Source organism: Bradyrhizobium australafricanum (genome assembly GCF_020329495.1).
GTDB classification, from domain to species: domain Bacteria; phylum Pseudomonadota; class Alphaproteobacteria; order Rhizobiales; family Xanthobacteraceae; genus Bradyrhizobium; species Bradyrhizobium australafricanum.
Window position 1 is genome coordinate 1 of record NZ_JAGKJL010000005.1, and the last position, 57671, is coordinate 57671.

The window sequence follows — 57671 nt, forward strand, 5'->3', positions numbered from 1 at the left end:
CCTGCGGCAACGCCCGCCACTGGCAGCCGGTCGAAACGATATAGAGGATCGCTTCGATCACACGACGCAGCTCCGTCTTACGCGGCCGGCCGCGCCGGTTCGCTCGCGGCAACAGGCGTCTGATCAGCGCCCACTCCGCATCGGTCATATCGCTTGCATAACGCAGATCGTCCCGCCGATATTGCTCCCGAGTGATCTTGGTCCAGGGCATCGTGCTCTCCCTCGAATCTTTGCAAATCCGATGGAATCACACCCCACTGAGATCACTTACCCATTTTTCAGTCAGGCTCTGAGGAGCCGCGAAGCGGCGTCTCGAAGGATGCACGGCCCCGATGTCTTCACGGGCGCCGTTCCTTTCCTGGAAGATTCGGGGCCGTCCACCCTTCGAGGCTCGCTTCGCGAGCACCTCAGGGTGACGGGACAGGAGTCGCACGGGGATGGATTTGCTTTGAACGGACCCTATCTATGGAATAATATCCTCCATGTGACTCGGCCCGGAGAATAGGTAAGCCGTCATGATCTTTCGCCAGCTCTTCGACAGCGTATCCGGAACCTACAGCTATCTGCTCGCGAGCCGCGCCGGCGGCGAGGCACTGATCCTCGATCCGGTGCTGGAGAAGGCCGATCGCTACTGCAAGCTGCTGCAGGAACTCGACCTCAGGCTGGTCAAGGCCGTCGATACGCACCTGCACGCCGATCACGTCACCGGCCTCGGCGAGCTGCGCGACCGCACGCAGTGCATCACCATCATGGGCGAGCAGAGCAAGGCCGACGTGGTGTCGATGCGCGTCTCCGACGGCGACAAGGTGACGATCGAGGGCCTTTGCCTCGAGGCGTTGTACACGCCCGGCCACACCGACGATTCCTACAGCTACCTGATGGGCGACCGCGTCTTCACCGGCGACACGCTGCTGATCCGCGGCACCGGCCGCACCGATTTCCAGAACGGCAGCGCGCGGGCGCAGTACGATTCGATCTTCAACCGCCTGCTGAAGCTGCCCGAGGAGACCATGGTGTTCCCCGCGCATGACTACAAGGGCGATACCGTCTCCACCATCGGCGAGGAGAAGCGCTACAATCCGCGGCTGCAGGTCAAATCGATCGACGACTATGTCGAGCTGATGAACAACCTCAATTTGCCGAACCCGAAGCTGATGGACGTCGTGGTGCCCGCCAACATGCATGTTGGCCTGCACCAGGATGAACTCGCCAAGGAAGGCCTCTCCCTCAGCGCGCGCGACGCCATCGCGAGCCTCGGCCGGCCCGATATCCTCCTGGTCGATTTGCGCGAGAGCGGCGAGCGGGCCAAGCACGGCACGCTCGCGGGCGCGCTGCACGCGCCCTATCCGGGGATTTGCGCCACCCTGCAGCCCGGCGGCATGCTGCGCGAGGTCGCGGCCGCAACCGGCCGCCGCGTCGTGTTCTTCTGCGCCTTCGGCGAGCGCTCGGCGATGGCGGTGGCCGCCGCGAAGAAGGCGGGACTGGCCAACACCGCGCATATCGATGGCGGCATCGACGCCTGGAAGAAGGCCGGCGGGCCGGTGGTGATGGGATAGTCTCATAACCCTTTAGCCCGCTCGCAAATATCTCACCGTCACCCTGAGGTGCGAGCGAAGCGAGCCTCGAAGGGCGACGGCCACACTCCTTCCGCGAACTCCTGGAAGTATCCGGGCCGTGCATCCTTCGAGACGCGGCTTCGCCGCTCCTCAGGATGACGGGTTTGGAAGGTCACTGCGTCACCCGCTTCAGCTCTTCCGTCAGCTGATCCAGCGCATCCGCCAGCATCACGCCGCCGCACACCGTGAGCCGCTCCGGCAGCACGATGCGCTTGCTTTGCGGATAGAAGCGCTCCAGCGCCGGATGCAGCAGGAAGGCGCGGCCGTCATCCTCGGCGCGGTCGCCGGCTTCCGACACCAGGATGAAATCCGGCCGCAGTTTTACGATCGCCTCCAGCGAAGCAAACCCGCCTGCGCCGACGCCAAGTTCGCCGGCGGCGTTGGAAAGCCCGGTTACGGCCAGCAGCGAGCTGACGAGGCTGCCGTCGCCCGACACAAAGCCGCGCCGCTCCAGCGGCAACACGCGGTAATGATGCGCGCTCGCCGCCGCCCGCGCCCGGGCGGTGGCCGCATCGAGGCGCGCGATCTCGGCCTCCGCGCGATCGGGGTGCTGCACCACATCGCCCATCGCGCGGATCTGGTCCTTCACCTCGTCCAGCGTGCGCGGCACCGTGAATTCGACGAGGTGCAGCCCGTGGGCCTTCAACAGATCACGGGTCGCGCGCTTGTCGAACAGGCTGACCACGACGAGGTCGGGCTTGAGCAGCAACACGTCCTCGGCCTCGCCGGACAAGCGCGGAAAGTTTCGCGCCTTCTCCGCGGCCCAGGATTGCCAGGCATCGCGCGAGAAGCGGCTGAGGCCGATGATCTGGTCCGGGTCGGCCAGCGACAGCACGAGCTGGTCGCTGCAGACATTCATCGAGACGATGCGCGGTCCGGCGGCGAACGCGGCACCGGCGGAAATAAGCCACAGCACTATGGCGACCACCGCTCCAAGATGAAGCGAAGCGAGATGGCTGCCACGCTGACGCTGAGCCCCCTCTCCCGCTTGCGGGGGAGGGTTGGGGTGGGGGTTTCGCCGCGAGCCATATCGTGGAGAGAGCCCCCACCCGCTGCGCTCTTCGAGCGCAGCGACCTCCCCCGCAAGCGGGAGAGGTGAACTGAGCTCGTGGTGAGGCCGTGGCCACATCACACGTCCGCCCATGGCACGATGACGACCTCGCGCTGAAATTCGGCGCGATAGGCGCTGACCCGGAACACGCTGGCGAGGACGCTCTCCGACAATGCCTCGACGGGCGCGCCCTGCGCGGCCAGCCGCCCTTCCGACAGCACCAGCACGTGATCGGCGAAGCGCGCGGCAAGTCCCAGGTCATGCGTCACCACGATCACCAGCACGCCGCTGTCGGCGGCATTGCGCAGCTTCTGCATCACGTCGATCTGGTGGCGCGGATCGAGCGAGGCGGTCGGCTCGTCGGCGAGAATCACCGGCGCCTCCACCGCGAGCACCCGGGCCAGTGCGACGCGGCTGCGCTCGCCGCCGGAGAGTTCGGTGACGCGGCGATCGCTGAATTCAGTGACGTCAACCGCCTGCATGGCGCGCAGCACCGCCTCCATATCCGTCTGCGACAGCCGCGCCGGATCGGTCGCGCCGTGCGGATAGCGGCCGAGCGCGACGATGTCGCGCGCCGGCAGCGGCCAGTGCACCATGTGCCCCTGCGGCAAATAGGCGAAACGCTTCGCGCGCTCGCGCAGCGGCAGCGACGCCAGCGGATCGCCGCCGATCCGGATCTCGCCGCCCGACGGAATCAGCCCGGCCAGTGCACGCAGCAGCGTGGTCTTGCCGGCGCCGTTCGGGCCGACCAGCGCGACCAGATGACCCGACGGCAGCGACAGCGAGACATCGTGCAGCACCTTGCGGCTGCCGAGCGAGGCATTGAGCGCCGCGGCGGAGAGCAGCGTCATGCCACGCCTCCGCCGAGCGCGCGGCGCTCGCGCATGATCAGATAGAGGAAGAACGGCACGCCGATGATCGAGGTCAGCACGCCGACCTTGATGTCCGAGGTTGAAGGAATGATGCGCACCGCGATGTCGGCGGCGAGCAGCAGCGCCGAGCCGGTGAGCGCGCTCGGCACCAAGAGCCGCGCCGGATCGTGACCGATCACGGGACGCATCAGATGCGGCGCGACGAGGCCGATGAAACCGATCGTGCCGGTGACTGCGACCGCGCCGCCGACGCCAAGCGCCACGCCCGTGATCACGAAGAGCCGCAACCGCCCGACGTCGACGCCGAGGCTCTGCGCCGCCTCCTCGCCAAGCGTCAGCGCGCGGAAGGCGCTCGCCTGGCTGAGCAGGATGGCGGCGCCCGCGACGATGAAGGGCAGCGCCAGCGCCACGTGCTGGAAGCTGCGGTCCTCCAGCGAGCCGAGCAGCCAGAACGCGATCTCCAGCACCACGAACGGATTGCTGGAGAGGTTCATCACCAGCGCGGTCGCCGCCCCCGCAAAGCTCGAGATCGCGAGCCCCGCGAGGATCAGGATCAACAGCCCGGCATTGCGGCCGGCGATCGCAAGCAGCGCGAACACCGAGCCGAACGCGGCGATGATCGCCACCGCCGGCAGCGCGTAGGAGCGCACATCGGCGAGGCCCAGCGCGATCACCAGCACCGCGCCGAACGCCGCCGATTGCGGCGCGCCGAACAGCGACGGCGAGGCCAGCGGATTGCGCAGCAGCCCTTGCAGCGCCGCACCGGACAGCCCGAGAATGCCGCCGATCGCAAATGCCAGGATGGTGCGCGGCAGGCGGATCTCGCGCACGATCACCTGCGCCACATCGCTGCCGCCGCCGAACAGCGCCTCGATCACCGCGAGCGGCGACAGCCGCACCGGCCCGATGCCGAGCGAGAGCACGCACAGCAGGACCACGAGCGCGAGCAGCGCCGCGGTGGCGCCCCACCGGCGCCGCGCCGCGACCTCGGCCGCCAAGGCAAAATCCTGCACGCTCATCGGATCCATGCTCTTACAGCGATCGTCGTGGCAGACAAGCGACACTCGACAAAAACCGTGGCCGCACGGCCATTGCCCGACTTCCGCCGGATTGACTTTGCTACCCGGCCGAACCCTAGATGAACATGACGGTTCTTTCATGAGATGAAAAGGGAATGCGGTACGGGGAAACTTCCCCAACGCCGCGGCTGCCCCCGCAACTGTATGCGGTGAATCCTTCGTCACAGGCCACTGGGAATCTCGGTCCTGGGAAGGCGACGAAGGGTAACGACCCGCGAGCCAGGAGACCTGCCGTCAGCCGTGGTCACACGCGATGCTGCCGGTCGGGGAGTACAGGCATGAGCTTCACCTGATGCTGTGAGCACGATGGTGAGACTGGTTCGCGGTGACGTGCCACTGACGTTGCCGAGGCCTTGCTTATGTTCTCCTTCCCTTTCCATCGGCGGCGCCGCGCGCTTCTGCTCGCGTCGACGATGATCGCGCCGGCGACGATGATCGCGCCGGCATTCCTTGTCTCCGCAGCGCTGGCGCAGCAGGCACCCGCTCCCGATCAGCTGCCGGCGATCGAAGTCACCAAGCCGGGCGACCAGAACGTCACGCGCGCCAGGCCGGCCGCTGACGAAGCGCCGGCGCCGCGACGCCCGGCGCCGGGCACCTCGCAAGGCAACAATACAGGCAGCGGAGCCGGATCGGGCACGACAGGGACCGGTGTGGCCACCGGAACGGGCGGCACCGGCGGCCGTCAGTTCGCCGGCATTGTCGGCACCTCCTCGGCCGTGATCACCGCCGACGACATCGCGCATTCGCCGGTGCAGTCGTTGCCCGAGATCCTCGCGCAGGTGCCGGGCGTGCAGCTGCAAACGCCCTATGGCGGACCGAACGGCGCCAAGACGTCGGTCGACCTGCGCGGCTTCGGCGCGTTCGCGACCGACAATACCCTCTTCCTGCTCAACGGCCGCCGCCTCAACGACGTCGACAAGGCCGGCTTCGACCTCACCACGATTCCGCTCGATTCGATCGAGCGCATCGAGATCACGCGCGGCAACAGCGGCGCGGTGCTCTACGGCGACAACGCGGTGGGCGGCGTCGTCAACATCATCACCAAGACCGGCGTCGGCGGCCCGCCGACGACGATGCGGGCCGAGGCCGGAGTTGGCGCGTTCAACACCCGCATGGCCGCGGTCTCCGCGGCACTGAATTCCGGCCCGTGGTCCACCTCGTTCTACGGCAACGGCATCAAGTCGGACGGCTACCGCGTCAACAATGCGCTCGACCAGCGCAACGCTGCCGGCAACATCAACTACACGACGCCGGATCTCATCGCCTTCCTGACCGTCACCGGCAGCGACCAGAAGCTCGGTTTGCCCGGCGGACGGCTGGTCGATCCGTCGATCGGCGTGAATGAGCTGCTCACCGATCGCCGCGGCGCCGCGACGCCCTTCGACTATGCCAACCAGCAGACCGCCAGCGTCACCGCCGGCTTCACCAGGACGCTGATGAACGGCGTCGACCTCATCGTCGACGGCGGCTGGCGGCAGCGCGAGACGCAGAGCGGCTTCTTCGGCACGGTGCCGACCATCAGCTTCGCCTCGACCTACAATGATGCCGCGCTGCAGACCTGGTCGCTGACGCCGCGGCTCAGCGTCAAGAATGTGATGCTGGGCATGCCATCGACGATCCTGACCGGCATCGACTATTACGATTCGACATTCCGCGAGGCGCGCGGCGCCTATCAGGGCGTCGACCCGTTCCACATCTACAATATCGAGCAGCAGAGCGTGGCCGGCTATTGGCAACATACGCTGGGCCTGTTGCCAACGACCGACTTCTCCTACGGCGCGCGCGTCCAGAACACCAGCATCTCGGCGCGCGATCGCCACGACCCGAATGCGCCATTCGCATTCGACACCCAGGCGGCACCGCTCGACAGCAACGAGACGCAATACGCGCTGCATGTCGGCATCGAGCATCGCCTGACCGACACTTTCTCGGTGTTCGGCCGCGCGGCACGCGCATTCCGCACGCCTGATGTCGACGAACGTGTCGCGTCGGGTCCGTCATTCGACCCGCTGACGTTCGCCCCGATCCCGCAGAATTTCCAGCTCAAGACCCAGACCTCGCAGGATGTCGAGGGCGGCTTTCGCGTCAGGACCAACCGCTTCCAGGTCCAGTCCAGCGTCTATCTGATGGATCTCGAGAACGAGATCCATTTCAACCCGGTGCTGTTCTTCAACACCAACCTCGACCCCACCCGCCGCTACGGCTCGGAGACCAGCGCGGCGCTCAAGGTCAGCGACAGCGTCACCCTGCGCGGCGGCATGGCGATCACCCGCGCGGTGTTCCGCGAAGGCATCTGGGCCGGCAACGACGTGCCGCTGGTGTCGCGCTACACCGGCAATCTCGGCGTCACCTGGAATATCTGGCAGAACTATCTGGTGTTCGACGCCACGGTGCGGGCCTGGAGCTCGCGCATCATGGACAACGACCAGGCCAACACCCAGAGCCGGATTCCCGGCAACGCCACCGCCGATATCAAGCTGAGCGGGCAAGTTGACCGCTTCTTCTGGTCGCTGAGCGTGAACAACCTGTTCAACGCGCTCTATTACGACTACGCCATCGCGAGCACGTTCACCGAGGGCCGCTTCTCGGCCTACCCGCTGCCCGGCCGCACCTACATGGTAAAGGCCGGCGCGACGTTTTAGAGCTATCCGGTGGGGCGAGGTATGCCCCCGCCGTACCCTCTCATCACGTTACAAGCGTCCGCAAACTGGAGTAGAATTCCGGCAGCTGATTTGACCCGTGCAGGGGAAACGCATGGCCAAGGCCGGAAAGACGAGCAAGGACGGCGCGAAGACCAAAGACAAGGCCGACGATAAGTCGAAGAAGCCTCCGCCGCCCGCAGCGCTGCAGGACGATGACTATTACGAGGATGGCGACATCGCTACGCCGAAGCTCGACCGCTACGGCAATGATGACGAGCCGTTGTGAGGCCCGGCGAATATCGATCGACAGATCCTGCGCGCAGTCGCGCGCGGCGGCCTCGTAGCTTGCGAGCTACCGAGCCCGGCTCGTCGTCGCCAAGCAGACATTAGGTCGCAGCGAGGTCGTCGGCCGGACCACCCTTCCGGATTGGTTGCCCACCCCCTGAATGCTAGGCTCGCATGGACGCTGGGGTCCTTGCTGGGGGGCGGTGCCATGAGATTTGCGAAGGCAGTGCTCACGGTCTTCTGCATGATCGCGTCGATGTGCGACCCGTCCGATGCGCAATAAGCTCCCAGAAAAGTAGGAATCCTCGTCAACGGCGGCCCGTCGCCGCTCTTCGATTCCATCAAGAAAAATCTTCTGAGCGACTTCGCCGACCGCGGCTATCTCGAAGGACGCGACATCGTCATCGAACCGCGATTTGCCGAATCGAAGCTCGAGCGCCTTCCGGGCCTCGCCTCGGAGTTGGTCGGTGCGAATGTGGATGTCATCCTTGCACTCGGCGGCCCGGCGTCGGTGGCGTCGCAGAAGGCCACGTCGACGATCCCGGTGATCTTTGCGATCGTCACCGATCCGGTCGCGTTGAAGCTTGTCGCCTCGATGGACAAGCCAGGAGGCAATGTCACGGGCCTCACCAACCTTGATCAGCAGCAGGCCAGCGACCAGTTCAAGCTTCTGAAGGAGGCATTCCCCGGGATCACGCGCGTTGCGATTCTCAGTGATCAAACGATCCCCGGCGCGGATGAACGCGGGCTCGCCCCGATTGACCGCGCCAACGAGGCCGCAGCCAAGGCGCTGGGGCTGGAGCCGCAAATCGTGAAGGTCAAGGGTGCGGACGATCTGGAGGCCGCGATTGCCGGGATGGCAAAGGAGCGCGCGGAGGCGCTGCTGGTCCTTGAAGTGCCGGTGCCCTGGAGCAATCGAAAACGAGTCGGTGAACTGGCCATCAAGAACCGCCTGCCGGCAATGTTTCCCGGTGGCCAGGCGGACGCGGGCGGGGTGATTACTTATGGGGCCAACGTCGCCGATACATGGCGCGAGTTTGCGACATTCGCCGATAAGATTTTCAAGGGCGCGAAGCCGGGCGACCTGCCAGTCGGCGTCGTCACCAAGCGAGAGCTGATATTCAATCTCCACGCGGCCCAGGCCGTGGGCGTCGAGATTTCACCGGAGCTCTTGAAGCGCGCAGACAAGATCGTGCGGTGAATTCGCGCTGGAGGGATACTAGCGGAAATCGCCATTCTCGATCGCCTTGATGCTGCCGCGATCGAGCAGATGCGCGCCAAAGCCGCCGCGCGCTAGCGATGAGGCGATCTGCGGTGATGCCAGCAGCAGCACTGTCGTCATCGCAAGCGGCACGGCGCTGAGCCAGTCGAGCCGCACCGGCGTCAGCTCTTCGCTGCTTCCCCGATAGTGCCCTTCGCCCGCGGCGATGCGGCCACATTCCCGGATCAGGTCACGCCGCGTACCATCGCGCGACGCACTGCCGAGCAGCGCCTGCATCGCCAGATGCGTCCGCACCCCGGCGCGCCCCTCGGCGAGCGGCGCCGGCGTCTCGCCGCGCGAGACGCGCAGCAGCAAATCGACCAGATCGACGCCCGACTGAAAGGCGTTCATCGGCTCAACCAGCCGCGGGTTGCAGTCGATCAGCAGCGGCGTCGCGCTGTCGAGCGGCATGATGACGTCGACCGAGAGCGCACCGTGCCAACCAAGATGCGCGCCGATGGTCTCGAGGCCGGCGCGGATCGCCGGCCGGCTCACGCTCTCCTTGATCGCCTCGCCGCCGCCGACACCGGCCGCAATCTGGCGGTACGCATGGAAGCCGACAAGCGTGCCGTGGCAGAACACCGACTGCGCCTTCTCGACCGTGCCGGTGATCAGATCCTGCGCCAGCACCTCGCCGGCAAAATCGTCTGCGGACTCGAGGTCGTAGAGCGCGCGATTGAGATCGCCGGTATCGCGCACGAACCAGACGCCGCGGCTGGCGGTACCGACCGACGTCTTGACCACGGAGGGAAACCGCACCGCCTCGCGCAGCTCCTCGGCCGAGTTCACGATCCGGGTCGGGGGCTGCGGCAGCCCGAGCCGGTCGAGCAGCCGGCTGAAGCCGGCCTTGCTGTGCACGGCGCGATAGCTGGCGAAATCCGGCAGCGCGAGGCCGGTACGTGATGCCAGCCCCGCCGCGGCGCGGGCGAACAGAAATCCCTGTTCATGAGTCGGCAGCAGCACATCGAAACGCCGCGAGGCCAACAGGCGCTCGACGAAGCGCAGGAAGCCGGCCGGATCCGACCGCAGCGGCGGACAATGGTGGTATTTGCGGACAAAGCGGGAGTAGCGCGCCAGGCACCAGCGCGAGGGGTCGCAAACCTCGACGTGATGGCCGGCCAGTCCGAGGATCGTGATCGCCTCGCGGCCGGAGGTGCTGGAGCCCTCCGACACCAGCACGCGGAGCTGCTTTTTGGCGTCGATCATGGCCGATCATCGCCGTGCTGCCGTGCTTTGTCGCCGCATTTAATGCCGCATGTGTCGATCCGGCACGCCCGCGCCGGGGGCAGCCATGCGCCCGCGTTCATGGACAATTAGCGGCCAATCTCTATTTTCGGCGGGCTTTCCGGAATTAGGGTTTTCAGGCACATGGTCGACGTTTTGGCCGCACCGCAGCAAGCGAAAGCCGACAGTGCGCTGCGCACGCTGACGGGGATTTCGGTCGCCCATTGGGTCAGCCATTTCCATATCTTCGTGCTGCCGATGCTGTTCCCGTTCCTGAAGCAGCAGCTCGGCGTCGGCTATGTCGAGCTCGGCCTGGCGCTGACGGTGTTCGCGGTGGTCTCCGGGCTGACCCAGGCGCCGATCGGTTACCTCGCCGACCATATCGGCGCGCGCAAGATCCTGTTGATCGGACTGACCGTCGGCGGTTGCGCGCTGATCGGGCTCGGCCTGCATCTCAGCTATACGTCGCTGATCGTCTGCGCGGTGCTGCTGGGCCTCGCCAACAGCGTCTATCATCCGGCTGACTATGCAATCCTCTCGGCGCATATGGACGAGGCGCGGATGGGCCGCGCCTTCTCGATCCACACCTTCGCCGGATTCCTCGGCGGCGCGGTTGCGCCCGCGATCATGGCGGCACTGGTCGCCTCGATCGGCGGCCTCGGCGCGCTGATCGTCGCCGGTGCGGTCGGTCCGCTGGTGGCGCTGTTCCTGATCGTGCTCGGCATTCCCGATGCCGGCGCCAACAAGAACAAGTCAAAGGACGACGCCCCACCAAAGGCCAGCGTGATCACGCCGGCGCTGATGGTGCTGACAGCCTTCTTCACGCTGCTCAGCCTGTCGACCTCCGGCATCAACAATTTCGGCGTGGTCGCGCTGATGGGCGGCTACGGCGCGTCGTTCTCGACGGCCAATATCGCGCTGACCGCGTTCCTCGGCGCCAGCGCGGCCGGCGTGCTCGCCGGCGGCTACCTCGCCGACTGGACCCACCGCCACAGCCAGGTCGCCGCGGCCTGCTTCGCGGTCAATGCCGCCCTCGTGCTGCTGATTGCGCTGCTCAACCTGCCGCCGGCGGCGCTCACACTGGCGATGGGGCTTGCCGGATTCCTCGGCGGCGTGATCGCGCCGTCCCGCGACATGATGGTGCGCAACGCGGCGCCGCCCGGCGCCGCCGGCCGCGCCTTCGGCATCGTCTCCACCGGCTTCAACTTCGGCGGCATCGTGAGTCCGCTGCTGTTCGGCTGGATCATGGACCAGCACATGCCGCACTGGGTGTTCGGCGCCTCCGTGGTGTTCATGATACTGACCGTGCTGCTTGCTCTGGTCACCGAGCGCAAGCCGCAGGCCTCGGCGTATCAGGCCGAGACGGCCAGCCCGCGCGCCTGAGAAGATGTGATGCTTTACGCCGTCATTGGGAGGAGCGATAGCGACGAAGCAATCCATCTCTCGTACTGCTGAGCCATGGATTGCTTCGCTCCGCTCGCAATGACGTGGATAGAGTTATGCGCCCCGTCATGCTGAGACACGAAGCATTGCGCGACGTGAATTCATTCCGACCGTCGCGACAGCACCTGCTTCAGGAGCGGCTCGATCCGCGACAGCTCATCGAGATGGACCGCCGACAATTCGGCGAGATGATCGGCCGCAAGGCCGGTTAATTTCAGCAGCACCCGCCGCTGGTCGGCGGGATCGAGCACGCGCTCGACCAGTCCGGCCTCGGACAGCCGGTCGACCAGTTCGACCGTGGTGTGGTGACGAAGCCGCAGCCGTTCGGCCAGATCACCGACCGCAACCGGCCCGCCGCCCGGATACCCCCGGATCGCCAGCAATGCCTGATGCTGCCGCGGCGTCAGGCCCGCGGCCTTCGCGGCATCCTGGCTGAACTCCAGAAACCGGCGGATCAGATAGCGAAATTGCGACAGCGTTTCGTAATCGCCCTGGCTGGGAACCCGCTTCTGGTCCTGCCTCGGCGATTTCGACGGTCCTTTCAACGCTGCCATTCGATGGCTCCCGCTTGTAATTATATCGCAATGCGATATGACGCCGCGTCCACTTCACCCGAGCCTTACGCCACCAATGAGCGTCATTTCCACCAAATCGAGCACCTCCGCCACGAACACCGCCCCAAACACCGCCAAAATCGGCGAGAAGGCCAGCCACCTCCTGAGCGACTTCACGACCGATCCGCGCGTCGTGGTGATCTCGGCGATCGCCGTGTTTGTCTCCGCCGCAGGCGTGCTGGCCGGGGCGGGACTGCTGCAGCTGATCAAGCTCGCCACCAACATCGCCTATTTCGGCCAGTTCAGCTTCGCCGACCTGAAATTGCAGGATTCGCCGCTCGGGCTCTGGACCGTGCTGGTTCCGGTCGCGGGCTCGCTGATCATCGGGCTGATGGCACGCTTCGGCAGCGAGAAGATCCGCGGGCACGGCATTCCGGAAGCCATCGAGGCGATCCTGCTCGGACGTTCCCGGCTCGATCCCAAGGTGGCGATCCTGAAGCCCTTGTCGTCGGCGGTGTCGATCGGCACCGGCGGCCCGTTCGGCGCCGAAGGCCCGATCATCATGACGGGCGGCGCGATCGGCTCGCTGATCGCGCAGATGCTCCCGGTCAGCGACAACGAGCGCAAGACCCTGCTGGTGGCGGGCGCCGCCGCCGGCATGACCACCGTGTTCGGAACGCCGATCGCCGCGATCATGCTCGCGGTCGAACTGTTGCTGTTCGAATGGACGCCGCGCAGCTTCATTCCCGTCACCGTCGCCGCCGTGGTGGCGGCGGTCGGGCGCACCTTCCTGCACATGCCCGCACCGCTGTTTCCGTTCACCGGCGGCGTCGACATTTCGGTGCTGCAACTCGGCGCCTGGATGCTGATCGGAATCCTCTCCGGGCTGCTGTCGGGCGTGCTCACCCAGCTGGTTTATGGCTGCGAGGACATCTTCCTCAAGCTGCCGATCCACTGGATGTGGTGGCCGCTGATCGGCGGCCTGGTCGTCGGCCTTGGCGGCTTGATCGAGCCGCAGGCGCTCGGCGTCGGCTATGACAACCTCGCGTCGATGCTAAGCGGCGAAGTGGTGCTGAAGGCCGCGCTGCTGCTGCTCGTGGTGAAAGCCGTGATCTGGTCGGTCGCGCTCGGCTCGGGCACGTCGGGCGGCGTGCTGGCGCCGCTGCTCATCATGGGCGGCGCGATGGGAACGGCGCTGAGCGGCTATCTGCCTGAAGCGAGCCCCGGCTTCTGGGCGCTGCTGGCGATGGCGGCGACGATGGGCGGCACGATGCGCTCGCCGCTGACCGCGACCTTCTTCGCGGTCGAGCTCACCGGCAACACCCACGTACTGCTGCCGCTGATCGCGGCCTGCGGCACCGCGCACGGCGTCACCGTGCTTTTGATGCGGCGCTCGATCCTGACCGAGAAGGTGGCGCGGCGCGGCCATCATCTGGTGCGCGAGTACCGCGTCGATCCGTTCGCGCTGACGCGCGTGCGCGACGTCATGACCAAGGCGGTCGAGACCGTCGCCGACACCATGACGCTGCACGGCGCGGCCGCCTTCCTGACCAACCCGAAGACCGGTCACCCCAGCTTTCCCGTCGTCGACGCCAACCATCGCGTGCTCGGCGTGATCGACCCGCCGTCCGTGCTGCGCTGGCGCCGCGCCGGCAAGCATCGCACCGCGACGCTCAAGCAGCTGCTGGCCGGCAGCAAGATCACCGTCGCCTATCCCGACGAATATCTCGACCGGCTCGCCGACCGCCTGATGCAGGTCAACGTCTCGCATCTGCCTGTGATCTCGCGCGAGGATCAGCGCCTCGTCGGCTATATCGGCTGGAAGGACCTGATGCGCGTCCGCGCCAGGCTGCAGGCCGAAGAGACCCAGAAGACAGCGTTCTTCGGCGCGCGCTAGGTTCGCGGCGATTTGCCCGGCGGAACAAATTTCCGCCGGGCGGCAACGCTCGATCCCAGCTGGCAAATCAGCATCAGCGCATCCCAGAGCTTCATCGGCGCTGGTTGACAGCATCGGGGGCTGACCCATGATGCCGTCAACCAAAAACAGCCTCGGGATGAAATGCCATGACCTCGACCCCAGACCTCGTGATCCGCGGCGGCACCATCGCCGACGGCAAGGGCGGCGACCTCCATGAAGCCGATGTCGCGATCACAGGCGGCAAGATCACCGACGTCGGCAAGGTCTCGGCAAAGGGCAAGGAAGAGATCGACGCTCGCGGCAAACTGGTGGCGCCCGGCTTCGTCGACGTCCACACCCATTACGACGGCCAGGTGACCTGGAGCCATGACATCACGCCGTCGTCGCAGAACGGCGTCACCACGGCGATCATGGGCAATTGCGGCGTCGGCTTCGCGCCGTGCCGGCCGAGCGACCACGTCAGGCTGATCCAGCTGATGGAAGGCGTCGAAGACATTCCGGAGCCGGTGCTCTCCGCCGGCATTCCCTGGGCGTGGGAGAGCTTCCCCGACTACATGGAGTGGCTGTCGAAGCGCAATTTCGACATGGATATCGGCGCGCAGCTGCCGCATGCCGCGCTGCGGGTCTATGTGATGGGCGAGCGCGGCGCGCGCCGCGATCCGGCAACGGCCGAGGACAACAAGGCGATGGCGGCGCTCGCCGGCGACGCAGTGCGGGCGGGCGCGCTGGGTTTCTCGACCTCGCGCACGCTCAATCACCGCACCTCGACCGGCGACTACACGCCGACGCTGAAAGCCGGCGAAGATGAACTGACCGCGATCGCCGGCGCGATGCACGGCGTCGGCCGCAGCGTGCTGCAATTCGTGCTCGACCAGAGCACCGTGCACGAGGACCTGCCGATGATGCTGCGGGTCGCGGAGAACACAAGGTGCCCGATCTCGTTCTCCGTCGCCCAGGCCGACAAGGCGCCGCGGCGCTGGCGGCAGACCATGGACACCATCAATGAAGCCGCCGCCCGCGGCCTGTCGATCACGACCCAGATCGCGGCGCGGCCGGTCGGGCTGCTGCTCGGGCTCGAATTGTCGCGCAACCCGTTCCAGACCCATCCGAGCTATCGCGAGATCGCCAAATTGCCGCTGGCCGAGCGGCTCGCGCATCTGCGCCGACCCGAGGTGCGCGCGGCGATCCTGAGCGAGAGCGCGACGGCGACCGACGATCCGCTGTTCTTCCGGCCGAACTACGACAAGATGTATCTCTTGGGTAATCCGCCGAACTATGAGCAGCCGCCGGAAAACGCGCTCGGGCCGCAGGCGCGCCGCCAGGGCCGGCAGCCGGAAGAGCTCGCCTATGACGCGATGCTGACCGACGAGGGTCGCGGCATGCTCTATGTGCCGTTCCTGAATTACGCCGACGGCAACCTCGACGCCGTGCATGAGATGCTGCGCGAGCCCAGTGCCGTGCCCGGCCTGTCCGACGGCGGCGCGCATTGCGGCATCATCTGCGATGCCAGCTTCCCGACCTATCTCTTGACGCACTGGACGCGCGACCGCAGCCGCGGCGAGAAGCTCTCTATCCCGTTCGTGGTCGCGGCGCAGTCGCGCAAGACCGCGCTGTCGGTCGGTCTGTATGATCGCGGCGTGATCGCTCCTGGCTTCAAGGCCGACGTCAACGTGATCGATTACGACCGGCTGCATTTGCACCCTCCGAAGGTGCATTACGACCTGCCGGTCGGCGGCCGCCGCCTCCTGCAGCAGGTCGACGGCTATGACGCCACCATCGTGTCGGGCATCGTGACCCAGCGCGAGGGCAAGGCCACCGGCGCACGCCCGGGCAGACTGGTGCGCGGCGCGCAGGGGATGAATTGAGAGGTTGAACTAAGACAAGACAGTCACGGCAACTCCCCGCCTCTCCCCTTGTGGGAGAGGCCGGATTTCGCGCGTCAGCGGGAAATCCGGGTGAGGGGTCTGCCTCCGCGAACTCCGTCCCTCGAGAGACCGCAACCCCTCACCCGGATCGCATTGCGCTCCGCCGCCTGCGATCCGGCCTCTCCCACAAGGGGAGAGGCGAAGTGGAGCGAGTTGCCAGAGGTGCGCCCCTTACGTCGGCGACATCGCGCCTTTGATCGTGCCTGCCGGCTGCGACGTGCCGGTCAGGCGTGCCCGCTCGGTGTTCGGCCACAGCAGCAGCAATCCGAGCAGGCCGGAGCCGGCCATGATCGCGGCGTTGATAGTGAAGCCGGACATGTAGCCGGCCATCGGCGTGGCCGCGTGCTGGATCACATTGCCCATCACCATCGGCGCCAGGATGCCCGAGATCGTGTAGAGCGCGCCGTAGATCGCGATGATCGCGCCGCGCTGCGACACCGGCGTGAACTCGCCGAGCATCGGCGGGCACACCACATAGATCGAGCCGCACAGGCCGGAGCCGATCACCAGCAGCGCGATCATGATCCCGCCGGGCGGCGCATAGGGCAGCATCGCAAGAATGGCGCCGCCGACGATCAGCGGCACCGAGCCGAGCACGCCGCGCGCGCCGCGGGTGGTGAAGCCGCGCGTCAGCATCAGCTGCGAGATCCAGCCGGTCAGCAGCACGATCGTCGCGCCGAAGATCCAGGGCAGGATCGAGACGAAGCCGGCCTGGTGCTGCGAGAAGCCGAGCCCCTCGATGATGAAGGACGTGAACCAGGTGAGCCCGAGCGACAGCGCCCAATAGGCGCCGAAGGTTGCCACCACGCAGCCGATGAAGGTGCGCGAGGTCAAAAGCTTCCAATACGGAATCCGGGGCTCGTCGGCCGTCACGGCAGACGTCGACACCAGCGGCCCTTCCTTGCCGAGCGCGAACCAGGCGACGGCCCAGATCAGGCCGACGATGCCGAGCGCGCCGAAGGCGTGATGCCAGCTGTGATTGACGATGATCCAGTTCAGCGCAGGCACCGCGAGGATCACGCCGAACGCGGAGCCCTGCGACAGGATCGCGGTCGGCAGCGTGCGCTTCTCGTCCGGAAACCATTTGTAGATCGCGTGCGCGGCGACCGAGAACGCCGGCCCCTCGCCGGCGCCGAGGATGATGCGGCAGATCACCAGCGTCGTGAAGCTGACGGTGCCGACCATCGGAAATTGCGCCAGCGACCAGATCACCGCCAGGATCAGCAGCACCCAGCGGGTGGCGACGCGGTTGACGATGAAGCCGACCACGATCGCCGAGATCGAGAACAAGAGGAAGAATGACGAGCCGAGATCGCCGAACTGCTCCTGGGTGAGGCCCATTTCCTTCTTGATCGGCACGCCGGCGAGCCCGACCACGATCTTGTCGGCAAAGTTCACCACCATGAACAGGAATAGAAGGAAGGTGATTTGCCAGGCGCCCTTCGGCGTCCCCTTTGACAGCCCCTCTGACGTCCTCTCGGGCGTCGCTTGCGTCGTCATGTCCGGCTCCCCGTCGTTTCGTTTTTGGCTTCGTAAATCGGCCCCGTCCGGCGATGCTAGCCACGCCTCGCCGTGCAACGCAACACCGCATTTCCTCGGGGTTGTGCGCCCCGGAGCGCTTCTAACGGCCCGATCACGATCGCGTCGGTCGCGCCAGTGGAGCGGTGAACTGTCATGTCCCGACTGCTATGTTCAGGGCCAACGAAAAGCCCGGGGTTATTTCATGAACAGATTGATCCTATGTGCCGCCACCTGCGCAGCACTTGTATCCGTCGCGCTGCTTGCCGCGCCTCAAGTTCGCGCGGAAGACGCCGCCAATCCCGACTACGCCGCGATCGTCGCCGCACCCGATCGCAGCGATGCGGATCGTCAGGTCGACCAGCGCCGGCAGCCGGCCAAGATGCTCGCCTTTGCCGGCGTCAAGCCCGGTATGACGATCCTCGACATGGCGGCGAGCGCAGGTTACAGCACCGAACTATTGGCGCGCACCGTCGCCCCGTCGGGCAAGGTCTACGCACAGGATTCCGCGACCGTGCTCGAGCGCTTCGTCAAGGACAAGTTCGACACCCGCGCCAAGGCGCCGGCGATGAAGAACGTCGTCCATGTGGTGCGCGACTATGACGACCCGATCCCGCCCGAGCTCAAGAACCTCGACATGATCACCTTCTTCTTTTTCTATCACGACATCACCTATCTGCCGGTCGACCGCGCCGCGATGAACAAGAAGATGTTCGCCGCGCTCAAGCCGGGCGGCTTCCTCGTGATCGCGGATCACTCGGCCAAGACGGGCGAAGGCACGGGTGTCGCCAAGACGCTGCACCGGATCGAGGAGAGCACCTTGAAGCAGGAGATCGAGGCGGCCGGCTTCAAGCTGGTGGCCGAGGGCGATTTCCTGCATCATGCCGAGGACCCCAAGGACATTCCCGTCTTCAAGGCACCGGTGCCGATCGACGAGTTCGTCCTGAAATACCAGAAGCCGCAATGAGGCACGGCCATCGCTTCATCTGACCAGACCGCCGCAGTGCTTCGCGTCACCGGACTGACCAAGAGTTACCGCTCTGCCGGCGAAGACGTCGCTGTGCTGCGCGGCGTCGACCTTGCCGTTGCGACCGGCGAGAGCGTGGCGCTATCAGGCGAATCCGGCAGCGGCAAGAGCACGCTGCTGCATCTGATCGCGGGGCTCGATGCCGCCGACAGCGGCGAGATCGCCCTCGCCGACACCGTCGTCTCCGACCTCAACGACGCTGGCCGCGCCGAATTACGCCGCGACCGGCTCGGCCTCGTCTTCCAGCAATTCAATTTGATCCCGAGCCTGACGGTCGCGGACAATCTCGTGTTTCAGTCGCGCATCGCCGGCCGGCATGACGCCGCCTGGCACGACGAACTGGTCGAGCGCCTCGGCCTGAGAAGCCTGCTCAGGCGCTATCCCGAGCAATTGTCCGGCGGTCAGCAGCAGCGCGTCGCGATCGGCCGCGCGCTGGCGCCAAAGCCGCTGTTGCTGCTCGCCGACGAGCCGACCGGCAATCTCGACGAGGACACCGCCGACGAGGTGCTGGCACTGGCACGCGATCTGGTGACCCGCACCGGCTGCGGCTTCCTGATGGTCACACACAGCGCGCGGCTTGCGGCGACGCTCGACCGCCAGGTCACCCTGCATGCCGGGATCGTCGCATGAGGCGCGCGCTGTGGATCCTTGCGGTGCTGCTCAGCCACTGGCGGCGGCATCCGATGCAGCTCGCAACGCTCTTGATCGGACTGATCTCGGCCACCGCGCTGTGGAGCGGCGTGCAGGCGCTGAACCAGCAGGCCCGCATCGCCTATGACCGCGCCGCCGCGACCTTCGGTGGCGCGCGCACGGCAATGCTGGTCGCCAAGGACAGCGCGACCTTCCCGCAACAACTGTTCGTCGATCTGCGCCGTGCCGGCTGGCCGGTGTCGCCGATGCTGGAGGGCCGGGTCCAAATCGACGGGCGCAGCTTCCGCCTGCTCGGCGTCGAGCCGGTAACGCTGCCGTCCGAGGTCGGCAACGCGCCGGCGGTCGGACGCGGCAGCCTGCAGTCCTTCGTCACGCCGCCGGGCGAAATGCTGGTGGCGGGCGAAACGCTACGCGATCTCGGCCTCAAGGAAGGCGAGCGGCCGCAGGCCAACGGCACGAGCTTGCCGCCGCTGCGCGTGCAGGCCGAGCTCGCGCCCGGCGCGCTGATCGTCGATGTCGGCATCGCGCAGGACATCTTGAAGATGCCTGGCCAGGTCTCGCGCCTGCTGGTCGGCACGTCCAAAGCGCCGCACACAGCGCTGGAAAGCGTGGCGGGTGACAAGCTCCGCCTGGTCGAGCCGAGCGCGGAGAGCGACCTCGAACGCCTCACCGACAGCTTTCATCTCAACCTCACCGCGTTCGGCCTGCTGTCGTTCTTCGTCGGCCTGTTCATCGTCAACTCCGCGATCGGCCTAGCCTTCGAGCAGCGGCTGCCGATGCTGCGCACGCTGCGCGCCTGCGGCGTCTCGGCGCGAATGCTCAACACCGTGCTGGTGATCGAGCTGGTGTCGCTGGCGCTGGTCGCCGGCCTCATCGGCCTCGTCTGCGGCTACTTCATTGCGGCTGCCTTGCTGCCGGATGTCGCGGCCTCGCTGCGCGGGCTCTATGGCGCGCAGATTCCCGGACAGCTTTCGCTTAAACCCGCCTGGTGGTTCGCCGGCATCGCTATCAGCATTCTTGGCGCGCTCGCCGCGGCGGCTGCGAGCCTTGCCAAGGCGATCCGGATGCCGGTGCTGGCGACGGCGCAGCCGCAGGCCTGGCAGCAGGCGCAGCGGCGCTGGCTGCTGCTCCAGAGCGCGGCGGCACTCGCGGTGTTTGCGGTCGCCGCGGGCCTGATCTGGTTCGGCGATTCCCTGATCGCGGGCTTCGCCGTGCTCGCCGCGCTGATGCTCGGCGCGGCGCTGATCCTGCCGATGGTCCTGCAGATTGCGCTGGCCTTCGGGCAGCGCAGCGCGCGGGCGCCGGTCGGCATCTGGTTCTGGGCCGACAGCCGCCAGCAATTGTCGGGACTGTCGCTGGCGCTGATGGCGCTGCTGCTTGCGCTCGCGGTCAATGTCGGCGTCGGCACCATGGTGGAAAGTTTCAACCGCACCTTCCTGGTCTGGCTCGACGGAAGGCTCGCCGCCGACGTTTACATCAGCGCCGCCAGCGATCAGCAGGCAAAGGAGATCAAGGCCTGGCTGCGCGATCGGCCCGAGGTTCAGGCCATCCTGCCCGGCGGCCGCGCCGACACCCAGCTCGACGGCGCGCCGATCGAGGTGCTCGGCCTGCCCGACCACGCCACCTATCGCGACAGCTGGCCGTTGCTCGAAAGCGTCGCAAATGCGTGGGTTCGGCTGCGGCCCGGCGACACCTGCCTCGTCAGCGAGCAGCTGTCGCGGCGGATGAAGCTGGCGATCGGCGATCATATCGAGGTACCCGCCCCCGGCGGCAACTGGCCGCTCGAGATCGTCGGCATCTATGCCGATTACGGCAACCCCAAGGGCCAGATCGCGGTCAACTTCGCCGCGCTGACCCGGCGCTTCCCGCAGACACCAATGACACGGATGGGCCTCCGCGTGGCACCGGACAAGATCGCACCGCTGATCACCGCGCTACAGGAGAAATTCGGTCTCGATGATCGCAACATCGCCGACCAGGCCAGGATGAAAACGGAATCGAAGCGGGTCTTCAACCGCACCTTCTCGGTGACCGCCGCGCTCAACGCCTTCACGCTCGGCGTCGCCGGCATTGCGCTTTTGACCAGCCTGCTCACGCTGGCCAATTCGCGGCTGCCGCAGCTGGCGCCGCTGTGGGCGATCGGCCTGACCCGGCGGCGGCTCGCCGCACTCGAACTGTTGAAGACTATGGCGGTCGCGCTGATCACCGCGCTGTTCGCGCTGCCGCTCGGCCTGCTGGTGGCGTGGTGCCTGCTTGCGATCGTCAACGTCAAGGCGTTCGGCTGGCGGCTGCCGTTCCACGTTTTCCCGCTGCAGCTGATCGAGTTGCTCGCGGTGGCGCTGGCCGCCGCATTCTGTGCCGCGGCGCTTCCGGTCGCGAGGCTGGCGCGCATGCAGCCCGCCAGCCTGATCAGGATCTTTGTCAATGAGCGCTAGCGGCACCATCACCCGTCGCGCCTTTGCCGGCGGTGCGCTGGGGCTGGCGCTCGGCGGCAAGACGCTCGCGCAGGGCTTCGCCGGGCTCGGCGAGACGGCGGAAGGATTTGCCGCCGTCACGCCGGGCAAGCCATTCACGTTCCCCGCGGACCACGGTCCACATCCGGAATTCCGGATCGAGTGGTGGTACGTGACCGCCAACCTGTCCGACACGAGCGGCGCGGCCTATGGCGCGCAATGGACGCTGTTCCGCCAGGCGATGAAAGCGGGCGGACCGGCCGAGGGCTGGGCCAATCAGCAGCTCTGGATGGGCCACGCCGCCGTGACCAGCGCCGGCACGCACCGCTTCAGCGAGACCTTTGCCCGCGGCGGCGTCGGGCAGGCCGCTGTCGAAGCCACGCCGTTCCGCGCCTGGATCGACGCCTGGGAGCTGCGCGGGCGCGATGCGTTCGATGCGCAGCGCGTCGCGCCGCTCGAGCTCAAGGCCTCCGCCGCCGACTTCAGCACCGCGCTGCGGCTCGAGGCCGGCCGCGCGCTGGTGCTGCAGGGCGACCACGGCTACAGCCGCAAGTCGGATCGCGGGCAGGCCTCCTATTACTACAGCCAGCCGTTCTACAAGGCGTCCGGCCGCATCGTGATCGACGACAGACCGGTCGACGTCACGGGCTCGGCGTGGATGGATCGCGAATGGAGCAGCCAGCCATTGGCGGCCGACCAGACCGGCTGGGACTGGTTCTCGCTGCATCTGCCCGGCGACGAGAAGCTGATGCTGTACCGGCTGCGCCAGAAGGACGGCCGCGAAAGCCTGTTCGGCAACTGGATCACGCCGGACGGCCGCTCGGCCGAGATCGCCGCCAGCGGCAACAGCATCGCGCCGCTCGCGACCACCGAGATCGACGGCCGCAAGCTGCCGACGTCATGGCGCGTCAGCCTGCCCGCACGCGGCCTTGCCATCGAGACCACGCCGCTCAATGCACGGAGCTGGATGGGAACCAGCTTCCCCTATTGGGAAGGCCCGATCCGCTTTGCAGGCAGCCACGCCGGAATCGGCTATCTTGAGATGACGGGGTACTAGCAAGATGAGTTTGGGCTGAATCACAGTGACGGCGGCAAACTCGCTGCACCTCTCCCGCTTGCGGGGGAGGTCGGATCGCATCGGCAGATGCGAGCCGGGTGGGGGCTCTCTCCACGATACGATTCGCGGAGAGAACCCCCACCCTGGCCCTCCCCCGCAAGCGGGAGAGGGAACGCAGTTCCGATGCCGCGAATAACGGCCACGCATGTCACACCGGGCTTCGCTGTCCCGTCATGACATCGGGGCCAATGGAAAGAGGACACGCCTGACATGTACCACTACACCGCCATCGTCACCTGCCTTGCGGTCGCGCTGCACTTCTTCTTCGCGCTGCAGGTCGCCCGCGCCCGCGCGGTCTACGGGGTCAAGCTGCCGGCGATCACGGGCAATCCGGATTTCGAGCGCATCTACCGCATCCAGATGAACACGCTGGAATGGATGCCGATCTTCCTGCCGTCGCTCTGGCTGTTCGCGGTCTATATCGGCGATGCCGCCGCGGCGGCGGTCGGCGCGATCTGGGTGATCGGCCGCATCGTCTATTTCATCGGTTATCGCGAAGCGGTGGCAAAACGCAGCCCCGGCTTCGCCATCCAGGCGCTGGCCTGCGTCATCCTTTGGCTTGGCGCAATCGGCGGCGCGATGTGGCGGCTGGCGCATTGAAGGCGCGGTCGCGCCATAACCACTACCGTCGTCCTGGCGAAAGCCAGGACCCATAACCACAGAGCGTGGTTATGGGCAATCTGATGGCCACAGCGTGGTGCAACAACATCCAATCGGGGTAATGGGTCCTGGCTTTCGCCAGGACGACACCACCCGTGGATATTCGCCTCACTTGGTCAGCGGGCAGCCGCTTTCCTTGGCGGTGAAGAAGGCCTTGTCGCCGGGCACCACGGCGATCTGCTTGTAATAGTCCCACGGCTTCTTCGACTCCGAGGGCTTCTTGACCTCGAACAGATAGAGGTCGTGCACCATGCGGCCGTTCGCGAGCACCTTGCCCTTGGCGAAGGCGTCATCGACCGGCAGATCCTTCAGCTTGGCGGCGACCGCCTCGCTGTCCTTGGTGCCGGCGGCCTTCACCGCCTTCAAATAGCTCAGCGTCGCCGAATAGGTGCCGGCATGGATCATGCTCGGCATCCGGCTGGTGCGCTTGAAGAAGCGCTCGCTGAAGGCGCGCGAGGCGTCGTCGTGGTCCCAGTAGAAGCCCTCGGTGAGCACGAGACCTTGCGCCGCCTCGAGCCCGAGACCGTGCACCTCCGACAGCGTCATCAACAGGCCGGCAAGCTTCTGGCCGCCGCGCACGATGCCGAACTCGGCCGCCTGCTTGATCGAGTTGGTGGTGTCGAGTCCGGCGTTGGCGAGCCCGATGATCTTGGCCTTCGAGCTCTGCGCCTGCAGCAGGAAGGACGAGAAGTCCGACGAATTGAGCGGCACGCGGACCGAGCCGACCACCTTGCCGCCCTTTGAGGTGACGATGTCGCTGGTGTCCTTCTCCAGCGCGTAGCCGAAGGCGTAGTCGGCGGTCAGGAAGAACCAGGTGTTGCCGCCGGCTTCCGTCAGCGCACCGCCGGTTCCGACCGCGAGTGCGCGGGTGTCATAGGCCCAGTGGAAGCTGTAGGGCGTGCAGGCATCGCCGGTGATACGGGAGGTCGCCGCGCCGACCACGATGTCGATCTTCTTCTTTTCCTTCGACAGCTCCTGCACCGCGAGCGCGACCGACGACGTCGTGAGCTCGGTGATCATGTCGACGTTCTCGACCTCGTACCAGCGCCGCGCGATCGCGGTCGCAAGGTCCGGCTTGTTCTGATGGTCGGCGGTAACGATCTCGATCTTCTGTCCCAGCACCTCGCCGCCGAAATCCTCGACCGCCATCCGCGCGGCTTCGAGCGAATATTTGCCGCCGTAGTCGGCATAGACGCCGGACTGATCGTTCAGGATGCCGATCTTGACGCCCTGGGCCATCGCCGGCGCCGCAAGCATCAGGCTGCAGGCCGCGACCGCGGCCAAAAATCCGGACTTCATTCTATGCTCTCCCAGCAGTTTCTATCAGGAAAATCGGCGCGACATTATTTTATAACCCCACGCCTGCCCATCTCTTTCCGCTCAGCCAAAAGTATGGGCTCGCGTCGACAGCACTTGCTAACTTCCCGTCACCCTGAGGAGCGCGGAACGCGCGTCTCGAAGGGTCGACGGCCCGGCCGGTGGCCGTGCGTCCTTCGAGACGCCTGCTTCGCAGGCTCCTCAGGATGACGGGGAAGGACTTGCTGCTGCGGAACGTTGGGTGCCGCCCTCACCCCGCCACGGTTGCCTTGGGCTCGGCCGGCTTGCCCTCGTTCTTTCCTTCCGCGAGGTTGCGCACCACCATGTAGAAGATCGGCGTGAAGACCAGGCCGAACAGGGTGACGCCGAGCATGCCGAAGAACACGGCAACGCCGACCGCCTGCCGCATCTCCGAGCCCGAACCGGTCGACACCACCAGCGGCAGCACGCCGAGGATGAAGGCGAACGAGGTCATCAGGATCGGCCGCAGACGGAGCCGGCAAGCCTCGATCACCGCGTCCAGCCGCGACCTCCCCTCGAGCTCGATGTCGCGTGCGAACTCGACGATCAGGATCGCGTTCTTGGCGGCCAGCCCCACCAGCACCACGAAGCCGATCTGGGTCAGGATGTTGACGTCCTGGCCCATCAGGCGCACGCCGATCGTGGCCGCGAACAGGCACATCGGCACGATCAGGATCACCGCGAACGGCAATGTCCAGCTGCCATATTGCGCGGCCAGCACCAGATAGACGAACAGCACGCAGATCGGGAACACGTAGAGGCCGGCATTGGCGCCGGTGACCTGCTGGTAGGACAGGTCGGTCCACTCGAACGAAAAGCCGCTCGGCAATGTCTGGTCGGCGAGCTGCTTGATGGTGTTGAGCGCCGTCGTCGAGCTCACGCCCGGTGCCGGCTCACCCTGCAGTTCCGACGCCGAATACAGATTGTAGCGCGCGACGCGGTCGGGTCCCGAGACGTCCTTGAAGTCCACGATGCTGCCGAGCATCACCATGTCGCCGGCGACGTTGCGGGTGCGCAGCCTTGCGAGATCGGGGCTGTCTTTCCGGAACGGCAGATCGGCCTGCGCGGTAACGTGATAAGTGCGGCCGAACAGGTTGAAGTCGTTGACATAGGTCGAACCAAAATAGGTCTGGATCGTGTCATTGATGTTGGCGATCGGCACCCCGAGCTTCTGCGCCTTGACGCGATCAATGTCGACGAACAGCTGCGGCGTGTTCGCGGTGAACGGCGAGAACACCGACGTGAGAGACGGCGATTTGCGCGCGGCTGTCACCAGTTCATCGGTCGCGGAAGCCAGCAGTTCGGGTCCGCGCCCCTGGCGATCCTGGACACGGATGGTGAAGCCACCACCGGTGCCGATACCGGGCACGGCCGGTGGCGGAATGACGATGATGAAGGCGCCCTGGATCACCGAGAGACGCTTGCGCAATTCGGCCGTGATCGCGTTCGCCGTCAGCCCCTTCTTCAGGCGCGCCTCCGGCTCGTCGAATACCGGGAACAGCGCCGCGGCGTTGCCCTGCTGCGTGCGCGTCGCGCCGGAGAAGCCGGCGAAAGCCGCGACGCGAACGATGCCCGGCGTATCCAGCGCGATCCGCTCGATCTCGCGCACCACAGCGGTGGTCCGGGCCAGCGAGGCGGCGCCCGGCAGTTGCGCCGAGATGATGACGTAGCCGCGATCCTGCGCCGGAATGAAGCCCTGCGAGGTGGTCGCTAGCAGCCAGCCGGCGCTGCCGATCAGTACGAGGTAGAGCGCAAGCATCACCACCGTATGCCGGATCACGAAGTCGGCCACCGATGCATAGCCGTGGGCGAGCCGGTCGAACACGCGATTGAACAGCGCGGTGAAGCTGTCCCAGCCGCGCGCGATGATGTTCCAGCGTGCCGGCGGGCGTTTCTCCTCATGCGGCACCAGGATCTGCGAGGCCAGCGCCGGCGACAGCGTCAGCGAGCAGAAGCAGGAGATCGCGGTCGCGACCGCGATCGTCACCGCAAATTGCTGGAAGAACTGCCCGGAAATGCCGCCGAGGAAGGCGGTCGGCACGAACACCGCGCACAGCACGAGCGCGATCGAGACCAGCGCGCCGCCGACCTCCTCCATGGTCTTGAGCGCAGCGTCGCGCCTGCTCATGCCGTGCTCGAGATGCCGCTCGACATTTTCGACCACCACGATGGCGTCGTCGACCACGATGCCGACCGCCAGCACGAGGCCGAACAGCGTCAGATTGTTGATCGAGAAGCCGAGCGCCGCCATCACCGCGAAGGTGCCGACCAGCGACACCGGGATCGCGATGATCGGGATGATCGCAGGCCGCCATCCCTGCAGGAACACCAGCACGACGATGACGACGAGCGCCATCGCCTCGTAGATCGTCTTGATCAGCTCGTGGACCGATTGGGCGATGAATTCGGTCGGGTTGTAGCCGATATTGTAGTCGAGCCCCTTCGGGAAACTCGCCTTCATCCGCTCCATCGTGTCGGAGATGCTCTTGGCGGTGGCGAGCGCGTTCGATCCGGGCCGTTGCGTCACCAGCAGCGCGACGGCGGATTTGCGCAGCAGGAAGCTGTTGGTGGCGTAGGACAGCGCGCCGAGCTCGACGCGGGCGACGTCGCGCAGACGTACCGTGCGGCCGTCGGAGCCGGCTTTCACCACGATGTCCTCGAACTGCCTGATGTCCTTGAGGCGGCCGGTGAAGACGAGGTTCGGCTGGAATGCGCGATCGGCGATCGGCGGCTCGGCGATCTGGCCGCCGGCGATCTGCAGGTTCTGCGCCCGGATCGCCGCCAGCACCTCGGTCGAGGTCAGGCCGAGATTGGCGATCCGGTCGGGATCGAGCCACAGCCGCATCGAGTAATCGCGCGCGCCGAACATCTGGATGTCGCCGACGCCGTCGAGCCGCAACAGCTGGTCGCGGACCTGCAGCAGCGCGTAGTTGGAGATGTAGAGCTGGTCGAACGTGTCGTCGGGCGACAGCATGAACACGACCATCAGGATGTCGGGCGAGTTCTTGCGCGTGGTCACGCCGTTGCGCTGCACCTCTTCGGGCAGCCGCGGCTGCGCGATCGCGACGCGGTTCTGCACCAGCACCTGGGCCTTGTCGAGGTCGGTGCCGAGCTTGAAGGTCGCGGTGATGGTGAGCTGGCCGTTCGACGTCGCCTGGCTGTAGAGATACAGCATGTCCTCGACGCCGTTGATCTCCTGCTCGATCGGCGCGGCGACGGTGTCGGACACGGTCTGCGCCGAGGCGCCCGGATATTGCGTGGTGACGACGACGGTCGGCGGCACCACTTGCGGATATTCCGAGACCGGCAGCGTCGGATAGGCGATCGCGCCGACGATCAGCAGCACGATCGACAGCACCATCGCGAGGATGGGCTGGTTGATGGAGAGCCTGCCGAGATTCATGGTTTGGCACCTGCGGCGGGCTTGTCAGCGGCCGCGGGCTTGTCGCCTGCCGCGGGCTTGGAATCCGCCGGAGCCTGCGCCATCTTTGGCGTCACCTTGGCGCCGACGCGGGCGCGCTGCAGGCCGTCGACGATCACGTGATCCTCCGCCTTGAGGCCTTCGCGGACGACGCGCAAGCCATCGTCGAGCGGCCCGAGCGTGACCGCTCTTGCTTCCACCGTGTTGTCGTCCTTGACCACGAACACGATCTTGCGCGACTGGTCGGTGGCAACAGCGCTGTCCGGGATCAACAGCGCCTCATAGGGCGAGGAGCCGATGATGCGGACGCGGCCGAACTGGCCGGGCAGGACCGACAGATCCTTGTTCGGAACGACCGCGCGGCTGCGCAAGGTCGCGGTCGAGACGTCGAGTCGATTGTCGAGGAAGTCCATCTTGCCCTCATGCGAGGGCTTGGTTTCGCCGGTCAACGCGATCTGCACCGGGTTCGCCGTGTCGCGCGAGCTCGGCCGCCTGCCTTCGAACCACAGCTTGCTGTTGCGCTGATAGGTCGCCTCGTCGACGTCGAAATAGATGTAGATCGGATCGAGCGACACGATCGAGGTCAGCAGCGTCGCGCCGCCCTCGCTGCCCTGCACCAGATTGCCCGGAGTCACCAGATGCCGGCTGACGCGGCCGGTGATCGGCGCCAGCACATGGGTGAATTCGACATTGAGCTGCGCGGCCTTCAGCGTGCCTTCGGCCTGGGTCTCGGCGGCGCGCGCCGCCTGCAATGCCTGACGGCGCTGGTCGACGACCTGCTCCGAGACCGCGCTGGTCTGCACGAGGTTCAGCCCGCGCTCGAGATCGCGCTTGGCAAGCTCCCCCTTGGCCCGCGCGTCAGCCAGCTGGCCTTCGGCCTGCAGCACGACAGCCTCGAACGGCCGCGGGTCGATGATGTAGAGCAGATCGCCGGCATGGACGATCGCACCATCCTTGAACTCGACGCTGTTGACGAAGCCGCCGACACGGGCGCGGACCTGAACCTCCTCGATCGCCTCGAAGCGGCCGGTGAACTCGTCCCAGTCGGTGACCGTGCGCTTGACCGGCTGCGCGACGGTCACGGGCGGCGGCGGAGGCGCGGCCTGCGATTGCGCGCTCTTGTTGTCGCAGCCGCCGAGCGCCAGCGCCGCCAGCAGCCCGATCGGCGCAAGGCCGAGCCAAGGCCTGAGCGACAGGCCGCGTGAGGCATGGCGGCGAAGCGAATGACGCTCGACGCCGGTCACCGGAGCCACACGCCCCGTTCTGTCAATCGAACTCAATTCCCTCTCCCCAAGGATCAGTGCAGGGCTACGAAAGTCGCAATTAAACTTGCGGTGATTCAACGCGGATGGACCACCGCAATGTCGCGGCAGCGGACGTCACAGATGTAGCCGCTCCCCAGTCTGTTCAAGATGGCCGCCGGATCAAGCAAATAGTTGCGCAATCTGAAAGCCTTACGACGTGATCGCGAAGCCGTGACGACAGGAAGGGACAGATTCACTGGCCTTTCGGGTGAGGAGAGATCACAGACGGCTTGTCGGGAATCAATCACAAGGCGAATCACTGACACATGTTCGTCACACAACGCCAATTCCGTCTGCGGCGCAGAAACTACCGGGGGTCGCACAAGATTAAAAATGGTCGAGTTCCCACACTCTACCTCCCGCTGCATGGCCGAATCGTGGTTAACGACGCGATGTCACGTGGACACACATTGACACTCGGAAGCATCGACAATACGGTCGTGGTTGCCAACCGGTAAATTTTCTTGGCCGCCGCGCTTTTCTCGAACATTCATTGGGCTTTTCTCGCGGCGTGAGTGAGTGGAAGCGATTACGTAATGGCAAGCGCATTTGAACTTGCTGATGTCGGGACTCCGCAACCGTCGCGGTGTCCGCATATTGCGAGCGGACCGGTGCGATCTCGGATCGCGAGTTGTCAACCTCAACGTGTGAACTGCTTCACACGTCATCGTCCCCAACAATTGTAGTTAGTTGATCGGCTTTCACGCCGATCGCAGGAGTGCTCATGACGACCATACCTGCCTATACAATCGGTGGTTTAACCCGCCCCGAGCTTCATCTCGATCCGAGTGGCAATATCATTCTGGATCCGGCCGCGCAGGCGTTCGTCAATACGTATGGTCTGCAATATCTTTACCTGGGCTGTCCTCCCGGCACGCCGTGGCCGCCGGTGCCCGGCTTCCTGTCACCTCCGACCGACGCCAATTCCGGCGCCAACACGGTCGTTGAGGGCGCCGCAGCCAATACATCGGTCGGCATCACCGCGCAATCCACCAGCCTGATCGGTCTTCCGGTCACCTATTCGCTGGTGTCCGATTCCTCGCATGGCGGCTTCAAGGTCGATCCGAATACCGGCGTGGTGTCGATTGCCGATCCATCCAAGGTCGATTTCGAGAGCTCCGGCGGCAGCTACGTCGTCTATGTGCAGGCCACCGACGGAATCTTCGTCTCGTCGCAAAGCTTCACGATCGCGGTCAGCAATGCGCCGCCCTCGACACCGACCGACGGCAACGCCACCGCCAACGCCGTCAACGAGGGCGCCGCGGTCAATACCTCGGTCGGCATTACCGCGTCGTCGGCCGACGTCAACGGCCCCGGGGTCACCTATTCGCTGACATCGGATTCCTCCAATGGCGGCTTCAAGATCGATCCCAACACCGGCATCGTCACCGTCGCCAATTCCACCAAGATCGACTTCGAGACCGCGCCGGGCCACGCCTACACCATCACGGTCCAGGCCAGCGACGGCCATGGCGGCGTCAGCTCGCAGAGCTTCACGATCAACGTCAACGACGTGGCGGTCAGCACCCCGGTCGACATTAATGCCGCCGCCAACAGCGTCGTCGAAGGCGCTGCCGTCAATACGCTGGTCGGCATCACCGCCTCCGCGGTCGATCCGAACGGCCCCGCAACCACCTATTCGCTGACCGGCGACACCTCCGGCGGCGGCTTCACCATCAATGCCACGACGGGTGTCGTCACCGTCGCCGATCCGAACAAGCTCGATTACGAGAGCGCGCCGGGCCACGCCTACACCATCACGGTGCAGGCGACGAGTGGCGCGACCACGACGACGCAAACCTTCACGATCGGCGTGACCGACGCCCCGCCGTCGGCTCCCACCGACTCTGACGCCGCGACCAACACAGTGGTCGAAGGCGCCGCCATCGGCACCGCCGTCGGCATCACCGCGCACGCCACCGACATCAATGGCGGCACCGTGACCTATTCGCTGGTCGGCGATGCCCACGGCCTCACCATCAACGCCGCGACCGGCGTCGTCACCGTCGCCGATCCCACCAAGGTCGATTTCGAAACCGCGCCCGGCCATGCCTACACGATCACCGCGCAGGCCAGCGACGGCACGCAGACCAGCACGCAGACCTTTACCGTCAACGTCACCGACGTTGCGCCGTCGGCCCCGGTCGACAGCAATGCTGCCGCGAATACCGTCGTCGAAGGCGCGGCCGTCGGCACCACGGTCGGCGTCACCGCATCCTCGACCGACATCAACGGCCCGGCGGTAACCTATTCGCTGACCGGCGACAGCTCCGGCGGCGGCTTCACCATCAACGCGACAACAGGCGTCATCACCGTCGCCGACCCGAGCAAGCTCGATTACGAAAGCGCGCCCGGCCACGCCTATACCGTTACCGCGCAGGCCAGCGACGGCACCCTTGCGACCTCGCAGACCTTCACCATCGCCGTCACCGAAGCCCCGCCCTCGACCCCGGTCGACAGCGACGCCAGCGCCAATGCGATCGCCGAAGGCGCCGCCAACGGCTCGACCGTCGGTGTCACGGCGTCGTCGATCGACGTCAACGGCCCGCCGGTGACCTATGCGCTGATCGGCGACACCTCCGGCGGCGGCTTCACCATCGACGCGACAACCGGCGTCATCACCGTCGCGGATAGCACCAAGCTCGATTACGAGAGCAGCGGTCCGACCCATTCCTACACCGTCACCGCGCAGGCCAGCGACGGCACGACGGCGAGCTCGCAAACCTTTACGATCGCCGTCACCGACGTCGCGCCGTCGACCCCGGTCGACTCCGACGCCGGCGCCAACACCGTCATTGAAGGCGCAGCCAACGGCTCGACCGTCGGCATCACCGCGTCGGCGACCGACATCAACGGTCCGGCCGTGACCTATTCGCTGATCGGCGACAGCTCCGGCGGCGGCTTCACCATCAATGCCGCAACCGGCGTCGTCACGGTCGCCGATTCGAGCAAGCTCGATTTCGAAAGCTCGGGCGGCAGCTACACCGTCACCGCGCAAGCCAGCGACGGCACGCTGGCGAGTTCGCAGACCTTCACCATCAACATCGCGGATGTTGCGCCATCGACTCCGGTCGACGGCGATGCCGCCGCCAACAGCGTTGTCGAAGGCGCGGCTGCCGGCACTGCGGTCGGCATCACCGCACACGCGACCGACGTCAACGGCCCGGCCGTGACCTGGTCGTTGATCGGCGACACCTCCGGCGGCGGCTTCACCATCGACCCGACGACCGGCGTCATCACCGTCGCCGACCCGACCAAGATCGATTATGAGAGCAGCGGCCCGACCCATTCCTACACGGTGACCGCGCAGGCCAGCGACGGCACGCTGGCGAGCTCGCAGAGCTTCACCATCGCCGTCAACGACGCCGCACCGTCGACCCCGGTCGATGCCGACGCCGGCACCAACTCGATCGCCGAAGGCGCGGCCAACGGCTCGACCGTCGGCATCACCGCGGCGGCAACCGACGTCAACGGCCCCGCCGTGACCTGGTCGCTGATCGGCGACACCTCCGGCGGTGGCTTCACCATCAATGCGACGACGGGCGTCATCACCGTCGCGGACAGCTCCAAGATCGATTACGAAAGCCCGGCCGGACACGCCTACACCGTCACCGCGCAGGCCAGCGACGGTTTGCTCACGAGTTCGCAGACCTTCACCATCGCCGTCACCGACGTCGCGCCGTCGACCCCGGTCGATGCCGACGCCGGCGCCAACCGCGTTGCGGTCAACGCGCCGGTCGGCGCGGGAACCAGCGTCACGGCATCCTCGACCGACCTCAACGGCCCCGCCGTGACCTATTCGCTGGTCGGCGACACTTCCGGCGGCGGCTTCACCATCGATGCGACCACCGGCAAGATCACGGTCGCCGATCCCAGCAAGATCAACATTGCCGACCCGTCCTATGACGTCACGGTCGATGCGAGCGACGGCACGCTGCATAGCCAGCAGACCTTCACCATCGCCGTCGTGGTCGACCAGGCGCCGGTCGTCACCGCCGGCCACACGCTGAACTACACCGAGAACCAGGCCGCGACCGTGATCGATTCGGCGATCACCGTCACCGACGGCGATGACGCCAATCTGGTGTCCGCGACGGTGCAGATCACCGGCAACTATGCCAGCGGCCAGGATGTCCTCGGCTTCACCAACCAGAACGGCATCACCGGCTCGTTCAATGCCGCGACCGGAACGCTGACGCTGACCGGCTCCTCCAGCGTCGCGAACTACCAGGCCGCGCTGGCGTCGGTGACTTACATCAACAGCAGCGACAATCCGTCCGGGCTGGCGCGCACCGTCACCATCACGACCAATGACGGCACGCTCGACAGTTCGCCGGTCACCGACACCATCAACGTCACCCCGGTCAACGACCCGCCCGTCGTCACCGCCGGTCATACCCTCAACTACACCGAGAACCAGGCCGCGACCGCGTTCGACCCGGCGATCATCGTGTCCGACGTCGACAACACTACGCTGACCGGCGCGACGGTGCAGATCACCGGCAACTACGCCAACGGTCAGGACGTCCTCGCCTTTACGTCCCAGAACGGCATCACCGGCTCGTTCAATGCGGGAACCGGCATGCTGACGCTGACAGGCACCGCCAGCGTCGCCGATTATCAGGCGGCGCTCGCCTCGGTGACCTATCAGAACACCAGCGACAACCCGTCGGGCCTGGCGCGCACCGTCACGATCATCGCAAACGACGGCACGGCGACCTCCACGCCGGTCACCGGCACCATCAACGTCACGCCGGTCAACGATCCGCCGGTCACGACCGCCGGCGGCACGCTCAACTACACCGAAAACCAGGCCGCGACCGTGATCGACGCGTCGGTCAACGTGACCGACGTCGACAGCGCCAATCTGACCGGCGCGACGGTGCAGATCACCGGCGGCTTCGCCGCCGGCCAGGACGTACTGGGCTTCGTCAACCAGAACGGCATCACCGGCTCGTACAATTCCGGGACCGGCGTGCTGACGCTGACCGGCTCCGCCAGCGTCGCCAACTACAAGGCTGCGCTCGATTCCATCACCTATTTCAACTCGAGCGACAACCCATCCGGGGCGGATCGCATCGTCAGCTTTACGGTCACCGACGGCACCGGCAGCAGCAACACCTCGACCTCGACCATCCACGTCACGCCGGTCAACGATGCGCCGGTCGTGAGCTTCGGTGCCATCACCGGCTTCTCCGAGCCGCCGAACGGCACGCCGGCAGCGAACTCGACGCCGGTCACGATCACGCCGAACCTGACGATCACGGACGCTGAAGGCAATAACCTGACTGATGCGACCTTCGTTCTGAACAATCTGAAGCCATCGGATGCGCTGTCGATCGCAGGCCACGCCGGCAACAGCGGCGATATCGGCGGCATCCACTTCGAGATCACCAGCACCGCCGGTACCGAAACGATCAGCTTCACCGGTACCGACACGCTTGCGCACTACAATGCGGCGCTGGACCTGATCCAGTTCAACAACACCAGCGAAAACCCCGACACCACCGCGCGCTCCTACAGCCTGACCGTGCACGATGACGGCGGTACCGCGAATGGCGGCAGCAACACCGGGACGGGATCGACGACGGGAAGCGTCACCGCGGTGGACGACGGACCCACCGCGTCGGTGCCGGCGGACAATTCGATCGGCACGGCATTCTCGCACACTGACTTCGCGATTTCAGGACTTTCGGTCGCCGACATCGATGCCGCCAGCGGCAATGTCACGGCGACGATTGCCTCAAGCCATGCGAACCTGACCTTCAATACCGCCGGGCTCGCCAGCTCCACCAACAACAGCAGCCACACGGTGACGCTGACCGGCACCGTCGCACAGGTCAACACCGCGCTGGCGACCTTGACATACAACAGCGACGACGGCTTCACCGGCTCGGATACCGTCACGCTGAACATCAACGACAACGGCAACACCGGCACCGGCGGGCCGCTCACGTCGGGCGCCCAGACCTTCCACGTCGGTGTCGTCCCGCAGGTGTTCTATATCGACAACTCGCCCACGGCGCTGGCTAACAGCGCCAATCTCGGCACCGCGGCCGATCCATACACCTCGATCGCCGCCTACAACGCGGCGAATCCGGCGGGCTCGGGCGACTATGTCGTGCTGAGGTCCGGCACCTATACCGAGGCCAACGGCATCAACCTCGCCAATGGCGTCAACCTGGTCGGCGGCAGTCACTCCCTGACGTTCACCAATCCGGTGACCGGCGCTGTGGTGACCGCGAACACCGCGACCGGCACCGATCCGGTCATCAAGGTGACCGGCGCCGACAACGGCATCGACCTGCTCGGCACCTCGGGCCACAGCATTAGCGGCGTCAGCATCGATACCTCGGCCTCGACCGGCATGGGCATCAGCGACGACAACAACAATGTCGGCACCGTCACGATGTCCGACATCACGGTCAAGACTGCCAGCGGCACCGGCATGAGCTTCACCCATGGCGGCACCATCACGCTGACCGGCACCAACAACTCCATCACGTCGGGCACCGGCACCGCGCTCGATGTCGAGAACACCCAGATCGGCTCGTCCAACCTCATCCTCAAGAGCATCACCTCGAGCGGCGGGTCCAACAACGGCATCATCCTGTCGAATACCGGCACGGCCGCCGGCAATGGCGGCCTGCACATCACCGGCGACGGTTCGACGGCGGGCAGCGGCGGCACCATCGCCAACAAGACCGGCGCCGACGGCAGCACCACGCAGGGCAGCGGCGTCTATCTGAACAACACCAAGGACGTTCAGCTCTCCTACCTGGCGATGCACGACTTCCAGAACTACGGCATCGTCGGCACCAGCGTCACCGGATTTGCCCTCGGCAACACCACAGTGACCGGCACCAACGGCACCAACGTCGGCGGCATCGGCGAGGGCGACGTCTACTTCACTGGCCTGTCCGGCACGGCGTCGATAACGAATTCGACCTTCACGGGCGCGGCGCTCGATGCGTTCCACGTCTTCAACAACAGCGGTCAGACACTCAACCGTATCACCATCACCGGCTCGACCTTCGCGACCAATTCTGCGGCCGGAAACAGCTCGGGCGATGCCCTGGTGTTCCAGGCCACCGACGGAACATTCAACGCGACCGTCCAGAATTCGACATTCACGTCGGCGCGCGGCGACCTGTTCCAGCTCGATCTGCACGGCGGCGTCAGCTCGGACCTCGTGCTGAACGGAAACAGTTTCTCGAACAACAACCAGAATATCGTCTCGGGCGGCGGCGGCATCACCATCAGCTCCGGCGGGACCGGCGACCACGCCAACCTGACCTTCAACATCGCCAACAATACCATGCGTGATGCCCTCGGCACCGCGCTCGGCATCAGCACGGGATCAGGAGCAAGCTCGTTCAACGGCACGATCGATTCCAACACGATCGGCGTCGCCGGCATCGCCAACAGCGGCTCCGCCCAGGGCAGCGACATCGGCTTCGTCACGATGGGCGGGGCCAATTCCAGCGTCACGATCACCAACAATCATCTGTATCAGTACAACAACGACGGAATCGAACTGCAGACCGGTGACGCTGCGAACGGCGGCAACGCCCTATTGACCGCGATCGTGATGGGCAACACGGTGTCCAACCCGGGTGCGTTCGGCGCTCATGGCTTCGAACTTAATGCCGGCACGGTCGCGGGCGATGCGCAGAGCGTCTCGCTGACGCTGGGCGGCACCGGCGCCCAGGAAAATCAGTTCCTCGGTTCGGGCGCGACCGGCACCGATATCCGGCTGCGCGATCGGTTTGCCACGACCGTCGGCCTGCACTCAGGCGACGGCTCGTCCTATGGCGGCGGCGCGACCGATACCGCCGCGATCTCGAGCTACGTCCTGGCGCACAATACGGTCACCACGGCGCCGACCATCAGCGTCACAGCGGGCAGCACCAACGGCTTCGGCTCGTCGCCGCTGCTCGCCGCCGATGGCGGCGTGCAGGCCGCCGTCGCGACCCCGGGTGAAACCCACCTGACGCAAAGCCAGCTCGACTCGGTCGTCTCGGCGGCCATTACCCAATGGGCAAAGGCTGGCGTGGACGCGGATCAACTGGCCGCGCTGCATGCCGTCACCTTCAGCGTCGCTGATCTCGCCGGCCAGGTGGTCGGCCTGGAAAGCGCCGGCCACATTACGATCGATGCCGATGCCGCCGGCCATGGCTGGTTCGTCGATTCGACACCGTTTGACAATTTTGAGTTCACCCACGCGCTCAATGCTTCCGGCTCCGATCTGCAGACCGATTCGTCGACGGCCGCAGCCGGTCATCTCGATCTATTGACCGCCGTGGTCCATGAGTTGGGACACGTGCTCGGCCTCCCCGACCTGACGTCGTCATCCGATGTCAACGACCTGATGTATATCAGTCTCGCCGACGGCGAGCGGCGGCTCCCAACCGCCGCGGATGTCACGCAGGCCAACGTGGGATCGGCGAAGGCGATGCCCATGCAGAGCAACACATCCTCGACTCTGAACCGCGACGGCTTCGACTTCTCGTCGTTCACCCAGACGCCGTCGCAGGCCAGCACGAGCCACGCGGACCTGGCCGCGAACACCCAGATCTGGTCCGATCTGTTCAGCGGGCACGCCAATGCCGGCACCCCATGGTGGGTCGGCCATGAGGCGACGTTCGCCGCCATGGGCGGCACGCCGACCGACAACCACGCCCAGTTGCACCATGACCTGATCGTCTGACCGGGCACCGTATCGACTACACAACGCCTGCCGAAGCGTTCCGGCAGGCGTTGCCTCAGATGGATGGGATCCGCGCTTCCGTCGACCCGGCAAACTTCAATCGCCTCATGATGTCCGCTTGGACATGTCCGATTCGTGACAACGGTCCCGTCAGCGGCGATACCATCTCGTCGCGAACTGCGAATGGCTCGCGCGGCCGCGGAATCGAAAAAATCGCGGAAACCCGACAATCGTTGAGGTTGCACTAGTCGTAAAACACGCTATCGTGCAGACGTTGCACACGCAGCATCATTGCTTCGAATTTTTCACAAATCGTACGACGTATTCGCGGAGGACCGATGGCCGATCCGTTTCTTTCCGAAGTCCGCATGATGTCGTTCAGCTTTGCGCCCAAGGGTTGGGCATTTTGCAACGGCCAACTGCTTCCCATCGCTCAGAATCAGGCACTGTTCTCGTTGCTAGGTACGACCTATGGCGGGGATGGGCGCGTCACTTTTGGCCTGCCCGACCTTCGAGGCCGGGTGCCGATCAGTATGGGCCCCGGCTATACGCTCGGCCAACGCGGCGGCGAGGAGAGCCACACGCTCACGATCAACGAGATGGCGCAGCACAATCATTTGGCCAACGCCACCAACAGCAACGGTAGCCAGCCGCTCGATTCGGGGGCCTATCTCGGTGCCTTCAACAACGGCTACAGCACGTCGACGACCGACATCACCCCGCTCAATCCGTTGACCGTGGGCAATGCCGGCGGCAGCCAGGCCCATCAGAACATGCAACCGTTCCTGACGATCAATTTCAGCATTGCCCTCCAGGGCATTTTCCCCTCGCAGAATTGACGAGAAGCGCCGATGTCAGAATCCTTTTTAGGCGAGATCCGCATGTTCGGCGGCAGCTTTGCCCCGGTCGGATGGAATTTCTGTGACGGCAGCCTGTTGGCGATCTCCCAGTACGACGCGCTGTTCAATCTGATCGGCACCACCTATGGCGGCGATGGCCAATCCACCTTCGCGGTCCCCGATCTGCGCGGCCGTGTGCCAATCCACACGGGCACCGCCAGCAGCGGCACGACCTATGTCATGGGGCAGACTGGCGGCGTCGAAAACGTAACACTCACGACGCAGGCGATCCCGCAGCATTCGCACGCCTTCATCGCCGCGAAGCAGACCGGCACCGCGTCGAACCCGCAGGGAAATATTCTCGATCAGACGACCGGCACCATCGCGATGTACATCGACGGCCAGCCGCCCGACGGGCCCATGGCAAGCGGAATGCTGACGAATACCGGTGGAAACCTGCCGCACAGCAATTTGCAGCCGCTGCTTTGCGTCACCTTCATCATTTCGCTGTACGGCATTTTCCCGAGCCAGGGCTAGGAGCGCGACACCATGGCCGACCCCTTCGTCGCCGAAATCCGCATCTTTCCGTTCAACTTCGCTCCCAAGGGCTGGGCCTTCTGCAGCGGCCAGATCCTGCCGATCTCGCAGAACACGGCGCTGTTCTCGCTGCTCGGTGTCACTTATGGCGGCAACGGCACGACGAATTTCGCGCTTCCCAACACGCAGGGCAACGCGCCGCTGGCGCCCGGACAGGGCCCGGGGCTGTCGCTGTATGACCTCGGCGAGACCATCGGCTCCCCCAATGTGACGCTGCTGCAAAACCAGATACCGCAGCACAACCACCCCGTGAACGTCGGTACGCAGGACACGGCCGACGTTCAAGTCCCGAGCCCGACCCGCATCCTCGGCAAATCGGCCAACGCGTTCGCCTACGTGCCCGGGAGCCCGGCGCCAACACTGACGCAGATGAACGCCACCATGATCGGCATGACGGGCGGCAACCTTCCGCACAACAACATGCAGCCTTACCTCACGCTGAACTTCTGCATCGCACTGCAGGGTGTCTTCCCGGCGCGAGGCTGAGCTCGTTTTGGCTCTCGACGCACCAGGCACCATCACGCCCGCCTTCGGCTGGGCGCGCGCGGCCGAAGTCGGTTGCGGCTTTCGCCGCCTGTCGGAGGCGGACCTGCCGTTCCTCCGCCGCCTCTATGCCTCGACGCGCGCCGAGGAACTTGCGCCGGTGCCGTGGAGCGAGGCCGACAAGGCCGCCTTTCTCGAGCAGCAATTCCGCGCCCAGCACGCGCACTACCAGCAGCACTATCCGAACGCCGATTGGCTGGTGGTCGCGCGCCAAGGTGAAGACGTCGGCCGGTTCTATCTCGAACGCTGGCCGAGCCAGCACCGCATCATCGACATCGCCTTCCTGCCGGAGCATCGCGGCAGGGGCTACGGCGAAGCGTTGCTGCGCGACGCGATCGACGAGGCGAAGGCCGCCGGCAAGGACGTCTCGATCCACGTCGAGAAGCTCAACCCGGCGATGCGGCTCTACCGGCGGCTCGGCTTCATCACCGAGGAAGACAAGGGCGTTTACGACCTGATGCGCTGGCGGGCGGCAGAGCGTCAGGTGAAGATCGCTTGATAACCATTGCCCTCCGCGACCGGACCGATCGGCACCAGGAACATCTCGATCACGCCCAATGCCGGATGGCGCACCGGATAGATCGCCTGCGGCAGCCACGCGCCCCTCGGCGCCGCGAACAGCAGCGAGAACGCGCCACCCGGCCGGCCGCTGTTGCCCGCGGGCTCGACCTTGGCGAGCTTCAGCGGCACGACGCGATCCCTCTCCGCCTGCATCTCGAACTCCGCTTCCTGATGCGGCGTGAAGTCGTCAATATGCAGTTTCGCGAGATCGACGGTCGATGTCATGCGCACGTCCCTGTTGCTTTCGAGGTGTAACACACGCCGCGATGTTGCCGTCAAGATTTCTGTCGGTCATCCGATTTCGACCTGAAGCTTTCACCGTCATTCCGGGGCGCCCTCTGCTTCCAGGGGGAGGCAAGTAAACGCAAGACTCGGATGCAGCGCGCCGCGAGGATGCGGATGTATGACTCACGCGAGCGCCACATATTTGATGTCGTCCCGGGCAAGCGCAGCGCGACCCGGGACCCATAACCACCGATGCCAATTGTTTAGCCAGCGCTCGGGCCACAGCTCACTTCAACAACGCAACCCTGCGGTTATGGGTCCCTGCTTTCGCACTAGCGTATATACATATCCTCCGCAGTCTTTCCGGAGTCTTCTCAAAGAGTTGGCCGAAAACCGCAGAGAACTTACTCATCTGCACTAGGGTTGCGCCCGCCGATTTCGGCTCTCGCCTAGTAGCTAACCCCTTGATGATGATTCGGTTTTCTAGCCTCGAAGAGATGTGTAAATGCCCTAGTGCTTTCGCAGGGACGACAGCGGAATGGGCGGCGCGACCGTATCAAACCACCGGCCCAGAGCCCTGATGACGGCCCCGATTTCCTCCGCTAACCTCGCCGCAAAGGTCCGCCAGCAAGGCGGACCGTGTTGAGGGAGGACAGGCGCTTGCATCAAGGCCGTGTCGTATTCGGTGCCATGGACGAGGTCGTGTTCGGGCGGCCCGCGCGTGAGGCCATCGTCGAGCAGCTGGACCGGATTGGCGCCGAGCGCGCCTTTCTGATGGTGTCGGGCACGCTGAACCGCGAGACCGACGAGATCGAGAAGGTTCGCGCGGCGCTTGGGCGCCGCTGCGTCGGCACCTTCGACAAGATGCCGGCGCATACGCCGCGCGCCGCGGTGATCGCGGCGGCGGAGCAGGCGCGCGGCGCGAAAGCGGATTTGATCGTCACGATCGGCGGCGGCTCGATCACCGACGGCGCCAAGGCGGTGCAGCTTTGCCTCGCCAACAACGTCACGACGTCCGACGGCATCGAGACGATCCGCACCCATGGCGGCGTCTCGCCCGCGATGAACCCACCGACCGTGCGCCAGATCAGCGTGCCGACCACCATCGCCGGCGGCGAGTTCTCGTCGATCGCCGGCGTCACCAACGAGGCCAAGCGGCAGAAGGAGATGCTGCGCCATCCGCTGGTGATGCCGCGCGCCACCATCCTCGATCCGGAACTGTCGGTGCACACGCCGGAATGGCTGTTCCTGTCGACCGGCATCCGCGCCGTCGACCATTGCGTCGAGGGCATTTGCTCGCGCGAGGCGCATCCTTACGGCGACGCGCAGGCGCTGAAGGGACTCGAGATGCTGGCGGCCGGCCTGCCGCGGGTGAAAGCCGACCCGAAGGATATTTCGGCGCGGATGGATTGCCAGATCGGCACCTGGCTCTCCACCGGCCCGCTCGCCTCGGGCGTGCCGATGGGCGCGAGCCACGGCATCGGCTACGTGCTCGGCGCCGAGTTCGACGTGCCGCACGGCTATACCTCGTGCGTGATGCTGCCTGCGGTGATGCGCTGGAACAAGCGCGACAATGCTGACCGGCAGGCGCTGGTCGCGGCCGCAATGGGACATGCGGGCGCGGACGCCGGCGACGTGCTTGACCGCTTCATCCGCGACCTCGGCATGCCGCGCAGCCTCAGGGAGGTCCACGTCGGCCCCGAGCATTTCGACCGCATCGCAACGCAAGCGATGCGAACGCCCTGGGTGCCGCGCAATCCGCGCAAGATCGACGATCCATCCCAGGTTCGCGAGATTCTGGAGATGGCTGCATAGAGCGCTTTCGAGCGAAGTGGGTACCGGTTCGCGTGAAGAAAACGCGTCAAACTAAGAACAAGCACGATCAAGGGGGATCTGGAGTTCGATGTATACCGGCAAGCATGCTTACCTGCGCCCGCTGCAACCCGCCTTCATCATGGCCGGGACCGGCGAGACCGTCACCTATCGTGAGCTCGAGGCGCGCTCCAACCGGCTCGCGCATCTGTTCCGCAAGCAGGGGCTGCGTCGGCTCGACCATTATTCGATCTTCATGGAGAACAACAACCGCTACCTCGAGGCCTGCGGCGCCGGCGAGCGCGCCGGGCTCTACTTCACCTGCGTCAACTCCTACCTCACCGCGGGCGAACTCGCCTACATCCTGACCAACAGCCAGTCGCGGATCCTGATCACCTCGAAGCTGAAGCTCGACATCGCGCGCGAGGCGCTGAAGGAGTGCCTGCGGGTCGAGCTCTGCGTCGTGGTCGACGGCGAAAGCGAGAGCGATCGCATTGTCGGACTGCGAGAGGCCACCGCAGGCCTGCCGTCAACGCCGATCGCGGACGAATATGCCGGCACCGCGATGCTGTATTCCTCCGGCACGACCGGCCGGCCCAAGGGCATCGTGCGGCCGCTGCCGGAGCAGCCGCCGTCGCAGAACCTGCCGCTGTTCGATTTCCTGACCAAGCTCTGGCACTACCGCGAGGGCATGGTCTACCTCTCGCCGGCGCCGCTCTACCACTCGGCGCCGCAAGCCGCGGTCAACCTCACCATCCGGATGGGCGGCACGGTCGTCATCATGGAGAGCTTCGATCCGGAGCGCTATCTGCAGCTGGTCGAGAAATGGGGCATCACCCACAGCCAGCTGGTGCCGACCATGTTCTCGCGTCTGCTGAAGCTGCCCGAGGAGGTTCGCGCCCGCTACGATCTGTCGACCCTCGAGATCGCGATCCATGCCGCCGCGCCCTGCCCGGCGCTGGTCAAGGACGACATGATCAAATGGTGGGGTCCCATCATCCACGAATATTACGGCGCGACCGAGGGCCTCGGCTTCACCGCCTGCAACAGCGAGGAGTGGCTCGCGCATCGCGGCACCGTCGGCAGGGTCCTGCTCGGCGATCTGCACATCCTCGACGAGAACATGCAGCCCTGCCCCAAGGGAACGCCGGGCACCGTGTGGTTCAAGACCGCCACGCCATTCGAATATTTCAACGACCCCGCCAAGACCAGCGAGGCGCGCTCGCCCGACGGTAGCATGAGCACGGTCGGCGACGTCGGCTATGTCGACGACGACAACTTCCTCTATCTCACCGACCGCGCCACCTTCATGATCATCTCCGGCGGCGTGAACATCTATCCGCAGGAATGCGAGAACCTCCTGATCACCCATCCCAAGGTCGCCGACGCCGCGGTGTTCGGCGTACCCAATGTCGATCTCGGCGAGGAAGTGAAGGCGGTGGTGCAGCCGGTCGACGGTATCGCGCCGGGGCCGGACCTCGCCGAGGAACTGATCGCGTTCTGCGCCGGCGCGCTGTCGCGCCAGAAGGTGCCGCGCTCGGTGGATTTCGAAGCCGAGCTGCCGCGGCTGCCGACCGGCAAGCTCTACAAGCGCCTGCTGCGTGACCGCTATTGGGGCAACAAGACCTCGCGGATCGTGTGAGCGGCGGTGCGGCATCCAGACTGATGCTGCCAACCAAGCCGACGGACGCAACGGACTCGCCGGTCGCGCGGATTTCGCGCTATGCTCCGGGATCGTAAGCCAGCTTCGCCGGAGGCCGCCATGCCATCGCCCCAGCCGCGCGAGCCGGAGCCGGTGCAGGCCGGAAGGCTCGAATTCACTGCCGCCGAGATCGGTGCACTCGCCCATCTCTATCGTGGCGAGGTCTATCGCAGCACGGTCTGGCGCACCCGTCTCGACAGCTCGACCAACTGGGCGGTGGTCACGACCGGGATCGCGCTGTCGGCGACCTATAGCAGCGCAGAGGCTTCGCCCTTGCCGATGGTCCTGGTCGGACTGCTGGTAACCGTGTTCCTGCTATTCGAGGCGCGGCGCTATCGCTATTTCAACGTCTGGCGCGCCCGGGCGCGGTTGCTCGAAACCGATTTCTACGCGCCGATGATCCGCGGCGAGGGCCCCACACCGAACGCAGCCTGGACCGAACTGCTCGCCAACGACTACCGCCGCCCCAGCTATCACATCAGCTATGTCAGAGCGATCGGCCGGCGCCTGCGACGGACCTATGGCTGGATCTTCGCGATCCAGGCCATCGCTTATTACGGCAAGCTGGCGATCCACCCGCTGCCGCTGACCACGATGGGCGCGATCTGGGACCGCGCTTCGATCGGTCCGATTCCAGGAACCATCGTGATTCTGGCCGGTATCGCCTTCCACTCCAGCTGGGCGCTGTTCGCCTTCATTACACATCGCATCGAGGTCGCCGACCGGCGCACGCGGCACAATCTGATCGCAATGGGCTGAGGGGCCGCGTTGCCGATGGCGGGCTTTTCCCCTAACCTCGCCGCAACAACAAAGAAAAGGGAGGACTTGCGATGGAAGTGATCCCACTGAAACCTGGCTTCGGTGCCGAGCTGCGCGGCGTCACGCTGTCGGACGTTGCCGCCAGCGATACCGCCTATGCGGCGGTGCGCGCGGCGTTCGAGGAACATTCGGTGCTGGTGTTCCGCGGTCAGGAGGTTAGTGACGACATCCAGCTCGCCTTCTCGCGCCGGTTCGGTCCGCCCGAAGTGACCAAGGTCGGTTCGATGGGCACCGGTTCGCATTTCGTGATCCTCTCGACCTTCGGGCCCGACGGCAAGGTGGTTCCATCCGATCACCGGCAGCAGCTGCGCGCCAGGGCCAACCAGCTCTGGCACACCGACTCTTCCTTCAAGCAGGTGCCGGCGCTGACCTCGATCCTGTCGGCGCGCATCATTCCTGAACATGGCGGCGAGACCGAATTCGTCTCGATGCGGCTTGCCTTCGAGCGGCTCGACAAGGACGCGGCAAGTCGGCTGGAGAACGCGTTCGCCTGGCACTCCTACGCGCATTCGCGCAGCAAGGTGGCCACCGGCCTCGCAACGACTGAAGAAGTCGACGCGCTGCCGCCGGTATGCCGGCGGATGGTCTGGCGCAATCCCGTCAACGGCCGCGGCGCGCTGTATCTTGCCTCCCATGCCTATGGCGTCGAGGGCATGGATGCCGAGGCCGGCAGGGCGCTGATCGAGCAATTGACCGAAGCCGCGACCGTGCCCGGCGTCAGCTATCTGCATCAATGGAAGCAGGGCGACGTCGTGATGTGGGACAACCGGGCCACCATGCATCGCGGCCGCCCCTGGCCGGCGCATGAGGGCCGCCTGATGATTCGCACCACGATCTCGGCGACCGAGGCCGATGGCGTCGCCAACATGCACCTGCCCTCGCCGCAGGCGGCTGAGTGAGCGTGATGTGGCACCAGTCATACCGTCATCCTGAGGAGCCGCGAAGCGGCGTCTCGAAGGATGAACGGCCCGGCTGGTGGCCGTGCATCCTTCGAGGCTCGCTCCGCTCGCACCTCAGGATGACGGAAGAAGAAATTGTGCGACACGTCGGCGACATACTGTCGCTGATTGCGGCCCGCTTCACGTCGCACGCATCGGCGTCCGCAATCGAATTCGATTGGAGTTCTACCGCTGCATAGCAAAACAACCCAGGTTCCCCGCAATCACAGCCATTATTCCCGATCCGCGGAAATTTTAATGTTGTGGGGTCATCCGAATTGCCAATCCCCGCGCGATCCTCGCTGGTTGCCCGACAGCCTCACCGTGGTATCGTCGATGCCAATCGGCCATTGAGACCGAAATGTGGGAGGGGACCATGCGGAGCGTGCAAGCGCTGGCCGTCGCGGTGTTGTCTGTGCTGATCATCAGCGACGTTTCACGCGCAGCCGAGCCGAAACCGGGCGGCATCTTCAGGATCTATCACCGCGACAGCCCCGGCAGCGCCTCGATCCACGAGGGCGCGACCTATTCGCTGAACGTTCCGTTCATGCCGATCTTCAACAATCTCGTCATCTTCGACCAGCACATCGCCCAGAACAGCGCCAGCACGATCCGGCCCGAGCTTGCGGAAAGCTGGGCCTGGAGCGGCGACAACAAGACGCTGACCTTCAAGCTACGCAGGGACGTGAAATGGCACGACGGGAAGCCGTTCACCGCAGCCGACGTCAAATGCACCTTCGACATGCTGATGGGCAAGTCGCAGCAGAAGTTCCGGCAGAACCCGCGCAAGTCCTGGTACGAGCAAGTCGAGGAGGTCACGACCAATGGCGACTATGAGGCGTCGTTCAAGCTGAAGCGGCCGCAGCCGGCGCTATTATCGCTGCTCGCCTCGGGCTACTCGCCGGTCTATCCCTGCCATGTGTCGCCGGCCGAGATGCGCACCAAGCCGGTCGGCACAGGTCCGTTCAAGTTCGTCGAGTTCAAGGCCAACGAGTCGATCAAGCTCACCAAGAACCCGGATTATTTCAAGAAGGGCCTGCCTTATCTTGACGGTATCGAGTTCACCATCATCCCGAACCGCTCGACCGCGATCCTCGGCTTCGTCTCCGGCAAGTTCGACATGACGTTCCCGACCGAGGTCTCGATCCCGCTGCTCAAGGACGTCAAGTCACAGGCGCCCAATGCGGTCTGCATGGTGGAACCAAACAACGTCTCCACCAACATCATCATCAATTCGACCGCGCCGCCGTTCGACAATCTCGACATCCGCCGCGCGCTGGCGCTGGCGCTCGACCGCAAGGCGTTCATCCAGATCATGTTCGAGGGCCAGGGCGACATCGGCGGTACAATGGAGCCGGCACCGGACGGGCTGTGGGCGATGCCGAAGGACATGCTGGAGCAGATCCCCGGCTACGGTCCCGACATCGAGAAGAACCGCGAGGAAGCCCGCAAGCTGATGCAGAAGGCGGGCTATGGCCCGGACAAGCACCTGCAGATCAAGGTCTCGACCCGCAACATCGCGGTCTATCGCGATCCCGCGATCATCCTGATCGACCAGATCAAGAGCATCTACATCGACGGCGAGCTCGACGTCGTCGACACCGCGCAATGGTTCCCGAAGATCGCCCGCAAGGACTATTCGCTCGGCCTCAACCTCACCGGCAATGCCGTCGACGAGCCCGACCAGTCGTTCTACGAGAACTATGCCTGCGGCTCGGAGCGGAACTACACCAACTACTGCAACAAGGAGATCGAGAAGCTGTTCGACCAGCAGTCGGAAGAGACCAACGTCGACAAGCGCAAGAAGCTGGTCTGGGAGATCGACAAGAAGCTGCAGGAAGACGTTGCGCGTCCGATCATCTTCCACGCCCGCACCGGCACCTGCTGGCAGCCTTACGTAAAGAATGTCACGATCATGTCCAACAGCTCCTATAACGGCTATCGTTACGAAGACGTCTGGCTGGACAAATAGGCCTAGCGTTTTCGGGCGAAGTGAATACCGGTTCGCGTAACGAAAACGCGTCGGAAGACAAGACACAGGCGGGATCAGGGAGAGAGCCAGGGTGTTTGCCTATATCGTGCGGCGGCTGTTCCTGATGCTCGTGACCCTGTTCGGGATCTCGGTCATCATCTTCGTGCTGCTGCGCGTCGTTCCCGGCAACATCGTCGACATCCTGTTCGACGCCGCGGGCTTCGTCGATCCCGCCGACAAGGCCAATCTCGAGCGTGAGCTCGGCCTGAGCCAACCGATCGTGATCCAGTATCTGCACTGGATCGGCGGCCTGCTGCACGGCGATCTCGGCTATTCCTACGTCTCGGAGAAGCCGGCGCTGGAGGAAATCCTGCCGCGGATTCCGATCACGGCGCGGCTTGCCGGACTGGCGCTATTGTTCTCCGCCTCGATCGGCATTCCGCTCGGTGTCATCAGCGCCGTCCACCAGGGCTCACGGCTCGATTATGCGCTGCGCGTCGTCAGCCTCAGCGGCCTGTCGCTGCCGTCATTCTGGCTCGGCTTGCTAATCCTGATGGCCTCGGTCTCGCTGTTCGGCACCATGCCGATCTTCAATCCGAACCCGAAAACCTGGATCGAGGCGCTGACCATCTATGCGGTGCCGGCGATGGCGGTCGGCTTCCGCAGCGCGGCACTCACCATGCGCATCACCCGCTCCTCGATGCTGGAGATCCTGCGCCAGGACTATATCCGCACCGCGCGCGCCAAGGGCGCCTCCGAGGCCTCGGTGAACTATCACCACGCGCTGAAGAACGCGGTGCTGCCGGTCATCACCGTGATCGGCATCGAGGCCGCGTTCCTGATCGGCGGCCTGATCGTCACCGAGACTGTGTTCAACATCCCCGGCATCGCCCGCTTCCTGGTCGAGGCGTTGCGCTGGCGTGACTACCCGATCGTGCAGAACCTCGTGATGTTCATCGCCGTCGTGGTGGTGGTGGTGAATTTCATCGTCGACATGCTCTATGCGGCAATCGATCCACGTATCCGGTTTGGAGACTGAGCACGTGGCAACAATCAATTTCGACAGCGAATTGCGACGTGCCGGGGCCAACGCCACCGGCGGCTGGGGACGGTTTGCGTTCCTCGCGCAGCGCCATGTGCTCGGCACGGTCGGCCTCGTCATCATGCTGCTGTTCGTGCTGACCGCGATCTTCGCGAACGTCATCAGCCGCTACGATCCGCTCAGCGTCGATTCCGCGCACCGGCTGGCGGCGCCGTCCGCGCTGCACTGGTTCGGCACTGACTCCTTCGGCCGCGACGTCTGGAGCCGCATCATCCATGGTGCGCGGATCTCGCTTGCGGTCGGCATCGGCTCGACGACGCTCGGCGCCACGCTCGGCGTGATCGTGGGTCTCGCCTCCGGCTATCTCTCCGGCTGGGTCGACCTCGTGTTCCAGCGGGTGACCGACATCCTGCAATCGCTGCCGCTCTTGGTGCTCGCACTCGTCATGACCGCGGCGCTCGGTCCCTCGCTGCCGAACGTGATCCTGGCGATCGCAATTCCCCTGATCCCGACGGTCGCGCGCGTGATCCGCGCCAACACGCTGGCGCTGCGCGAGCAGCCGTTCGTCGAGGCCGCCAAATCGATCGGCATGAGCGAGATGCGGATTGCGCTGCGCCACGTGCTGCCCAACACCATCGCGCCGCTGATCGTGCTCGCCACCGCGCAGCTCGGCTCGACTATCCTGACCGAAGCGTCGCTGTCGTTCCTCGGCCTCGGCATCCCCGAGCCTTATCCGTCCTGGGGTCGCATGCTGTCGGAATCCGCCGCCGAATATGTCCGCACCGCGCCGTGGCTGGTGATCTTCCCCGGCATTGCGATCAGCCTTGCGGTGTTCGGCACCAATCTGTTCGGCGACGCACTGCGCGACATTCTCGATCCGAGGCAGCGCGGCTGATGAGCGAGGCCAAGACGCTCGATACGGTTCTCGAGGTGAAGAACCTGCAGACGGTGTTCTTCACCAACTCCGGCCTGTTCCGCGCGGTCGACGATGTCTCGTTCTCGGTCCGCCGCGGCGAAACGCTGGCGATCGTCGGCGAATCCGGCTGCGGCAAGAGCGTCAGCGCGCTGTCGATCATGCGTCTGGTGCCCGATCCGCCCGGCCGCATCGTCGGCGGCTCGGTGACACTCGAGGGCACCGATCTGCTGAAGCTCGACGAAGCCGCGATGCGCGACATCAGGGGCAACCGCATCTCGATGATCTTCCAGGAGCCGATGACCTCGCTCAATCCGGTGATGCGGATCGGCGACCAGATCATCGAGGCGGTGCGGCTGCACCAGAAGGTCAGCAGCAAGGAGGCCTGGAAGCAGGCCGTCGACATGCTGCGGCTGGTGCGCATCCCGGAGCCGGAGCGCCGCGCGCAGGAATATCCGCATCAGCTGTCCGGCGGCATGCGCCAGCGCGCCATGATTGCGATGGCGCTGGCGTGCCGGCCGGCGCTCCTGATCGCGGACGAGCCGACCACGGCGCTCGACGTCACCATCCAGGCGCAGATCCTGGCGCTGATCGTCGATCTGCAGCAGCGGCTCGGCACCGGGCTGATCCTGATCACCCATGACCTCGGCGTCGTCGCGCAGACCGCGCAGCGCGTGATCGTGATGTATGCCGGCAAGAAGGTCGAGGAGGCGACGGTTGAATCCTTGTTCGAGACGCCGCTGCATCCCTATACCCGCGGGCTGATGGCCTCAATCCCCGCGGTGCCCTCGCCCGACGCGAAGGCCGACGTCCGGCTGGTCGAAATCCCCGGCATGGTGCCGTCGCTGACCAAGCTGCCGCCCGGCTGCGCCTTCGCGCCGCGCTGCAAGCTCGCGGTCGACCGCTGCCGCCAGGAATATCCGCCGCTCGACGAGATCAAGAGCAATCACTGGGCCGCGTGCTGGCGCGCCGGCGAGATGGCGGAGGCGTCATGACCGAACAACGCCCGCTCCTCGAGGTGACCGACCTCGTCAAGCACTACGCGGTGCGCGGCGGTGTGCTGCGCCGGCAGGTCGGCACCGTGCATGCGGTCGACGGCGTCAGCTTCGCGCTCGGCGCCGGCGAGACGCTCGGCCTGGTCGGCGAATCCGGCTGCGGCAAGTCGACGGTGGCGCGCACCGTGCTGCGGCTGGTCGAGCCGACCAGCGGCGCCATCAAGCTGGATGGCGAGGACATCGCACCGCTCAGCAAGACCGCGCTGCGGCCGTACCGGCGCTCGATGCAGATCGTGTTCCAGGATCCGTTCGCCTCGCTCAACCCGCGCATGACGGCCGGCGACATCGTCGGCGAGCCCCTCATTGTGCATGGCCTTGCGACGGGCGCGAAGAAGCAGGAGCGCGTCGCGGAACTGTTCCAGCAAGTCGGCCTGCGACCCGACCAGATGAAGAATTTCCCGCATCAGTTCTCTGGCGGACAGCGCCAGCGCATCTGCATCGCGCGTGCGCTGTCGCTCGGGCCGCGGCTGATCGTGTGCGACGAACCGGTCTCCGCGCTCGACGTCTCGATCCAGGCGCAGGTGATCAACCTGTTGATCGACCTGCAGCGCAAGCAGAATTTCTCATACCTGTTCATCGCGCACGATCTGGCGGTCGTCGCCCATATCAGCCACCGCGTCGCGGTGATGTATCTGGGCCGCCTTGTCGAGATCGCCGACAAGCACGAGTTGTTCGCCAATCCGCGCCATCCCTACACCCAGGCGCTGCTCGCCTCGGTGCCGATCGCCGACCCGAAGGCGAAACGCACCGCGCCCCTGATCGACGGCGATGTGCCGAGTCCGATCAATCCACCTTCAGGCTGCGCCTTCCACACCCGCTGCCGTTACGCGATGGATCGCTGCAAGGTCGAACGCCCGGCGCTGCAGGCGGCCGGCCCGGCGCATCAGGTCGCCTGCTGGCTGAATGACGGGACGGGGCGGAGCGAATAATTCTATCGTCGTCCCTGCGAAAGCAGGGACCCATAACCACAAATGTTGGCTGTTGCGCCGCGCTGTGGCCCCAGCTTTTTTGAATCACCACGTCCTGTGGTTATGGGTCCGGGGTCGCGCTCCGCTTGCCCGAGACGACAGCGGTTATGCGGTGGCGTCGATCTCCACCACGATCTTCCCCGTCGTCACCTGCTCGCCCTCGGCGACATCGATCGACGACACCGTGCCTGCGACGCCGGCGGTGTGGACGTGCTCCATCTTCATCGCCTCCAGCGTCATCAGCGGCTGGCCGGCCGCGACCTTGTCGCCCGGCTTCACCAGCACCGCGACGACCCGGCCGTTCATGGCGGCGCGGACCTTGCCGTCACCGCCGGCCGCCGTCGCGCTCTCCGGCGGCGCGAGGGTGAGATCGCGCGCTGCCAGCGTGACGCCGCGATGCAGGATATGGAGCCGGTCGCCATCGCGCAGGAATTGGGCATGCTCCATCACCCCATCGTGGTGGAAGCGGATGCTGTCCTGGCCGAGCTCGTCGATCACGAAGCTGAAGCGATCGCCGTTGCGGGTCGCGATATAGCCGCCGTCGCGCTCGCGGACAATCTCGATCTCCTGCACGCCGTGGCCGAGATCGATCCGCAGGCCGAGCGGGAACGTCGCTGCGAGCGACCGGCCGCGCTGCCATGGCGGGGCGTGCGGATTGGTGACGTAGAGCAGCAGCGCCGCAAGCGCGAGATCGCTGCCGCGATCCGGCCGCGGCGCCAACAGCGCGTCGCGGTTGTCGCCGATGAAGGCCGTGGTCGCCTCGCCCCTGGCAAAGACCGGATGGCGCAGGCAGTCTATCAGAAAACCCTGGTTGGTCGTGACGCCGAAGGCCGTGACCTCCTCCAGGGCGCAGATCAGCTTGCCGCGCGCTTCCTCGCGTGTCGTGCCATGGCTGATGACCTTGGCGATCATCGAATCATAGAACGGCGGAATCTCCGAGCCGGACTGCAGCGCGTGCTCGACGCGGATGCCATCAGGCATCTGCCACCGCGCCATCCGGCCGGATTGCGGCATGAAATCATGCCCGGCATCCTCCGAGCAGAGCCGGACCTCGATGGCATGGCCGGAGAACTTGACGTCCTCCTGGGTCAAGCCGAGCGGCGCGCCACTGGCGACACGCAGCTGCAATTCGACCAGATCGAGCCCGGTGATCGCCTCGGTGACGGGATGCTCGACCTGCAGCCGCGTGTTCATCTCCATGAAGTAGAAATTTCCGGCGCGATCGAGCAAAAATTCCAGCGTGCCCGCGCCCTCGTAGCCGATCGCCTTGACCGCCTGCACCGCGACCGCGCCCATCCGCGCGCGCAGCTCCGGCGTCACCGCCGGCGACGGCGCCTCCTCGACCAGCTTCTGGTGCCGCCGCTGCACCGAGCAATCGCGCTCGCCGAGATGGATGGCGTTGCCATGGCGGTCGCCGAACACCTGGATCTCGATGTGGCGGGGATTGACGATCGCGCGCTCCAGAATGACGGTCGGATCGCCGAACGCGCCCTGCGCCTCCGATCGCGCGCTGCGCAGCGCGTCGGGAAATGCCGCCGCGTCCTCGACCAGCCGCATGCCGCGGCCGCCGCCGCCGGCGACCGCCTTGATCATGACCGGAAAACCAATGGCCCTGGCTTCCGCCAGCATCACGGCATCGCTCTGGTCGGCGCCTTGATAGCCGGGCACGCAGGGCACACCGGCCCGCTGCATGATCTCCTTGGCGCCGGCCTTGTTGCCCATCGCAAGGGTCGCTTCCGGCGAAGGACCGATGAACACAAGACCCGCATCGCGGCAGGCCTGCGCAAAATCCTCGTTCTCGGCGAGGAAGCCATAGCCGGGATGCACCGCGCCGGCGCCGCTCGCCTTGGCGGCGGCGATGATCGCGTCGATCTTCAGATAGGATTGCGCCGGCAGCGCTTCGCCGATCCGCACCGCCTGGTCGGCCTCGCGCACATGCAGCGCGTCACGGTCGGCGTCCGAATAGACGGCAACGACGCCATGGCCGAGCCGCCGTGCCGATCGCATGATGCGCAGCGCGATCTCGCCGCGATTGGCGATCAGGATCTTGAAGAACGGCGTCCGCTTCACGATTGCCCCGCTCATGGCCGCGCCACCGAGAACTGCATGCGCTGCGGGCTGCGGGCCTCGGCCTCGCGGCAGATCGAAAGCACCTCTGACAGCACAGTCCGCGTATCGCGCGGATCGATCACGCCGTCGTCGAGCACGCGGGCGCTGGTCGAGAACACGTCCATCTGGCTGTCGAACACGCCGGTGATCTGCGCCTTCATCGCCTCCAGCTTCTCCTTCTCGATCGGCTTGCCGCGCCGCGCGGCGGCGGCTTCGGTGACGATCGCCATGGTTTCGGCGGCCTGCTCGCCGCCCATCACAGCGGTCTTGGCGTTGGGCCAGGAGAAGCAGAAGCGAGGGTGGAAACCGCGGCCGCACATGCCGTAATTGCCGGCGCCGAACGAGGCGCCGCAATACAGGGTGATCTGCGGCACCGTCGCCGAGGTCACCGCCTGGATCATCTTCGAGCCGTGCTTGATCATGCCGGCCTCTTCATAGGCCTTGCCCACCATGTAGCCGGTGGTGTTGTTCATGTAGAGGATCGGCGTGCGCGACTGGCAGCAGGCCTGGATGAAATGCGTCGCCTTGTTGGCGCCGGGCACGTCGAGCGGGCCATTATTGGTGATGATGCCGATCGCTTGCCCCTGGATGCGGGCTTGGCCGCAGACCGTCGCCGGACCGTAATTGGCGCCGAACTCGGTGAAGTCGGAATCGTCGACGAAGCGCGCGATTGCCTGGCGCATGTCGACGGGACGCTTGTGGTCCATCGGCATGATGCCGAGCAGTTCCTCCGCGTCGTAACGCGGCGGTTTGAACGCGGCCGGCGCCGGTGCTGGCCAATCCCAAGAACGGTCCCAAGGCAGCTTGGCCATGATGTCGCGCGCGATGCGCAGCGCGTCGCGGTCGTCCTCGGCGAGATAATCGCCAAGGCCCGAGACCTGGGTGTGCATCTCGGCGCCGCCGAGCTCCTCCTCGGTCGCGATCTCGCCGGTGGCGGCCTTGAGCAGAGGCGGCCCGGCGAGGAAGGCGCGGGTGCGGCCGCGCACCATCACGATGTAGTCGGACAGGCCCGTCTGGTAGGCACCGCCCGCGGTCGAGGAGCCGTGGGTGACGGTAACGACGGGAAGCCCTGCCGCCGACAGCCGCGCCAGGTTGCGGAAGATGTTGCCGCCACGGACGAAGTCCTCGACGCGGTAGCGCAGCAGATTGGCGCCCGCGCTCTCGACCAGCTGCACATAGGGCAGCTTGTTCTCCAGCGCGAGTTCCTGCACCCGCAGCGTCTTGTCGAGGCCGTAAGGCTGCAATGCACCCGCGTCGATGCCGGCATCATTGGCGCTGACCATGCAGCGGATGCCAGAGACGAAGCCGATGCCGGCGACCAGTCCACCGCCGGGCACGCTCTTGTCCACATCCGCCACGTCAAACATGTAGCCGGTGAGCGTCGACAGTTCGAGGAAGGGCGAGCCGGGATCGAGCACCAGCGCGACGCGCTCGCGCGGCAACAGCTGGCCGCGCTTGTGGAAGCGGTCCTTTGCCGCGGCGGAGGCTGCGCGCGTCCGCTCCTCCAGCGCGCGCATCCGGGCGATCAGCGCCAGCATGCCGTCGCGATTGCCCTGGAACGCGGCGCTGCCGGTGGAAATCGTGTTCTCAATGATGGCCATCAACCTTGCTCCGTCATTCCAGGGCGATGCGAGAGCATCGAACCCCAATGCGCGATTGCGCATTGTGGAATCTCGAGGTTCCGGGTTCGCGCAAATGCGCGCCCCGGAACGACGCCAATATTGTGAGTCATCATCACGTGTTCTTTCCGTCGAAATGCCCACTGTATTGCTGCCGCAGCTCGACCTTGCGCAGCTTGCCGGTCGCGGTCATCGGCATCTCCTCGAGGATACGCACCAGCTTCGGCACCTGGAAGCCGCCGAGATGCTTTCTGCAATGCGCCTCGATGCCGGCCTCGTCGGCCACCGCGCCGGGCTTCAGCTTGACGAAAGCGGAGACCGCCTCGCCCCATTGCGGATGCGGCAGGCCGACCACGGCGGCGTTCTGCACGGCGGGATGCGCCAGCAGCGTCTCCTCGATCTTGACCGAGGCAACGTTCTCGCCGCCCGACTTGATCATATCCTTCTTGCGGTCGAGGAACAGCACCTCGCCATTGCCGTCGATCAGGGCAAGATCGCCGGTATGGTGCCAGCCGAACTTGCGCGCCTCCTCGGTCGATTTGGGGTCCTTGTAGTAGCCCATCATCACATTGGGCCCGCGATGCACCAGCTCGCCGATCTCGCCGCGCGGCAGCAGGTTGCCGTTGTCGTCCATGATCGCGGTCTCGTTGACGATCAGCGATTCGCCCCAATAGTTGCCGAAGCGGTCGAGCTGAACCTCCGGGCGGGACATCGTCGTCGCCGGATACATCTCGGTCTGGCCGCTGGACAGCACGAAGTCCGGACAGAGATCGGCGATGGCGCGCTCGAGCAACGGCTTGCCCATCGGCGCCATGGTGTAGATGCAGCAGCGCAGGCCCGACAGGTCGTAGTCGCGGCGGCGCGGATGATCGAGGATCGCCTGATACATCAAGGACAGGCCAACGAACACGGTGAGCTTGTCGCGGACGATCGCCTCCATGCAAACCACCGGATCGAAGCCGCGCATCAGCGCCATGCGGCCGCCGACCGAGAGATAGCTGAGCAGCAGCACGTGGCCGGCGCAGTGGAACAGCGGAAACTGCCCGGTGATTCCGTCATCGCGCGAGAGCTGCATCTCGATACAATTGCTCATCACGGCCATGACAACGGCGAGGTGACAATGCATCGCGCCCTTCGGCCGCGAGGTCGTGCCTGACGTATAGATGATCATCGCGAGATCGCGGTCGTTGATCTCGATGTCAGGCTCGATATCCGACTGTCCCTCCAGCAGACCGTTGAACTCCTGCAATCCGGTCTTGCCGGCATTACCGGTCAGGTCGATTGCGATCATCTCCATGCCGCGCGCTTCCAGCGCGGCGCGGCGGTCGGCCTGGGCATGAAGGGCGTCGTCGATGACGGCGAAACGCACCCCGGCGTGACCGAGGATGTAGTCCATATCCGACGGGCCGAGCATGGTGTTGATGGGCACCCAGACCAGCCCGGCGCGGTGAATGCCGAACAGCGCTTTGACGAATTCGACGGAGTTGTTGCAGATGGTCGAGATCTTCTCGCCCGGCTTCAGCCCGCGCTGCACCAGATGATTGGCGAAGCGATTGGCGTCGCGCTCGAGCTCGGTGAAGGTGACCTGCCTGCTGCCGTCGGTCAGCGCGATGCGATTCGGAAACCGCCGCGCGGCGCGCTTCAGGAGATCGCCGATCGCGACCCGCCCGATGCGGCCCGGCCCGGTGACGCCGCCGGTTGCTGCGAGATTGTCCATGTATGTCCTCCTGCCTCGTCATTGCGAGGAGCTCGCGACAAAATTGCAAAGCAATTTTGCGCTGAAGCGACGAAGCAATCCATACTTTCCAAACGGCAAGATGGATTGCTTCGCTTCGCTCGCAATGACGGGACGACGGCTAGTGCCTGACCCCGAAAATTTGCCGCGCTT

Annotated in this window: 41 protein-coding genes and 1 riboswitch (1 of these 42 running past the window's edge); of the genes, 26 read left to right on the forward strand and 15 right to left on the reverse strand. The window is 65.5% G+C overall.

Going from position 1 to position 57671, the window contains the following annotated elements:
* Positions 1-211, reverse strand: a 211-nt coding sequence (locus J6525_RS06440; protein ID WP_225642946.1) for a transposase, incomplete at its 3' end; no start/stop codon positions are given.
* Positions 212-515: 304 nt separating this feature from the next.
* On the opposite strand from J6525_RS06440, the gene J6525_RS06445 reads away from it, so the two are divergent.
* A complete protein-coding gene (locus tag J6525_RS06445) occupies positions 516-1556 on the forward strand; it encodes an MBL fold metallo-hydrolase (protein ID WP_076834892.1) in 1041 nt (346 codons plus the stop codon).
* Positions 1557-1728: 172 nt separating this feature from the next.
* Here J6525_RS06445 and J6525_RS06450 read toward each other — a convergent pair whose 3' ends face one another.
* The 3 genes from J6525_RS06450 to J6525_RS06460 all read right to left on the reverse strand — a co-directional run bounded on the left by J6525_RS06450 (position 1729) and on the right by J6525_RS06460 (position 4558).
* A complete protein-coding gene (locus tag J6525_RS06450) occupies positions 1729-2475 on the reverse strand; it encodes an ABC transporter substrate-binding protein (protein ID WP_225643242.1) in 747 nt (248 codons plus the stop codon).
* A gap of 269 nt (positions 2476-2744) precedes the next feature.
* Positions 2745-3518, reverse strand: coding sequence for an ABC transporter ATP-binding protein (locus J6525_RS06455; RefSeq protein WP_225642948.1), 774 nt, complete (start codon positions 3516-3518; stop codon positions 2745-2747).
* On the reverse strand, positions 3515-4558 hold the full coding sequence (locus J6525_RS06460; protein WP_225642950.1) for a FecCD family ABC transporter permease: 1044 nt from the start codon (positions 4556-4558) through the stop codon (positions 3515-3517). Before J6525_RS06460 ends, J6525_RS06455 begins: the two co-directional genes overlap by 4 nt.
* A gap of 112 nt (positions 4559-4670) precedes the next feature.
* Positions 4671-4868, forward strand: a riboswitch (cobalamin riboswitch).
* A 109-nt stretch (positions 4869-4977) separates the two neighbouring features.
* Here J6525_RS06460 and J6525_RS06465 point away from each other — a divergent pair.
* The 3 genes from J6525_RS06465 (at position 4978) to J6525_RS06475 (ending at position 8746) form a co-directional block, all read left to right on the forward strand.
* Positions 4978-7260: a TonB-dependent receptor gene (locus J6525_RS06465; protein WP_225642952.1), complete on the forward strand. Its 2283-nt coding sequence runs from the start codon at positions 4978-4980 to the stop codon at positions 7258-7260.
* A gap of 112 nt (positions 7261-7372) precedes the next feature.
* Positions 7373-7546: a hypothetical protein gene (locus J6525_RS06470; protein ID WP_092078929.1), complete on the forward strand. Its 174-nt coding sequence runs from the start codon at positions 7373-7375 to the stop codon at positions 7544-7546.
* A 339-nt stretch (positions 7547-7885) separates the two neighbouring features.
* Positions 7886-8746, forward strand: coding sequence for an ABC transporter substrate-binding protein (locus J6525_RS06475; RefSeq protein ID WP_225643244.1), 861 nt, complete (start codon positions 7886-7888; stop codon positions 8744-8746).
* An 18-nt stretch (positions 8747-8764) separates the two neighbouring features.
* Here the strand turns inward: J6525_RS06475 and J6525_RS06480 are convergent, their stop codons facing one another.
* The gene (locus tag J6525_RS06480; protein WP_092078935.1) at positions 8765-10012 is read right to left on the reverse strand and encodes an ATP-grasp domain-containing protein; all 1248 of its coding nucleotides are present in this window, start codon (positions 10010-10012) and stop codon (positions 8765-8767) included.
* A 162-nt stretch (positions 10013-10174) separates the two neighbouring features.
* Between J6525_RS06480 and J6525_RS06485 the strand changes: the two genes are divergently transcribed.
* The gene (locus tag J6525_RS06485) at positions 10175-11413 is read left to right on the forward strand and encodes an MFS transporter (RefSeq protein WP_225642954.1); all 1239 of its coding nucleotides are present in this window, start codon (positions 10175-10177) and stop codon (positions 11411-11413) included.
* 161 nt (positions 11414-11574) lie between these two features.
* Here the strand turns inward: J6525_RS06485 and J6525_RS06490 are convergent, their stop codons facing one another.
* The gene (locus J6525_RS06490; RefSeq protein ID WP_092078941.1) at positions 11575-12027 is read right to left on the reverse strand and encodes a MarR family winged helix-turn-helix transcriptional regulator; all 453 of its coding nucleotides are present in this window, start codon (positions 12025-12027) and stop codon (positions 11575-11577) included.
* Between the two features lie 76 nt (positions 12028-12103).
* Here J6525_RS06490 and J6525_RS06495 point away from each other — a divergent pair, with 76 nt between their 5' ends.
* Complete coding sequence (locus J6525_RS06495) at positions 12104-13924, forward strand: chloride channel protein (protein WP_225642955.1); 1821 nt, start codon at positions 12104-12106, stop codon at positions 13922-13924.
* A gap of 167 nt (positions 13925-14091) precedes the next feature.
* Positions 14092-15810 carry an N-acyl-D-amino-acid deacylase family protein gene (locus J6525_RS06500; protein ID WP_225642957.1) on the forward strand — a complete coding sequence of 573 codons (1719 nt, stop codon included), beginning with the start codon at positions 14092-14094 and terminating at the stop codon, positions 15808-15810.
* A 231-nt stretch (positions 15811-16041) separates the two neighbouring features.
* Here the strand turns inward: J6525_RS06500 and J6525_RS06505 are convergent, their stop codons facing one another.
* On the reverse strand, positions 16042-17370 hold the full coding sequence (locus J6525_RS06505; RefSeq protein ID WP_225642959.1) for an MFS transporter: 1329 nt from the start codon (positions 17368-17370) through the stop codon (positions 16042-16044).
* 223 nt (positions 17371-17593) lie between these two features.
* On the opposite strand from J6525_RS06505, the gene J6525_RS06510 reads away from it, so the two are divergent.
* From J6525_RS06510 to J6525_RS06530, 5 genes are all read left to right on the forward strand, one after another.
* Positions 17594-18355: a class I SAM-dependent methyltransferase gene (locus J6525_RS06510; RefSeq protein ID WP_225642961.1), complete on the forward strand. Its 762-nt coding sequence runs from the start codon at positions 17594-17596 to the stop codon at positions 18353-18355.
* 36 nt (positions 18356-18391) lie between these two features.
* Entirely contained in the window at positions 18392-19045 is a 654-nt protein-coding gene (locus J6525_RS06515) for an ABC transporter ATP-binding protein (RefSeq protein ID WP_225162017.1), read from the forward strand.
* On the forward strand, positions 19042-21501 hold the full coding sequence (locus J6525_RS06520) for an ABC transporter permease (protein ID WP_225642964.1): 2460 nt from the start codon (positions 19042-19044) through the stop codon (positions 21499-21501). Before J6525_RS06515 ends, J6525_RS06520 begins: the two co-directional genes overlap by 4 nt.
* Positions 21491-22576: a lipocalin-like domain-containing protein gene (locus tag J6525_RS06525; protein WP_225642966.1), complete on the forward strand. Its 1086-nt coding sequence runs from the start codon at positions 21491-21493 to the stop codon at positions 22574-22576. The genes J6525_RS06520 and J6525_RS06525 overlap by 11 nt, the downstream gene beginning before the upstream one ends.
* Before the next feature lie 270 nt (positions 22577-22846).
* Positions 22847-23236, forward strand: coding sequence for an MAPEG family protein (locus J6525_RS06530; protein WP_225642968.1), 390 nt, complete (start codon positions 22847-22849; stop codon positions 23234-23236).
* Positions 23237-23404: 168 nt separating this feature from the next.
* On the opposite strand, the gene J6525_RS06535 is transcribed toward J6525_RS06530, so the two are convergent.
* The 3 genes from J6525_RS06535 to J6525_RS06545 form a co-directional block, all read right to left on the reverse strand.
* Positions 23405-24595 carry an ABC transporter substrate-binding protein gene (locus J6525_RS06535; RefSeq protein ID WP_225642970.1) on the reverse strand — a complete coding sequence of 397 codons (1191 nt, stop codon included), beginning with the start codon at positions 24593-24595 and terminating at the stop codon, positions 23405-23407.
* 268 nt (positions 24596-24863) lie between these two features.
* Positions 24864-28037, reverse strand: coding sequence for an efflux RND transporter permease subunit (locus J6525_RS06540; protein WP_225642972.1), 3174 nt, complete (start codon positions 28035-28037; stop codon positions 24864-24866).
* Complete coding sequence (locus J6525_RS06545; RefSeq protein WP_225643246.1) at positions 28034-29251, reverse strand: efflux RND transporter periplasmic adaptor subunit; 1218 nt, start codon at positions 29249-29251, stop codon at positions 28034-28036. The genes J6525_RS06540 and J6525_RS06545 overlap by 4 nt, the downstream gene beginning before the upstream one ends.
* An 832-nt stretch (positions 29252-30083) precedes the next feature.
* On the opposite strand from J6525_RS06545, the gene J6525_RS06550 reads away from it, so the two are divergent.
* The 5 genes from J6525_RS06550 to J6525_RS06570 all read left to right on the forward strand — a co-directional run bounded on the left by J6525_RS06550 (position 30084) and on the right by J6525_RS06570 (position 40547).
* Positions 30084-38069, forward strand: coding sequence for a cadherin domain-containing protein (locus tag J6525_RS06550; protein WP_225642974.1), 7986 nt, complete (start codon positions 30084-30086; stop codon positions 38067-38069).
* Positions 38070-38407: 338 nt separating this feature from the next.
* On the forward strand, positions 38408-38908 hold the full coding sequence (locus J6525_RS06555) for a phage tail protein (RefSeq protein ID WP_092078974.1): 501 nt from the start codon (positions 38408-38410) through the stop codon (positions 38906-38908).
* 42 nt (positions 38909-38950) lie between these two features.
* A complete protein-coding gene (locus tag J6525_RS06560) occupies positions 38951-39445 on the forward strand; it encodes a phage tail protein (RefSeq protein ID WP_225642976.1) in 495 nt (164 codons plus the stop codon).
* A 12-nt stretch (positions 39446-39457) separates the two neighbouring features.
* Positions 39458-39991, forward strand: coding sequence for a phage tail protein (locus tag J6525_RS06565; protein WP_225642978.1), 534 nt, complete (start codon positions 39458-39460; stop codon positions 39989-39991).
* Positions 39992-39998: 7 nt separating this feature from the next.
* On the forward strand, positions 39999-40547 hold the full coding sequence (locus J6525_RS06570) for a GNAT family N-acetyltransferase (protein WP_225162023.1): 549 nt from the start codon (positions 39999-40001) through the stop codon (positions 40545-40547).
* Here the strand turns inward: J6525_RS06570 and J6525_RS06575 are convergent.
* The gene (locus J6525_RS06575) at positions 40529-40834 is read right to left on the reverse strand and encodes a DUF6916 family protein (RefSeq protein WP_225642980.1); all 306 of its coding nucleotides are present in this window, start codon (positions 40832-40834) and stop codon (positions 40529-40531) included. The genes J6525_RS06570 and J6525_RS06575 overlap by 19 nt on opposite strands.
* A gap of 660 nt (positions 40835-41494) precedes the next feature.
* Here J6525_RS06575 and J6525_RS06580 point away from each other — a divergent pair.
* From J6525_RS06580 to J6525_RS06620, 9 genes are all read left to right on the forward strand, one after another.
* On the forward strand, positions 41495-42649 hold the full coding sequence (locus J6525_RS06580) for an iron-containing alcohol dehydrogenase (protein WP_225642982.1): 1155 nt from the start codon (positions 41495-41497) through the stop codon (positions 42647-42649).
* An 88-nt stretch (positions 42650-42737) separates the two neighbouring features.
* Positions 42738-44288: an AMP-binding protein gene (locus tag J6525_RS06585; protein ID WP_225642984.1), complete on the forward strand. Its 1551-nt coding sequence runs from the start codon at positions 42738-42740 to the stop codon at positions 44286-44288.
* Positions 44289-44408: 120 nt separating this feature from the next.
* Entirely contained in the window at positions 44409-45107 is a 699-nt protein-coding gene (locus J6525_RS06590; RefSeq protein ID WP_375166721.1) for a DUF2270 domain-containing protein, read from the forward strand.
* Positions 45108-45178: 71 nt separating this feature from the next.
* A complete protein-coding gene (locus J6525_RS06595; RefSeq protein WP_225642988.1) occupies positions 45179-46066 on the forward strand; it encodes a TauD/TfdA dioxygenase family protein in 888 nt (295 codons plus the stop codon).
* 415 nt (positions 46067-46481) lie between these two features.
* Positions 46482-48077 carry an ABC transporter substrate-binding protein gene (locus tag J6525_RS06600; protein WP_225642990.1) on the forward strand — a complete coding sequence of 532 codons (1596 nt, stop codon included), beginning with the start codon at positions 46482-46484 and terminating at the stop codon, positions 48075-48077.
* Positions 48078-48168: 91 nt separating this feature from the next.
* Positions 48169-49116 carry an ABC transporter permease gene (locus J6525_RS06605; protein WP_038387887.1) on the forward strand — a complete coding sequence of 316 codons (948 nt, stop codon included), beginning with the start codon at positions 48169-48171 and terminating at the stop codon, positions 49114-49116.
* 4 nt (positions 49117-49120) lie between these two features.
* A complete protein-coding gene (locus tag J6525_RS06610; protein WP_016848340.1) occupies positions 49121-50014 on the forward strand; it encodes an ABC transporter permease in 894 nt (297 codons plus the stop codon).
* Entirely contained in the window at positions 50014-51027 is a 1014-nt protein-coding gene (locus J6525_RS06615) for an ABC transporter ATP-binding protein (protein ID WP_225642992.1), read from the forward strand. Before J6525_RS06610 ends, J6525_RS06615 begins: the two co-directional genes overlap by 1 nt.
* Positions 51024-52016 (forward strand): ABC transporter ATP-binding protein, encoded by a 993-nt coding sequence (locus J6525_RS06620; protein WP_225642994.1) that lies wholly within the window; start codon positions 51024-51026, stop codon positions 52014-52016. Before J6525_RS06615 ends, J6525_RS06620 begins: the two co-directional genes overlap by 4 nt.
* Positions 52017-52160: 144 nt before the next feature.
* Here J6525_RS06620 and J6525_RS06625 read toward each other — a convergent pair whose 3' ends face one another.
* From J6525_RS06625 to J6525_RS06640, 4 genes are all read right to left on the reverse strand, one after another.
* Entirely contained in the window at positions 52161-54140 is a 1980-nt protein-coding gene (locus tag J6525_RS06625; RefSeq protein ID WP_225642996.1) for an acetyl/propionyl/methylcrotonyl-CoA carboxylase subunit alpha, read from the reverse strand.
* Positions 54137-55765: an acyl-CoA carboxylase subunit beta gene (locus tag J6525_RS06630; protein ID WP_225642998.1), complete on the reverse strand. Its 1629-nt coding sequence runs from the start codon at positions 55763-55765 to the stop codon at positions 54137-54139. The genes J6525_RS06625 and J6525_RS06630 overlap by 4 nt, the downstream gene beginning before the upstream one ends.
* 133 nt (positions 55766-55898) lie before the next feature.
* The gene (locus J6525_RS06635; RefSeq protein WP_225643000.1) at positions 55899-57500 is read right to left on the reverse strand and encodes an AMP-binding protein; all 1602 of its coding nucleotides are present in this window, start codon (positions 57498-57500) and stop codon (positions 55899-55901) included.
* A 139-nt stretch (positions 57501-57639) separates the two neighbouring features.
* On the reverse strand, positions 57640-57671 hold the 3' end of the coding sequence (locus J6525_RS06640) for a beta-keto acid cleavage family enzyme (protein WP_225643002.1). 835 nt of this gene lie beyond the right edge of the window; only the last 32 of its 867 coding nucleotides appear in the window; its start codon lies beyond the right edge, outside the window — the gene reads right to left on this strand; its stop codon occupies positions 57640-57642.

What these genes read in the sequence shown, in the direction of transcription:
- J6525_RS06480 (WP_092078935.1), bottom strand. Translation starts at nt 10,012, where the DNA reads ATGATCGACGCCAAAAAGCAGCTCCGCGTGCTGGTGTCGGAGGGCTCC.
- J6525_RS06520 (WP_225642964.1), top strand. Translation starts at nt 19,042, where the DNA reads ATGAGGCGCGCGCTGTGGATCCTTGCGGTGCTGCTCAGCCACTGGCGG.
- J6525_RS06575 (WP_225642980.1), bottom strand. Translation starts at nt 40,834, where the DNA reads ATGACATCGACCGTCGATCTCGCGAAACTGCATATTGACGACTTCACG.
- J6525_RS06525 (WP_225642966.1), top strand. Translation starts at nt 21,491, where the DNA reads ATGAGCGCTAGCGGCACCATCACCCGTCGCGCCTTTGCCGGCGGTGCG.
- J6525_RS06490 (WP_092078941.1), bottom strand. Translation starts at nt 12,027, where the DNA reads ATGGCAGCGTTGAAAGGACCGTCGAAATCGCCGAGGCAGGACCAGAAG.
- J6525_RS06530 (WP_225642968.1), top strand. Translation starts at nt 22,847, where the DNA reads ATGTACCACTACACCGCCATCGTCACCTGCCTTGCGGTCGCGCTGCAC.
- J6525_RS06595 (WP_225642988.1), top strand. Translation starts at nt 45,179, where the DNA reads ATGGAAGTGATCCCACTGAAACCTGGCTTCGGTGCCGAGCTGCGCGGC.
- J6525_RS06470 (WP_092078929.1), top strand. Translation starts at nt 7,373, where the DNA reads ATGGCCAAGGCCGGAAAGACGAGCAAGGACGGCGCGAAGACCAAAGAC.
- J6525_RS06615 (WP_225642992.1), top strand. Translation starts at nt 50,014, where the DNA reads ATGAGCGAGGCCAAGACGCTCGATACGGTTCTCGAGGTGAAGAACCTG.
- J6525_RS06635 (WP_225643000.1), bottom strand. Translation starts at nt 57,500, where the DNA reads ATGGACAATCTCGCAGCAACCGGCGGCGTCACCGGGCCGGGCCGCATC.
- J6525_RS06495 (WP_225642955.1), top strand. Translation starts at nt 12,104, where the DNA reads ATGAGCGTCATTTCCACCAAATCGAGCACCTCCGCCACGAACACCGCC.
- J6525_RS06510 (WP_225642961.1), top strand. Translation starts at nt 17,594, where the DNA reads ATGAACAGATTGATCCTATGTGCCGCCACCTGCGCAGCACTTGTATCC.
- J6525_RS06535 (WP_225642970.1), bottom strand. Translation starts at nt 24,595, where the DNA reads ATGAAGTCCGGATTTTTGGCCGCGGTCGCGGCCTGCAGCCTGATGCTT.
- J6525_RS06560 (WP_225642976.1), top strand. Translation starts at nt 38,951, where the DNA reads ATGTTCGGCGGCAGCTTTGCCCCGGTCGGATGGAATTTCTGTGACGGC.
- J6525_RS06460 (WP_225642950.1), bottom strand. Translation starts at nt 4,558, where the DNA reads ATGAGCGTGCAGGATTTTGCCTTGGCGGCCGAGGTCGCGGCGCGGCGC.
- J6525_RS06505 (WP_225642959.1), bottom strand. Translation starts at nt 17,370, where the DNA reads ATGACGACGCAAGCGACGCCCGAGAGGACGTCAGAGGGGCTGTCAAAG.
- J6525_RS06555 (WP_092078974.1), top strand. Translation starts at nt 38,408, where the DNA reads ATGGCCGATCCGTTTCTTTCCGAAGTCCGCATGATGTCGTTCAGCTTT.
- J6525_RS06485 (WP_225642954.1), top strand. Translation starts at nt 10,175, where the DNA reads ATGGTCGACGTTTTGGCCGCACCGCAGCAAGCGAAAGCCGACAGTGCG.
- J6525_RS06625 (WP_225642996.1), bottom strand. Translation starts at nt 54,140, where the DNA reads ATGAGCGGGGCAATCGTGAAGCGGACGCCGTTCTTCAAGATCCTGATC.
- J6525_RS06565 (WP_225642978.1), top strand. Translation starts at nt 39,458, where the DNA reads ATGGCCGACCCCTTCGTCGCCGAAATCCGCATCTTTCCGTTCAACTTC.
- J6525_RS06620 (WP_225642994.1), top strand. Translation starts at nt 51,024, where the DNA reads ATGACCGAACAACGCCCGCTCCTCGAGGTGACCGACCTCGTCAAGCAC.
- J6525_RS06450 (WP_225643242.1), bottom strand. Translation starts at nt 2,475, where the DNA reads ATGAATGTCTGCAGCGACCAGCTCGTGCTGTCGCTGGCCGACCCGGAC.
- J6525_RS06630 (WP_225642998.1), bottom strand. Translation starts at nt 55,765, where the DNA reads ATGGCCATCATTGAGAACACGATTTCCACCGGCAGCGCCGCGTTCCAG.
- J6525_RS06540 (WP_225642972.1), bottom strand. Translation starts at nt 28,037, where the DNA reads ATGAATCTCGGCAGGCTCTCCATCAACCAGCCCATCCTCGCGATGGTG.
- J6525_RS06585 (WP_225642984.1), top strand. Translation starts at nt 42,738, where the DNA reads ATGTATACCGGCAAGCATGCTTACCTGCGCCCGCTGCAACCCGCCTTC.
- J6525_RS06465 (WP_225642952.1), top strand. Translation starts at nt 4,978, where the DNA reads ATGTTCTCCTTCCCTTTCCATCGGCGGCGCCGCGCGCTTCTGCTCGCG.
- J6525_RS06600 (WP_225642990.1), top strand. Translation starts at nt 46,482, where the DNA reads ATGCGGAGCGTGCAAGCGCTGGCCGTCGCGGTGTTGTCTGTGCTGATC.
- J6525_RS06455 (WP_225642948.1), bottom strand. Translation starts at nt 3,518, where the DNA reads ATGACGCTGCTCTCCGCCGCGGCGCTCAATGCCTCGCTCGGCAGCCGC.
- J6525_RS06550 (WP_225642974.1), top strand. Translation starts at nt 30,084, where the DNA reads ATGACGACCATACCTGCCTATACAATCGGTGGTTTAACCCGCCCCGAG.
- J6525_RS06445 (WP_076834892.1), top strand. Translation starts at nt 516, where the DNA reads ATGATCTTTCGCCAGCTCTTCGACAGCGTATCCGGAACCTACAGCTAT.
- J6525_RS06500 (WP_225642957.1), top strand. Translation starts at nt 14,092, where the DNA reads ATGACCTCGACCCCAGACCTCGTGATCCGCGGCGGCACCATCGCCGAC.
- J6525_RS06590 (WP_375166721.1), top strand. Translation starts at nt 44,409, where the DNA reads ATGCCATCGCCCCAGCCGCGCGAGCCGGAGCCGGTGCAGGCCGGAAGG.